General features: G+C 45.2%; 52 protein-coding genes, 3 tRNA genes, 2 rRNA genes and 3 pseudogenes (2 of these 60 only partly in view). 39 read left to right on the top strand and 21 right to left on the bottom strand.

Translation table 11 applies throughout. The features are described 5' to 3' along the window. The 13 genes from rpsL to IPJ70_02450 all read left to right on the top strand — a co-directional run. Window positions 1-350, top strand: the 3' portion of a protein-coding gene (gene rpsL / locus IPJ70_02510) for a 30S ribosomal protein S12 (protein ID QQR82134.1). The gene continues 67 nt to the left of window position 1, outside the view; 350 of the gene's 417 nt are visible here — the last part of the coding sequence; its start codon lies off the left edge, out of view; the stop codon is at window positions 348-350. Window positions 351-449: 99 nt separating this feature from the next. After that, window positions 450-944: a 30S ribosomal protein S7 gene (rpsG, locus tag IPJ70_02505; protein ID QQR82133.1), complete on the top strand. Its 495-nt coding sequence runs from the start codon at window positions 450-452 to the stop codon at window positions 942-944. A gap of 159 nt (window positions 945-1103) precedes the next feature. After that, window positions 1104-1619, top strand: coding sequence for a hypothetical protein (locus tag IPJ70_02500; protein ID QQR82132.1), 516 nt, complete (start codon window positions 1104-1106; stop codon window positions 1617-1619). Window positions 1620-1764: 145 nt separating this feature from the next. Next, on the top strand, window positions 1765-2565 hold the full coding sequence (locus tag IPJ70_02495) for a hypothetical protein (protein ID QQR82131.1): 801 nt from the start codon (window positions 1765-1767) through the stop codon (window positions 2563-2565). Between the two features lie 153 nt (window positions 2566-2718). Further along, window positions 2719-4863 carry an elongation factor G gene (fusA, locus tag IPJ70_02490; GenBank protein ID QQR82130.1) on the top strand — a complete coding sequence of 715 codons (2145 nt, stop codon included), beginning with the start codon at window positions 2719-2721 and terminating at the stop codon, window positions 4861-4863. 1250 nt (window positions 4864-6113) lie between these two features. Next, window positions 6114-6410 (top strand): RNA-binding protein, encoded by a 297-nt coding sequence (locus IPJ70_02485; GenBank protein ID QQR82129.1) that lies wholly within the window; start codon window positions 6114-6116, stop codon window positions 6408-6410. A 134-nt stretch (window positions 6411-6544) separates the two neighbouring features. Beyond that, entirely contained in the window at window positions 6545-6805 is a 261-nt protein-coding gene (locus IPJ70_02480; GenBank protein ID QQR82128.1) for a hypothetical protein, read from the top strand. Window positions 6806-7483: 678 nt separating this feature from the next. Further along, window positions 7484-11357 (top strand): 23S ribosomal RNA (locus tag IPJ70_02475). Window positions 11358-11705: 348 nt separating this feature from the next. After that, window positions 11706-11778 (top strand) — tRNA-Leu (locus IPJ70_02470). A 24-nt stretch (window positions 11779-11802) separates the two neighbouring features. Beyond that, a tRNA-Cys gene (locus IPJ70_02465) sits at window positions 11803-11879 on the top strand. Window positions 11880-11959: 80 nt separating this feature from the next. Next, window positions 11960-12067: ribosomal RNA gene (gene rrf / locus IPJ70_02460) — 5S ribosomal RNA — on the top strand. A gap of 124 nt (window positions 12068-12191) precedes the next feature. Beyond that, window positions 12192-12953, top strand: a complete 762-nt coding sequence (locus IPJ70_02455) for a hypothetical protein (protein QQR82127.1) — start codon at window positions 12192-12194, stop codon at window positions 12951-12953. A gap of 48 nt (window positions 12954-13001) precedes the next feature. Next, window positions 13002-14123 carry a rod shape-determining protein RodA gene (locus IPJ70_02450; GenBank protein QQR82126.1) on the top strand — a complete coding sequence of 374 codons (1122 nt, stop codon included), beginning with the start codon at window positions 13002-13004 and terminating at the stop codon, window positions 14121-14123. Window positions 14124-14627: 504 nt separating this feature from the next. On the opposite strand, the gene IPJ70_02445 is transcribed toward IPJ70_02450, so the two are convergent. From IPJ70_02445 to IPJ70_02435, 3 genes are read right to left on the bottom strand one after another with little or no spacing between them, the layout of a single operon-like run. Next, window positions 14628-15230, bottom strand: coding sequence for a type II secretion system protein (locus tag IPJ70_02445; GenBank protein ID QQR82125.1), 603 nt, complete (start codon window positions 15228-15230; stop codon window positions 14628-14630). A 27-nt stretch (window positions 15231-15257) separates the two neighbouring features. Next, window positions 15258-15512: a hypothetical protein gene (locus tag IPJ70_02440; protein QQR82124.1), complete on the bottom strand. Its 255-nt coding sequence runs from the start codon at window positions 15510-15512 to the stop codon at window positions 15258-15260. A gap of 48 nt (window positions 15513-15560) precedes the next feature. After that, on the bottom strand, window positions 15561-16700 hold the full coding sequence (locus IPJ70_02435; protein QQR82123.1) for a glycosyltransferase: 1140 nt from the start codon (window positions 16698-16700) through the stop codon (window positions 15561-15563). A 133-nt stretch (window positions 16701-16833) separates the two neighbouring features. Between IPJ70_02435 and IPJ70_02430 the strand changes: the two genes are divergently transcribed. From IPJ70_02430 to rplK, 9 genes are all read left to right on the top strand, one after another. Next, the gene (locus tag IPJ70_02430; protein ID QQR82122.1) at window positions 16834-18192 is read left to right on the top strand and encodes a sugar transferase; all 1359 of its coding nucleotides are present in this window, start codon (window positions 16834-16836) and stop codon (window positions 18190-18192) included. A gap of 664 nt (window positions 18193-18856) precedes the next feature. After that, complete coding sequence (locus IPJ70_02425) at window positions 18857-19627, top strand: hypothetical protein (protein QQR82121.1); 771 nt, start codon at window positions 18857-18859, stop codon at window positions 19625-19627. A gap of 204 nt (window positions 19628-19831) precedes the next feature. After that, a complete protein-coding gene (locus IPJ70_02420; GenBank protein QQR82120.1) occupies window positions 19832-20518 on the top strand; it encodes a hypothetical protein in 687 nt (228 codons plus the stop codon). A 76-nt stretch (window positions 20519-20594) separates the two neighbouring features. Then, window positions 20595-21425 carry a bifunctional 5,10-methylenetetrahydrofolate dehydrogenase/5,10-methenyltetrahydrofolate cyclohydrolase gene (locus IPJ70_02415; GenBank protein QQR82119.1) on the top strand — a complete coding sequence of 277 codons (831 nt, stop codon included), beginning with the start codon at window positions 20595-20597 and terminating at the stop codon, window positions 21423-21425. A gap of 538 nt (window positions 21426-21963) precedes the next feature. Further along, the gene (gene secD, locus IPJ70_02410) at window positions 21964-23283 is read left to right on the top strand and encodes a protein translocase subunit SecD (GenBank protein QQR82118.1); all 1320 of its coding nucleotides are present in this window, start codon (window positions 21964-21966) and stop codon (window positions 23281-23283) included. Window positions 23284-23307: 24 nt separating this feature from the next. Next, the gene (gene secF, locus IPJ70_02405; GenBank protein ID QQR82117.1) at window positions 23308-24219 is read left to right on the top strand and encodes a protein translocase subunit SecF; all 912 of its coding nucleotides are present in this window, start codon (window positions 23308-23310) and stop codon (window positions 24217-24219) included. 840 nt (window positions 24220-25059) lie between these two features. Then, window positions 25060-25242 (top strand): preprotein translocase subunit SecE, encoded by a 183-nt coding sequence (secE, locus tag IPJ70_02400; protein QQR82116.1) that lies wholly within the window; start codon window positions 25060-25062, stop codon window positions 25240-25242. Window positions 25243-25287: 45 nt separating this feature from the next. Continuing rightward, window positions 25288-25845: a transcription termination/antitermination factor NusG gene (gene nusG, locus IPJ70_02395; protein ID QQR82115.1), complete on the top strand. Its 558-nt coding sequence runs from the start codon at window positions 25288-25290 to the stop codon at window positions 25843-25845. 107 nt (window positions 25846-25952) lie between these two features. After that, window positions 25953-26372 carry a 50S ribosomal protein L11 gene (rplK, locus tag IPJ70_02390; protein QQR82114.1) on the top strand — a complete coding sequence of 140 codons (420 nt, stop codon included), beginning with the start codon at window positions 25953-25955 and terminating at the stop codon, window positions 26370-26372. Window positions 26373-26437: 65 nt separating this feature from the next. Here the strand turns inward: rplK and IPJ70_02385 are convergent, their stop codons facing one another. From IPJ70_02385 to IPJ70_02375, 3 genes are read right to left on the bottom strand one after another with little or no spacing between them, the layout of a single operon-like run. After that, entirely contained in the window at window positions 26438-26923 is a 486-nt protein-coding gene (locus tag IPJ70_02385) for a dihydrofolate reductase (GenBank protein QQR82113.1), read from the bottom strand. Next, window positions 26907-27593: a dCTP deaminase gene (gene dcd / locus IPJ70_02380; protein QQR82919.1), complete on the bottom strand. Its 687-nt coding sequence runs from the start codon at window positions 27591-27593 to the stop codon at window positions 26907-26909. Before dcd ends, IPJ70_02385 begins: the two co-directional genes overlap by 17 nt. After that, window positions 27575-28411 (bottom strand): thymidylate synthase, encoded by an 837-nt coding sequence (locus IPJ70_02375; GenBank protein ID QQR82112.1) that lies wholly within the window; start codon window positions 28409-28411, stop codon window positions 27575-27577. The genes dcd and IPJ70_02375 overlap by 19 nt, the downstream gene beginning before the upstream one ends. Window positions 28412-28456: 45 nt before the next feature. Here IPJ70_02375 and IPJ70_02370 point away from each other — a divergent pair, with 45 nt between their 5' ends. From IPJ70_02370 to IPJ70_02330, 9 genes and pseudogenes are all read left to right on the top strand, one after another. Further along, window positions 28457-28963, top strand: coding sequence for a hypothetical protein (locus IPJ70_02370; GenBank protein ID QQR82111.1), 507 nt, complete (start codon window positions 28457-28459; stop codon window positions 28961-28963). 8 nt (window positions 28964-28971) lie between these two features. After that, a complete protein-coding gene (locus IPJ70_02365) occupies window positions 28972-29556 on the top strand; it encodes a hypothetical protein (protein ID QQR82110.1) in 585 nt (194 codons plus the stop codon). Window positions 29557-29561: 5 nt separating this feature from the next. Then, window positions 29562-30821, top strand: coding sequence for a serine hydroxymethyltransferase (locus tag IPJ70_02360; GenBank protein ID QQR82109.1), 1260 nt, complete (start codon window positions 29562-29564; stop codon window positions 30819-30821). 361 nt (window positions 30822-31182) lie between these two features. Then, entirely contained in the window at window positions 31183-32862 is a 1680-nt protein-coding gene (gene argS / locus IPJ70_02355) for an arginine--tRNA ligase (protein ID QQR82108.1), read from the top strand. Between the two features lie 57 nt (window positions 32863-32919). Then, a complete protein-coding gene (locus IPJ70_02350; protein ID QQR82107.1) occupies window positions 32920-34272 on the top strand; it encodes a class I tRNA ligase family protein in 1353 nt (450 codons plus the stop codon). Next, a pseudogene (locus IPJ70_02345) lies at window positions 34212-34388 on the top strand (class I tRNA ligase family protein). The gene IPJ70_02350 and the pseudogene IPJ70_02345 overlap by 61 nt, the downstream one beginning before the upstream one ends. A 54-nt stretch (window positions 34389-34442) precedes the next feature. Next, a complete protein-coding gene (locus IPJ70_02340; GenBank protein QQR82106.1) occupies window positions 34443-36389 on the top strand; it encodes a class I tRNA ligase family protein in 1947 nt (648 codons plus the stop codon). Window positions 36390-36517: 128 nt separating this feature from the next. Continuing rightward, window positions 36518-36919, top strand: a complete 402-nt coding sequence (locus IPJ70_02335; protein QQR82105.1) for a recombination protein O N-terminal domain-containing protein — start codon at window positions 36518-36520, stop codon at window positions 36917-36919. Between the two features lie 320 nt (window positions 36920-37239). Further along, the gene (locus tag IPJ70_02330) at window positions 37240-38085 is read left to right on the top strand and encodes a hypothetical protein (protein QQR82104.1); all 846 of its coding nucleotides are present in this window, start codon (window positions 37240-37242) and stop codon (window positions 38083-38085) included. Window positions 38086-38129: 44 nt separating this feature from the next. Here IPJ70_02330 and IPJ70_02325 read toward each other — a convergent pair whose 3' ends face one another. Continuing rightward, window positions 38130-38831, bottom strand: a complete 702-nt coding sequence (locus tag IPJ70_02325) for an A/G-specific adenine glycosylase (GenBank protein QQR82103.1) — start codon at window positions 38829-38831, stop codon at window positions 38130-38132. A gap of 207 nt (window positions 38832-39038) precedes the next feature. Between IPJ70_02325 and IPJ70_02320 the strand changes: the two genes are divergently transcribed. Continuing rightward, window positions 39039-39128, top strand: a tRNA-Ser gene (locus IPJ70_02320). A gap of 542 nt (window positions 39129-39670) precedes the next feature. Here the strand turns inward: IPJ70_02320 and IPJ70_02315 are convergent. From IPJ70_02315 to IPJ70_02305, 3 genes and pseudogenes are all read right to left on the bottom strand, one after another. Further along, window positions 39671-39994, bottom strand: a pseudogene (locus tag IPJ70_02315) (zinc ribbon domain-containing protein). Between the two features lie 207 nt (window positions 39995-40201). Beyond that, window positions 40202-40657, bottom strand: a pseudogene (locus IPJ70_02310) (recombinase family protein). A 96-nt stretch (window positions 40658-40753) separates the two neighbouring features. Continuing rightward, entirely contained in the window at window positions 40754-41470 is a 717-nt protein-coding gene (locus tag IPJ70_02305; GenBank protein QQR82102.1) for a helix-turn-helix domain-containing protein, read from the bottom strand. A 156-nt stretch (window positions 41471-41626) separates the two neighbouring features. Here IPJ70_02305 and IPJ70_02300 point away from each other — a divergent pair, with 156 nt between their 5' ends. The 4 genes from IPJ70_02300 to IPJ70_02285 all read left to right on the top strand — a co-directional run bounded on the left by IPJ70_02300 (window position 41627) and on the right by IPJ70_02285 (window position 43383). After that, complete coding sequence (locus IPJ70_02300; protein QQR82101.1) at window positions 41627-41833, top strand: helix-turn-helix transcriptional regulator; 207 nt, start codon at window positions 41627-41629, stop codon at window positions 41831-41833. Between the two features lie 53 nt (window positions 41834-41886). Next, complete coding sequence (locus IPJ70_02295; GenBank protein QQR82100.1) at window positions 41887-42165, top strand: hypothetical protein; 279 nt, start codon at window positions 41887-41889, stop codon at window positions 42163-42165. 204 nt (window positions 42166-42369) lie between these two features. Then, complete coding sequence (locus tag IPJ70_02290) at window positions 42370-42912, top strand: helix-turn-helix domain-containing protein (GenBank protein QQR82099.1); 543 nt, start codon at window positions 42370-42372, stop codon at window positions 42910-42912. A 204-nt stretch (window positions 42913-43116) separates the two neighbouring features. Then, entirely contained in the window at window positions 43117-43383 is a 267-nt protein-coding gene (locus IPJ70_02285) for a hypothetical protein (GenBank protein ID QQR82098.1), read from the top strand. A 138-nt stretch (window positions 43384-43521) separates the two neighbouring features. Here IPJ70_02285 and IPJ70_02280 read toward each other — a convergent pair whose 3' ends face one another. From IPJ70_02280 to IPJ70_02230, 11 genes are all read right to left on the bottom strand, one after another. After that, the gene (locus IPJ70_02280; protein ID QQR82097.1) at window positions 43522-44532 is read right to left on the bottom strand and encodes a thermonuclease family protein; all 1011 of its coding nucleotides are present in this window, start codon (window positions 44530-44532) and stop codon (window positions 43522-43524) included. Window positions 44533-44541: 9 nt separating this feature from the next. Next, the gene (locus IPJ70_02275) at window positions 44542-45222 is read right to left on the bottom strand and encodes a S49 family peptidase (GenBank protein QQR82096.1); all 681 of its coding nucleotides are present in this window, start codon (window positions 45220-45222) and stop codon (window positions 44542-44544) included. Window positions 45223-45417: 195 nt separating this feature from the next. Then, entirely contained in the window at window positions 45418-45570 is a 153-nt protein-coding gene (locus IPJ70_02270; protein QQR82095.1) for a hypothetical protein, read from the bottom strand. A 13-nt stretch (window positions 45571-45583) separates the two neighbouring features. Further along, on the bottom strand, window positions 45584-46342 hold the full coding sequence (locus tag IPJ70_02265) for a PD-(D/E)XK nuclease family protein (GenBank protein ID QQR82094.1): 759 nt from the start codon (window positions 46340-46342) through the stop codon (window positions 45584-45586). 9 nt (window positions 46343-46351) lie between these two features. Then, window positions 46352-49003 carry an AAA family ATPase gene (locus IPJ70_02260; GenBank protein ID QQR82093.1) on the bottom strand — a complete coding sequence of 884 codons (2652 nt, stop codon included), beginning with the start codon at window positions 49001-49003 and terminating at the stop codon, window positions 46352-46354. 4 nt (window positions 49004-49007) lie between these two features. Continuing rightward, a complete protein-coding gene (locus IPJ70_02255) occupies window positions 49008-50021 on the bottom strand; it encodes a hypothetical protein (GenBank protein QQR82092.1) in 1014 nt (337 codons plus the stop codon). A 4-nt stretch (window positions 50022-50025) separates the two neighbouring features. Continuing rightward, on the bottom strand, window positions 50026-51108 hold the full coding sequence (locus IPJ70_02250) for a hypothetical protein (GenBank protein QQR82091.1): 1083 nt from the start codon (window positions 51106-51108) through the stop codon (window positions 50026-50028). Between the two features lie 4 nt (window positions 51109-51112). Then, on the bottom strand, window positions 51113-52741 hold the full coding sequence (locus IPJ70_02245) for a hypothetical protein (GenBank protein ID QQR82090.1): 1629 nt from the start codon (window positions 52739-52741) through the stop codon (window positions 51113-51115). Between the two features lies 1 nt (window position 52742). Further along, on the bottom strand, window positions 52743-53765 hold the full coding sequence (locus IPJ70_02240; GenBank protein ID QQR82907.1) for a site-specific DNA-methyltransferase: 1023 nt from the start codon (window positions 53763-53765) through the stop codon (window positions 52743-52745). A gap of 7 nt (window positions 53766-53772) precedes the next feature. Next, window positions 53773-54276, bottom strand: a complete 504-nt coding sequence (locus IPJ70_02235) for a hypothetical protein (GenBank protein ID QQR82906.1) — start codon at window positions 54274-54276, stop codon at window positions 53773-53775. A 20-nt stretch (window positions 54277-54296) separates the two neighbouring features. Next, window positions 54297-55373 (bottom strand): Fic family protein, encoded by a 1077-nt coding sequence (locus tag IPJ70_02230; protein ID QQR82905.1) that lies wholly within the window; start codon window positions 55371-55373, stop codon window positions 54297-54299. A gap of 136 nt (window positions 55374-55509) precedes the next feature. On the opposite strand from IPJ70_02230, the gene IPJ70_02225 reads away from it, so the two are divergent. The 3 genes from IPJ70_02225 to IPJ70_02215 all read left to right on the top strand — a co-directional run. Beyond that, a complete protein-coding gene (locus tag IPJ70_02225) occupies window positions 55510-55977 on the top strand; it encodes a hypothetical protein (GenBank protein ID QQR82904.1) in 468 nt (155 codons plus the stop codon). 318 nt (window positions 55978-56295) lie between these two features. Then, window positions 56296-57315 (top strand): DNA adenine methylase, encoded by a 1020-nt coding sequence (locus IPJ70_02220; protein QQR82903.1) that lies wholly within the window; start codon window positions 56296-56298, stop codon window positions 57313-57315. Continuing rightward, window positions 57312-57671: the 5' end (the start) of a ParB/RepB/Spo0J family partition protein gene (locus IPJ70_02215; GenBank protein ID QQR82902.1), read on the top strand. 435 nt of this gene lie beyond the right edge of the window; 360 of the gene's 795 nt are visible here — the first part of the coding sequence; the start codon lies at window positions 57312-57314; the stop codon falls past the right edge of the window. Before IPJ70_02220 ends, IPJ70_02215 begins: the two co-directional genes overlap by 4 nt.

The raw sequence follows: 57671 nt of genomic DNA, 5'->3' as shown, positions 1-57671 counted from the left end.
CCCTTGGTCGTGGTTTTAACACACTCGAAAACCGACCTTCACGATACCCATCTCCATTTAAGCGTGGTGTGTGTACGCAGGTGAAGACAACAACTCCAAAGAAGCCAAACTCAGCTATCCGAAAAATTGCTCGTGTACGATTGACGAACGGTCAAGAAGTTACGGCGTACATTCCAGGAATGGGACACAAGTTGCAGGAACACTCAGTGGTACTTTTGCGCGGCGGTCGTGTAAAAGACATTGGAGTTCGTTACACAATCGTTCGTGGAACATTTGATGCTGAAGGAGTAGACAAACGAAGAAAGGGACGAAGTCATTACGGGGCGAAGCGTCCAAAGGCAGCGAAGTAAGCACAAAATCTAAAGCACAAAGCTCAAAGAACTTTAAATTATAAACATCAAACATTTTTTAGATTTTAAATTTTGAACTTTGAATTTTAACTCATCATTATGCGTCGTAAACTTAAAGAACGAGAAAAACACCCAATGCTTCCAGACCGAGTCTACCACTCAGTTACGGTAAGTAAGCTTATTGCGCATGTGATTAAGCACGGTAAAAAGAGCGTTGCACAAAAATTGGTGTACGATGCCCTCGATATTTTAAAGACAAAGAACAACGTCGAAGATCCTGCTGCATTTTTGGAACAGACCATTCAGAGTGTTGCACCAACAATGGAAGTTCGCTCACGACGTGTGGGAGGTGCCAACTATCAGGTGCCACATCCAGTTCGTCCAGAACGACAGCTCGCACTCGCACTCCGATGGCTCCTTGAAGGTGCTCGCGCAAAGAAGGGTGCAGATTTTGCAACACGACTCGCAGGAGAATTGCTTGCCGCAAGTAAAGGAGAGGGAGGTGCTATGGCAAAGCGTGACAACGTGCACAAGATGGCGGAGGCCAACAAAGCATTTGCTCACTTCGCACTTGCGAGACCAAAGAAGAAATAAGTGGAATTTTAATTAAGCCGTCAAAAACAAGCAAAAGACACGTCCCAAGGCGTGTTTTTTCCTTGGGTACGTTGACTGATTGTTTTCAAAAGAGTAGTGTGCATTAAGAAAAAATCGTTCACCCAACCCAACACAAACAACTCACAGGGGGAAACACACATGAATGTGCGCGGTTCACTGCTTGTTCTCATGACCGTTGTTGGCCAGTACTCCGATTGCGGGGAGGTCACACAATACGCTTCGGTTACCGCAATTGTTCAGGAGGTGCGGGTGCTTGCCGAAGAAAAAGTAACACCATCTGGCGCCGGTGGTGATGCGATTGGTGGTGCCATCATTGGTTCGTTTGTTGGCATGCCGACACTTGGGGCAATTGCAGGCGCAGCAGGTGCAGATGGAACGTCGGTCGTTGTTATGAAGATTACTGGATGCAAGCTTATCGTACGTCCGGAAAAAGGGAAGATTCAATTCAGTAGACCTTTGATGCTGTCGGGAAGCCCTCTGGAGTTTACGGCCATCAGAAACTCATTGCCTATGAACGAGGGAGCGGTTGATGTGTGTGCGCTTACCCGTGCGGGTGATCGTGTGACCGTGGACATCTTTCAGAGCAGGGAGGGAAATGGGGGCGAAATCAACGAATTTCGTTGGAAGGGTGTCATTGGTGGGTACGTTCCGTAAGGAATAGGTTCTTTTAGTTCTGGCCGTGCGGGCGTACCCGCACGGCCTTTCTGTTTTCTTGACTTCCGTTTACTTTTGCGGAGAATTGGCAACGGATCATCTGTTGCCCTAATTGAGCGGGCGACCAACGAGAAAGGAGTGATCCATGCCGAGACAGTTAGCGGTAATCACGTCGTGGGGGCAGTTTCAGGAGCGGTGGAAGAACACTGCTTCGGAAGCCGAGGCAATCGGGCTGCTGTACGCTCTTCGTAAGGTGCTCCCGGGGAGCATGAGGACGCCAGATGAGGTTCGCCTGTTCTGTGAGCAAGTGACATTTCTTCTAGATGTTCCTCATGAGGAAGGTGAAGGCGACGTTGCGGACAATGCGATGCAGGTTTTCGCGACGGAGCGCTTTCTGGGAGACGTATCCGTGGCTGTCCACGTGTCGCCAGAGGATGCGTTCTCCACCTACTACAAGGTGCTCGCATTCCTTTCCACTGGTGCTGGGTGTCTGAAGCGTCCGCCCTATCCGGAGCGGATTCAGCGTTCTTTGTCCAGACTCTGGCATATCTGGAGGGAAGTGGCTTCCCAGATCTCATTGCCTGTCCGCGAGGGCATGGCGGAGAAGATGTGGCCGAAGTCGTATGTGGATCCGCTTCCGCTCCTGTTTGCAATGTCGGTGTGGGGAGCGGCGGATCTCATCATGGCTCCCTTGCTTCCGGGTGTACGCAAGGACACGCTTTCTCGGAAGCGGGAGGCACAACTTCTTCTCCCCGCCATGGAGGACATTCTTGATACGCTCTTCGGGAACACGAAGGAGCGTGTTCTCCTGGCGTCTCTCAGTGAGGCGAAGAAGGGGAACCGGACGCCACGAGATCTTTCAGACGAGGATAAGCGAGCTCTCTGCAAGAGAATCGCCGGTCGGGCGCTTCTGCGCTGCCGACAGGCAGCGCAGATGAACGAGTGACGTTCTTTTTTCGGTCGCGCAGATACCTCTGCGCGACCTTTTTGTGTGTGTTGTTAAAGCACACTTTTATGCTATAGTGGTTTTGCCCGTGGGGGCGTTTTTATATCGTTTTTTATCCTTATTTCCAGTATCTAATATCAAGTATCTAATTATATGGAACGAGACTATCCACTAGAGAAAGTACGCAACTTCGGTATCGTGGCACACATTGACGCGGGAAAGACAACTGTTTCCGAACGCGTGCTTTTTTATACAGGAGTGTCTCACAAAATTGGTGAAGTGCACGAAGGAGACACCGTCATGGACTGGATGGAGCAGGAACGTGAGCGTGGTATTACGATTACTGCTGCTGCAACGACGTGTTTTTGGACACCTTCATACGACGCAAAAAATACAGAACTCAAACACCGATTCAATCTCATTGATACCCCAGGACACATCGACTTTACAATTGAAGTGAAACGATCACTCCGTGTGCTCGACGGTGCTGTTGTGGTATTCGATGGTGTGTCAGGAGTTGAACCACAATCAGAAACAAACTGGCGCTACGCAGAAGAAGGAAAAGTGCCTCGTATGTGTTTCATCAACAAACTCGATCGTACTGGTGCATCATTTGAGCGTTCATACGCATCTATCCTCGATCGACTCACACCGAACGCAGTTCGCATGCAAATTCCAATTGGTGAAGAAGACAAACATGAAGGTGTTGTTGATTTGCTCACCATGCGTGCATTTTACTTTGAAGGAGACAAGGGTAGTGTCATTCGACAAGACGATGTTCCTGAGCATTTGAAAGCAGAAGCTGAAAAGCACCGCCACACACTTATTGAAAAAATTGTTGAGCAAGACGAAGCGGCAATGAATATGTACTTGGAAGGGAAGGAGCCGTCATACGCGGAGCTTAAAGCAATTTTGCGCAAGGCGGTTATCGCAAACCTTATTATTCCTGTGTTCACAGGTTCTGCGCTCAAGAACAAAGGTGTGCAACTCGTGCTCGATGCAGTTATTGATTACCTTCCATCACCACTTGATATTCCTCCAGCAAAGGGAATTGACCCAAATACCAACGAAGAAATTATTCGTCACGCATCCGATGAGGAACCATTTGCAGCGCTCGCATTCAAAGTGCAGGCGGATCCATTTATTGGTCAGCTTACATTCTTCCGTGTGTACTCAGGTTCTCTTGAAGCCGGCTCGTATGTGTACAATGCAACAAAGGAAACGAAAGAGCGTGTGGGACGTATTGTGCGTTTGCACGCCAACGATCGAGAAGAAGTAAAGAAGGTGTTTGCGGGAGAAATTGCAGCAGCGGTAGGTCTCAAGGATACAAAAACATCTGACACACTGTGTGATGAGGCACACCCAATTATTCTTGAACGAATTAAAATTCCTGAACCAGTTATTTCTCTTCGTATTGAACCAAAGACAAAGGCAGACCAAGAAAAACTTGGTATGGCACTCAAGCGACTTTCAGACGAAGACCCAACATTCCGCGTGACGTCAGATCCTGAAACACTCGAAACCATTATCGCCGGCATGGGTGAATTGCACCTTGAAGTGCTCGTTGAACGTATGCGTCGTGAATTTTCAGTTGATGCAAACGTTGGTAAGCCACAAGTGGCATACCGCGAAACAATTCTCGGTGAAGCAGATGTTGAAAACAAGTACATCAAACAAACTGGTGGTAAGGGACAGTATGGTCACGTGAAGATCAAGGTGAAGCAGATGGATACATCTATCAAAGATGAAGATTTGCCAAAGAACACAAAGAGAGACGAAGGACTCGAATTTATCAACAGTATCAAGGGAGGTGTTATTCCACAAGAATTTATTCCTGCTGTGCAGAAAGGACTTCGTGAAGCGATGGATCGTGGTATTCTCGCGGGGTACCGCATGGTGAATGTGTCTGTTGAACTCTACGATGGTTCGTACCACGACGTGGACTCATCTGAAATTGCGTTCAAGATTGCAGCGTCACAAGCATTGCAAGAGGCAACACGAAAAGCTCGCCCAGTGCTCCTTGAGCCGATTATGAAAATTGAAGTGGTTATTCCTGAACAGTTCATGGGTGACATCACCGGAAATCTTTCATCAAAGCGCGGACAAATTGAAGGAATGGAAGACCGCGGTCAACTCAAGGTGGTGCGTGCATTTGTGCCACTTTCAGAAATGTTTGGATACACCACACAGCTCCGTTCGATGACAGAAGGACGAGGAAACTCAACGATGGAATTTGATCACTACGAAGTGGTTCCAGAGAACGTTGCAAAAACAATCATTGAACAGCGAAGTAAATAGATTGCCTAGAGTTTAAAAAGAAAACCGCTTAGTGACGGTTTTCTTTTTATTATTGACACAAAAGATTGTTTTGGTGGTATCGAATGTAGGTGTACATGCCCCCAGTTTTCTAATGTGTCTCTTGACCTTTCGTAATCGTGCGAAGGTCAACTCAGCGGACAAGGGGTCCGCCAAGGAGAGAGATGAGGAACAAGAAACTCTTGGCTCGTTCCACACACACGCCACCGCACTTCACGGCGGACGAGACGCACTACCAAGGGCGGTTCCACGGAGTGGAACCGCCCTTTCCTTGCCAGAGAGTGTTACAAGGGTTGTTGGTGAAATAGTATTGTATCTCTACTTGGTGCATTTGACTTTTTTCATCCATCATTATAGTAGTGTTAGTTGGTCTTTCTAATACCCATAACACACTTCTCTTCGTGGACCAGCGTTGGTCCACGATGTGTATACAACGACACAGAAAGGAGGTCGGGAAAACGTGAGGAAGCTGGCTCTGATCGTGATGCTTTGCTGCGTCGCCTTCGCCGGTGCCGCGCGTGCGGATCCGGCGACTCAGGTGAAGGACGTCACCAGCGTGTTCATCGGTGACAGGGCGGTCTCGACGCTCGGTCCGAGCGTCGAGAAACATTTGACCAACGTCAACCTCCGTTGGGCTATCGATACCGGCAGTTGAAGTGGGGAGTGTCTGTTGTAGGTACGCAATGGGCACTCCCAAACAGGTGAGTACCAAAAAAAAGAGGTACGTTATGTTTCAAGGCCCCGAATCCGTTCTGGATTCGGGGCTTTCCTCATGCTTGACTAGCATAATATATTTTTGTATTGTCCCCTTTAGGACTTGTTCTCGAACATCATAAAATCCTTTCAAAGGAGGTGATCCTATCGAGTAGTATACACCATACACGGAGGTGACGGCGTTGGTGGGTGTTGCTTCAGCAACACCCACCAATGTATTCTCTTTTTTTAAAAAAGGAGTCCATCGATGAAAGAATACCTGCAAGAGTTTGGTGTGCTTCTCAAGCTCTTCGCGCTCGTGACATTGTTTTTCGTGTACGCAATCGTTGTCGGAACGCCCGCGCGTATTCGACACTCGCGTATGTAAAACTGCCCGCACTCTGGGCAGTTTTTCGTTTGTACAACGATGCACATTTTTTCATTTTATTTTCTTTTCATCTATATTCTGATACACTGGACGCGTAGTTTATTAAGTCCTATACCTTTTGGTGTAGGAAGTTAGCAAAGAAAAAGTATATATGGAAGGAGCAAAATTGTACGTTGGCAACTTGAGTTACGATACAAGTGATCAAGCACTTGGTCAGTACTTTGGACAAGCCGGCACGGTTGTTTCGGTAACTATTATTAAGGACAAGATGACTGGCCGTTCAAAGGGCTTTGGATTCGTCGAAATGAGTAATGCCGACGAGGCTCAAAAAGCGATTGAAATGTTCCACGAAAAAGAATACGAAGGACGTCCTCTCACGGTGAACATTGCACGTCCTATGACGGAGCGAGCACCACGAAAATTCAACAACAACGACCGAAGCTGGTAATAACCACTTCGAACAAAAAGAAAACAGACCTCAAAAGGGCCTGTTTTCTTTTTGTTGGCTTATATATCTACAAAGAATAGTATTTTTGCAGAACACGTTTTTTACACAGTACCTATCCGAATGAGGAGAAAGACATGCTCAAGGACCTGGTTGGGAAGGACTTGTCGGGATGGCATATCGTCCCAATGATGGAGATTTACAGTGTCGATGAAGACGGCCGCAAGACAGCTCTCGTGCTCATTCTCTTCAACGACAAGGGGGACATTGGCTTTCTCGTCGGTGAGAATCAGCAGGAGCCGGTAAAGCTCTTCAAGGATGAAGAAGAGGCTGCTCGTCTGAGACAGGTGGCAATCGCCAAACTGTCTCCGGCGGAGCGCAAGCTACTCAAACTGTAGGTGGGTGCAAGAGCCCGTGGAAAAGAGTCTAAAAGCTTTGTCCGTCGGGCTCTTTTCCATTATTTTTTTGTATCCAAACCTTAGGGGTGAAGCCTTCTTTTTTGGAAAACTCTCGGAGAGCTGAGCTCGAGAGGGAGCGCGTTTTCAGCAGAAAACGATGCGTGTTTCCAAGAAAGTGAGGCGAATGAAATCTTACCCACAGGTTCTCCCCAGGGACTTTTCAGGACTTTTATAGACGGTCTTAAAAACCTTTATTCTGTAAGGGTTTTTTGTCTCATTTTTTGATTGCACTAAAGAGGCATTTTTGGGACCTAAATCCTTGACACGGTGCTCTGCATGGCTATAATAGGCAACACCTAGTATGAATACACCAGCTAACTGCATATCGACGCGGAGCATCTAAATGCGCACAATCGGTGTGCCTCAGAAATCTCCGCTTGAAAAAGCGGTTTTTTTGTTCTCATACAAGGTAGATGAACTTTGACAACTGCATAGGTAGTATCCCGACTATAAAAAGTCGGGGCAAAAAGAATCAAAAATTCTTGTCTTTTGAGTAAGACAAGAGCAGGTAGTTTCATTGGTTAATCTAGCTCCAATGAAACAATCAAGTAGAAATATGAAAGTAGCATGCAACCACTTTGTAGGCGGTTGTATGCGAGACGGTTTTTAGATTTCCTAACGGGAGATTTAAAGGGCGTATGGTGGATGCCTTGGTTCAATGTGGCGATGAAGGACGTGGTGTAACTGCGATAAGCTTCGGGGAGGTGTTAAGCAACCTTTGATCCGGAGATTTCCGAATGGGGAAACCCTATCGAGTAACCCTCGATAATCTCATAGCAATATGAGGAGCATACCTGGGGAAGTGAAACATCTCAGTACCCAGTGGAAAAGAAAACAATTGTCATTCCCTTAGTAGCGGCGAGCGAAACGGGAGAAGCCCAAACCGTGCGCATCACATTGGATGTGATGGGTAAGCACAAAGCTTAAAGTACAAAGCTCAAAAAAGTTTTTAAGAATTAAAATCTTAGAATTTTTTTGGATTTTGAACTTTGGATTTTGGATTTACGCATCGCGTACAGCGTGATGCGTGCGGGGTTGTAGGGCGGTAACGCCTGTCTTCGGATAAGGAGAAAGTTACAAAATGTGTTCTTAGCAGAATGCGCTGGAAAGCGCGACCCTAGAGGGTAATAGTCCTGTATGCGAAAAGAACACATCTTTCTAGTTACCGTTCCTGAGTACCTCAGGACACGAATAGCCTGAGGGAATCCGCCGGAACTAACCGGCAAGGCTACATACACATTGAGACCGATAGTGAACTAGTACCGCGAGGGAAAGGTGAAAAGAACCCCGGAGAGGGGAGTGAAATAGATCTGAAACCATATGCCTACAAGGAGTCAGCGCGGTCGCAAGACCGTCATGGCGTGCCTATTGAAGAATGAGCCAACGAGTTTATGCACACGGCGTAAGATAAGTCCTTTGTCGGATGAATCTGTAGGGAAACCGAGTGTGAATAGCGCGAACATAGTAGAAGTTAGAAGTCAGGCGAAAAGGTACTTCGGTATCTTCGAGTCTGGCCTCCAACTTCTACTTTTAGTCGTCTGCATAAGACCCGAAGCTAGGTGAGCTACCCATGAGCAGGGTGAACTCTGTCGAAAGATGGAGGGAGGCCCGAACCGGTTGATGGTGCAAAATCTTCGGATGACTTGTGGGTTGGAGTGAAAAGCTTATCGAACCTAGTAATAGCTGGTTCTCTCCGAAACAGCTTTTGGGCTGGCGTCTAACGTACCTCTTGGGGGTAGAGCACTGGATGGTCTGGATAGGGAGAAATCTCGCTGGACCAATCAAACTCCGAATACCAAGAGTAAAGTGTTAGGCAGTTAGACCGTGGGGGCTAAGCTCCACTGGTCAAAAGGGAAACAGCCCTTGATCTCAAGTTAAGGTCCCAAAATCAATGCTAAGTGCACAGTCGAGGAGGTGAAGTTTCTTAAACACTGAGGAAGTTGGCTTAGAAGCAGCCATCTTTTAAAGAAAGCGTAACAGCTCACTCATTTAGAGACTTCGCGCCACAGACAATCGGGGCTAAGCATTGTACCGAAACTGAGGATTGTATGTGCATTCGTGCATGTGCAGTGGTAGGAGAGCATTTGGATCTGCGATGAAGCCGAAGGCGTGAGCCACGGTGGAGCGTTCCGAAGAGCGAATGTTGGTACAAGTAACCGCAATGCGGGTGAAATACCCGCACGCCGAAAGAACAAGGTTTCCTTCGCGATGGTAATCAGCGAAGGGTTAGTCGGGCCTAAGTGGATGGAGAAATCCGAACATGATGGACACATGGTTAATATTCCATGACCTGGGTGTATTTCGATGGAGAGACGGAGTGCTGTATATATCGCACATTATTGGATTTGTGTCGGGGACACGAGGGCGCTTGTTAGGTAAATCCGGCAGGCACTATCCCGAGTGTTTTCGAGAACTCAACTTTCGGGTTGGGGAATGGTATAGAGCGCGCTTCCAAGAAAATCTTCTAAGAATAAATACACACAGACCGTACCGCAAACCGACTCCGGTGTTCAGCTCGAGTAGAGTAAGGCGAACGAGTGAGAGGTCCTCAAGGAACTCGGCAAAAAAGCGACCGTAAGTTAGCAATAAGGTCTGCCCACGTAGCAGTACGTGGGCCGCAGCGAAAGTCTCCCTGGCGACTGTTTATCAAAAACACAGCTCCCTGCGAACTCGCAAGAGGATGTATAGGGGGTGACACCTGACCAATGCCAGAAGGTCAAGTACGGGGGGTGTGTGCCGCAAGGTATATGCTGAACTGTATAAGCCCTGGTGAATGTCGGCCGTAACTATAACGGTCCTAAGGTAGCGCAATTCCTTGTCAGGTAAGTTCTGACGCGCACGAATGGTGTAACGACTGGGGAACTGTCTCGAGGACTCGCTCGGTGAAAATACAATGGGGGTGAAGATGCCCTCTACCTGCAGCTAGACGAAAAGACCCCAGAAGCTTTACTACAGCTTGATATTGGGCGTACGAGTTAAATGCGTAGCATAGGTGGGAGAGGTTGAAGGCAGGGTTTTGGCTCTGCTGGACTCGAAATATGAAATACCACTCTTTTGAATTGTACGTTCTAACCCTGACGGCAAAAACGGTAGGGAACAGTATCTGGCAGGTAGTTTGTTTGGGGCGAATCCCTCCTAAAAAGTAACGGAGGGGTCTATAAAGGTCCTCTAGGCGCGAATGGAAACCGTGCCGATAGTGTAATGGCAAAAGAGGGCTTAACTGCAAGACGGACATGTCGAGCAGGTACGAAAGTAGAGCATAGTGATCCGACCTTTCGCTTTAGATGCGGGGGGAGCTCAACGGATAAAAGCTACTCTGGGGATAACAGGCTGGTACCACCCGAGCGTCCATAGCGACGGTGGTGTTCGGCACCTCGATGTCGGCTCACCTTATCCCGGGGCTGGAGAAGGTCCCAAGGGTATGGCTGTTCGCCATTTAAAAAGGTACGCGAGCTGGGTTCAGACCGTTCTGGAACTGAAATCAAAAGCTCAAAGCACAAAGCTCAAAAAAGTTTTTTAAGATTTAAACCTTAGAATTTTTTTGGATTTTGAACTTTGGATTTTGTGATTGGTTTCAAAACAGTCTGAATCCCTTCGAAGTAATGTTGTCTAATAAAACTTCCGATTTTAAAATGAAATCGGTTGCCCAAAAAATCTTTTCGTCTTTTAAGATGAAAACTAAAAGGAACCAATCATATCACGGCGGTCATACATAGTAATGTGTATGAAGTAAGTTGACTTATATCGGGAAAACCCTTTATGGGTAATTCCGAGGGAATGATTGTGAGTTCTATTGAGGACATTTCTGTCCAGAAAGGAGGTTCTTTCATGCCGGGATTTCTTCCTGCGTGCAGTCGTCGAGACTTCTTCGTTCACCCTACCAAGGAAGAAATGAGGAACGTCGATCGCGACATCAAGATCGCGCTCAGCGTCTTGGTCTTTTTCGCCAGCTACATGCTGACGAGCTGGATCATCTGACTCGATCAGAAAGTTCCGGGCTGACCCTGCGTCGGCCCCTCAATAGAATTCACAATTACCCGTAGAGACTACATGTCAACATGCCTTCTGCGATGCAGAAGAAAATCCAAAGCACAAAGCACAAAATCCAAAATTTTGAGCTTTGAAATTTGAACTTTGGGTTTACTCGCAAAGCGAGGTATAAGGTATAGTCCAATGCAACGAGCAATCGTTGGAAACATGCGTGAGACAGGTTGGTCTCCTATCTGCTGCAGGCGCTGATTTTTGAGAAGATTCGTTCCTAGTACGAGAGGACCGGAATGAACTGACCTCTGGTGTGGCAGCTGTACCGCCAGGTGCACCGCTGCGTAGCTATGTCGGGAATGGATAACCTCTGAAAGCATCTAAGAGGGAAGCCAACTTCAAGATTAGAAATCATTAAGACCCGTGAGAGATGATCACGTTGATAGGCATTAGGTGGACGCACAGTAATGTGTGGAGCCGAGATGTACTAATTCGTCGACATCTCCTGTTAGGTAATCTGAAAATCGATTCATAGCGCGCTGATTTCTTTTTGCTCCGATGTATACGTCGGGGAATACTACACAAACATTGAAGAGTGGAAATATTTTGGACCTGTAGCTCAAAATGGGTTGTCCTATAACCCACGGATGGGGAAATCAACACAGCCGTTGGTTTCAGGGGTTCAAATCCCTAACGGATGAGCCTTGTCAGAGCGCTTGTTAAACCAAGAGGTTGGGGGTTAGAATCCCTCCAGGTCCACCACTTCGTGTTCTTTAACGGCCTGACGAGATATGATGTGGGAGATCCACATCATAATCTCTTCTCAGAGAAATCTGAGACAGGTCGACCAATCTTCGATTGGGGAGGTAGCTCAACGGTAGAGCATCGAGCTCAAAACTCGAGTGTTGTGGGTTCGAACCCCACCCTCCCAATCACCCTTTTTTAAATAAAAATGGGTTCCTATAGCTCAAATAGGTAGAGCACCACCTTGCATAGGTGGAGGTTGCAGGTTCAAGTCCTGCTAGGAACTCCAATTTTTCAAAAAAGGGCCACTCTTCAGTGTTTGTGTATACTTATGCAGTTGTCAGAGTTCATTCTGATTGAAAATTTTGTTCTGGTGGCTTAACGATGGGGATACACCCGATCTCATTCCGAACTCGGAAGTTAAGCTCATTAGTGCCGATGGTAGTCCGTAAGGGCAAGAGTAGGTAGCCGCCAGAACAAAGCATTCAATCAAAAACATCGCTCACAAGGCGGTGTTTTTGTTTCTGAAAAAGGTTTTTTCTGATATTCTGTATATGTTCTTACGCTGTCTTTCATATTCTATATTCTAAATATTATCCACATGTCCTGGGCTTCAAAAAAACAAGCGAAATATTTATTTGGAACAATACTTTTTTTGGTACTTCTCATTGGTATTCCGACTTTTTTTATTATGTACAAACCAGCTCGTTGCGATGATGGTATCCAAAATGGAAATGAAAATGGAGTTGATTGTGGTGGTTCATGTACACGTGTGTGCAGTTTTCAAGCGGGAAAACCAATTCCGTATTGGCAGCAAGAATTTCAAGTTGCACCGGGAACGTACACGGCTGTTGCACTTGTTGAAAATCCAAATGATGCACTAGAAGCTGTTGCTGTGCCGTATGTGTTTCGTCTTCGTGATAATCGCAACGTACTCGTGAATGAGCGAAAGGGGACTGCGTATTTACCACCACACACCATTGTTCCTATTTTTGAAACAGGTATACAAACACAAGAACGTATTCCGACAATCACTGATTTTGAGTTTCTCACAAGTCCTGATTGGGTGCACTCATCATTTATTCGTCCAGATGTTGAGGTGATTGATAGACAAATGAGTAATGAAGACACGGCACCTCGACTGGTTGCTCATATTCGAAACAAAACATTGGATACTTTTTTGAAACTTCCCGTGGTTGCAATTGTGTACGACGACAAAGATAACGCAATGCATGCATCACGAACGGTAATTGAAAAACTTTCAGGTACATCGGATGCAGAAATTGTCTTTACGTGGCCACAGCCATTTCCGAGTGCGGTCGCGCGCATTGATGTGATCCCTCTTTTTTCGTCGAAGTACTAGTTAGCGTGGTATGTATTGTTGTGTTGAAACAAGTGGCGATTAGAAAGTATGTCTTTTACCGCATTACGTCAAATTGATTGGGTATTACTTTCTGCAACACTTGTGTTGTGTGCATTTGGGTTGGTAACCATGAATTCATTCATTGAACCCAATACGTTTTTTGAGCAACAGCTTGTGTGGCTCTGTGTATCTCTTGCTGTTTTTTTTGCGGCAGGACTTGTTGATTGGAGATTCTTACGTAACACGTCGGTGGTGGTGACGTTACTCCTGGTGTCTGTTGCGTCGCTGGCACTTTTGTTTTTTCTTGGAACGGTAACTATGGGCGCAGTTTCTCGTTTTAACTTCGGAGCTTTTTTTCTACAACCATCTGATCCGGCAAAACTCATACTGGTGATTGTATTGGCAAAATATTTTTCCCGTCGACACGTTGAGATTGCACACATACGACACATTCTTGTCTCGGGATTCTACGCACTCATTTTTTTCTTACTACTCTTTATTCAACCAGACTTCGGAGGTGCAATTGTTGCTTTCTTTTTGTGGTTTGGCATGGTGCTTGTGTCTGGTATTTCAAAAAAACATTTGGCCCTTGTATTTATGATAGGCGCACTTGCGTTTGGGGGATTGTGGAGTTTTGTATTTCAGGGCTATCAAAAAGCGCGTATTCTCACATTTCTTAATCCGCTCACTGATATCCAAGGTGCTGGGTATAACGCCTATCAGTCAACGATTACCGTTGGGTCGGGAGAATTCTTAGGAAAAGGTGTTGGGTTTGGAACTCAATCGCGTCTTCAGTTTTTACCTGAGTACGAAACAGACTTTATTTTTGGCGCCTTTGCAGAAGAGTGGGGATTTGTTGGCGTGATACTTTTGCTTCTTTGTTTTGGTATTGTGGTGTGGAGAATTATTCGAGAAGGATTTTTGGGTGCAACAAATTTTGAAACATTGTTTGCTGTCGGCGTGGCACTTACGTTTGTTGCGCCCGCAATTATTCATATTGGTATGAATGTGGGGTTACTCCCTGTGACGGGAACAGTGCTCCCGTTTGTGTCGTATGGTGGAAGTCACCTCGTCATAGAATTTTTATCTCTTGGAATTCTTTCTGGTATGCGCTGCTATCGTCGTGCTGCTCATCGAGATGTGTTTGGTGATGAAATAGTGATGCAGTAAGACGCGGATGTGGGCGGACCAGGTGTGTGGAAAAAACAGAAGCCCCGCCATCGTGTGATGGCGGGGCGAGGATCGTTTGCTATGGAAGCATGTCTCGTTGAATGCTTTCCCAGATACTGTCTTTGAGACCGCCGCTGTCTGACCTGAGCGGATTTTTCTCATGGGTTCGTATGAACTCCTCCAGCCTCCACCGTTCCTGCTCGTGTTTCTTCAGGTGTTCCTCAAACCACGAGAACCTGATGTGCTCTCCGCACACCGGACACCCTTTACAACAAGGCCCAACATGGACCTCACCTGGGGGGTTGCGATGGCAACTGCAGTAACATACTTCAGCTTTTTCAGGCATGGCGCTCTCCTTGTAGGTTCGAATCTATCGCAACAATACCTTTTTGGCGCTAGTTAGTCAACAAAACCATTCTCGTATTTAAAGTATGAAATAAATCCTTGTGTATTTACCAATCACTAACTTCCAACTTCTAACTCCCAATTTCTATTACTGTAAACCTAGCTTTCGTATTTTCCAACAACAAACTCAAATCCTGTATCTGGAGCTGTGGGGTCTCCGAAATCAAGTAGTTCGCCTCCGTCTTTTGCTGGGCAACTCCACCCAGGAGAAAGTTGGTGTCGTCCGTTGCTGGTTTCCATGTCTGCAATTCCCAACACATAAAATGATCCACGATTTTCAGGACAACCAAGTGCGCCAGCAGGAAACTTGTAATATCGCAAATTATATTGGCTGTCTGTCTCGTTTAGCGGATCGAGCACGGTTCCTTGCAAGTATTTACCGTCAACAAGTACTTGGAGAAAGTCGCCATCTTGAGGCGTGTCCCAGACACCTCCGGTACCTGATGATAATCCAGAAGTTTCTGATGTGTCCGCATCAGGGTATGATTGATGATCTGTAAAATAAAGTTCGAGTGCAGTTTGTATTTCTCGAATAGATGAAATGCGTTTTGAGTCACGGGCATTTTTTCGTGCGGTGTTTGTCGCTGCCATAACCACACTCGAAAGGAGAGCGATGATGCTTATGGAGACCAACACTTCAATAAGTGTGAATCCAGCTCGTTGCCCGCGACCTTGGTGTGTGTGGTGTGTTTGAAAATACATAATGATTGTTTTTAGTGGTGTATGAATTTAGTGTGCATTGATGGTTCGAGTAAGCGGAGGAATGTCGCGGGCCGGAGTAATGCCGGGTTCGGTTGCTGTTTTAAAAAAAATAACAAGTGCGAGTGTCATACACACACCGCCGAGAGTAAAAAGTGTGAGACGTGCACCGGCTTCAGATTTTACAAGACCACTTTGTATGAGAAGAGATACAAGAGGACTTTGGTGGTTCTGGAGAACAACCGAAGTCATTGGTCCTTCATCAAAAATAACGTCAGTACTCATGACTCTATACTAGACATTTTGCAGACGTTTGTCGATAGGGAACACTATCTATTTGTAGAGACGTTCTGTTTCTTCAAGCATTCGTTTCTTTGTGTAGAGCTCGGTGATAGTTTTTTTGAGTGCGGTACCAAAAGCTACTCTCAGGTCTCCGTTTTTCGATAGATTTTCAAAGGCTTTTTTCATCTCATCGCAGTTTTCAGGTGATACGAGAATTCCACTTTTTTCATGCGTGATTATTTCTGGAATACCTCCAACGTTGCTCGCGATACACGACATTCCAATATTTCCGGCTTCAAGAAGTACGTAGGGCACACCTTCTTTGAGGGAAGGGAGGAAAAAAATATCAAATGCGTTGTAGTATGTTGCGCCATGTTCTACAAAACCGAGTAGTGCTATTTGGTTCTCGGCAGTATTTGTAGTGATGTATGTAGACAGAGTGTTGCGCGATTCTCCATCACCCATGAGTACGTAGAAAATTTTCTGTGATGCAGATTGGTTGTATGACAGAACGGCATTAATGGCTCGAATGTGATTTTTGTTTGCCGTTAGTTCCGCATTGGTGAGCATCCAAATATCGTGCTCATGCTCATTGATTGTGTGTTGATCAAATAGTTTTTCTCGTGCAAGAGGGCGAGTGAGCGTCTCGTATGGTTCGATACCGTTTGGTATGTAATGAATCTTGTGTGCACATAAGGGCATTCGCTGTGCTGTGCAGGTATCATTTTTAGAAATACAAATTGTAACGTGTGAAAAAACAACGGTAAGCCATGAAAAGAATGCAATGAGTGATTTTTGGAATATGTTTCGTGGTTCCCAAAATGGCCACCCATGTGCGGTAAAAATAATTTTTGGAACATGAGCACAGCGGGCCGCAAGTGCCCCAAGCCCGCCGGCTTTTGAAGAATTAAGATGCACAATATCTGGTTGCCATGTTTTGTACAGTTTTTGTAATTCAAAAAAAGAGGAAAACTCTTTTGTAAAACTAATATCGCGCTGAAAACTTTTTATTTCAAAAACAGTAATATTTTTTTGGTGGAGTGTATCTATTAGCAAACCAGTTCCTCCGCATGCAACAGCGATCTCATACTCTTGTGAGGGGAGAGACGTGGTCAGATCATACACATACCGCTGTGCGCCACCCCAGTTGGACTTGGTTATGACAAAGAGTATTTTTTTGCGCGTGTTCATGACATCACTATACCTGAGCTGTTACTGCGATAGCAATGACAAAAAACATAAAGAAACAAGAGTAAGCGCAGGGTGTAGCCCCTTTGGAGCACTCTTCACAAGTGGCCTTCTCTGATGTACTGTGTGTGTACTCATGCCCGTAGGGAAAATAGTCAATCGCTCAGAAGCGCTCATTCTTTTTCTTGGGGACGTTCTCGTTCTCTATTTTTCCTTGTGGGTGACGCTTTTTTTAAGACGTTTTGAAATTCCTGATATGGGTGCCCTCGTGTCCCACTTCCAGCCATTTACCATACTTTTTGTGTTGTGGCTTCTGGTATTTTTTATTGCAGGTCTCTATGACAAGCACACGACGTTTCTTAAAAAACGTATTCCATCAATTATTTTGAATGCGCAGGTGGTGAATAGTATCCTCGGTATTTTCTTCTTCTACTTCATTCCGTATTTTGGTATTACTCCAAAAACAACGCTCTTCATTTTTCTTGTGGTCTCGTTTGTGTGTGTGGTCATTTGGAGGCGCAATAGCGTGTTGTTTTTTGAATCGCCTGAACGACAAGCGGCAATCCTTATCGGTAGTGGTAATGAGATGGATGAGCTTAAACGTGAAGTAAATAGCAATCCTCGCTACGGAATCTTTTTTGCATCATCAATTGATTTGTCGAATGTTTCTGATCTGGACTTTCAAAAAGAAATCATTGAACGAATGTATTCGGAGAATATCACTACTATTGTTGTTGATACCAAACACGAAAATGTCGTACAGGTTCTTCCTAAGTTGTATAACCTCATGTTTTCGGGCGTGCGTTTTGTTGACATGCACAAAGTGTACGAAGATATTTTTGATCGCGTTCCGCTTTCATTGGTGCAGTACAGTTGGTTTTTGGAAAATATTTCTGCGACACGAAAATTTACCTATGAATTTTTAAAGCGAGGCATGGATATACTCATTGCTCTTCCGCTTCTCGTTGTGTCGCTCATACTTTTTCCATTTGTGTATTTTGCTATTCGTTTTGAAGACGGCGGTTCGATGTTTATTTCGCAAGATCGTGTGGGAAAAAATAATCATACCATTCGTATTTTTAAAGTACGCACCATGACAGGAAGTGATTCAGGGAATGCGGTGCTTGCAAGTAAGTATGTGGTAACAAAAACAGGAAAAATACTTCGCACACTTCGCATCGATGAGTTACCTCAATTGTGGAATGTGTTGCGTGGGGATATTTCTCTTATTGGTCCGCGTCCAGAATTTCCTGCGATGGTAAAGCTTTATGAACAAGAAGTACCATTCTATAATGTGCGCCATCTTATCAAGCCAGGGCTCTCAGGGTGGGCACAGATCTACCACGAGAACCATCCACATCATGGAACAGACGTGGGGGAGACGCGGGTGAAGTTGTCCTACGATTTGTATTACATCAAAAACAGAAACATTACACTGGACCTCAAAATTGCACTCAAGACGGTGAAGACGATTTTGTCACGGGCGGGAATTTAATGAAGCTTTTTAGCTTCATTAGCTAGTTAGCTAGTATGTAAACGCCGGTATGTGGGAAATAAAAAGGTAAAAACATAAAATGGCCTAACAGGGCTGTTTTTTGGTATGGTTCTCTACATAATCATAAAATACTTGACAAATAATTTGAGGTGTGTATAATACTCTTCAGAAAATGAGTGCCAGCTCCATTCGGGGGTATGGCGCAATGTCAACAAAAAACAGAAAGGAAGGCTATGAAGAAGCCTTAAGCGCCAGAGTGGGGGGCGCTATGACACAAATTCACACTCCCGCTATGAGAGCGGTAAACTAACTCCGCCTAGTTCATGCGTTAATGGGCTCGGGGTATTCCGCGTTTTGGTGTAAGACAATTGATGTGTGTTGAGCACACATCTCCCTTACTGCCGCGGGTTCTGGCCTCGTTAGGAGCCTGGGGGTGAGATCGTTTGCGATAATCCCCCACCGAAACTCTGATTTGAGCGGTCAACAGTGACGACTGTTGATAGACTACAAACGAATGAGGGGCATCTTCGTCCTCATGTCGCGCGCTCGAACTAAGGGGCAACTCCAAAGAACTGGGCCCCGCCCGTCTTGCAAGACGTGGCGGGGTTTTCTTATATTCACACAACATTGACAATCCCCACTTTTACGCGTACTACTGGTGCGTGTGTTCTTTCTAAACCAATCAATTGGCCGTGGTTTTGAGGGCTTAAATACGAGCTTTCACAACCGCGGTCAATGGAGATTCGCGGCCCTTGTGCCCACTGATACTGGGCAAGGAGAAAATATGGGCGCCAATACCGTCCAAATTCTGGCTGAGAGGTTGTGGAAGCTTTGGGTTTTCGGAATCTGGCCGCTTGTCTTGGATGGGAAGCGGTCGGTTCAAGACCTTCTGGACTTTTTTCAGATGGTGAAGTCCAGGCCGGCGGACTTTGATCTTCACATCGGGGTTCTTCGCGGCACGCACGAGATCAATCCTCTGGAGCACACCATCGATTTCTCGGTTCCCTGTATGCTTCCGTCTGACGACCTCGGACTCGAGCGGATGAGCCCGCCGAAGTCGGGCGTTGTCAAACTCAAGCGTCAGGGCGACATGTTGTATCTTGATGGTAAGCCGCTTAGCCTTCTTACCATCGATGCCGACGGGGGTCACCACCGAAAGGTGGTTGATGAGTCGGGTGGTAATGTCGGTGCCAAGGTGCTTGACTACTTGATCAAGCGTTCCGAGCTCTGGCCGGAGTCGTGGAAGAAGGATACCAATGGAAATGCAATCCGGGTGTTCTTCCTCGGTGATACCTTCCACCGTTCGCATATTGCCAACTTTCTGTATGTTCGCTACGGATATTGGCACCAAGAAGCGAATCTTGTTTGCTCGATGGGGCAATGGATCAACCCTAGCTGGGACAGCTCCGTTGCCGCTGATTTTCGCGCTGTCTGATGTCTCGCTTTGCCCCCATGCTCACTGCACGGGGGTTTCATTTTTATAAAAATCTCACCAACATTGACAACCCCCACTTTTACGCGTACTACTGGTGCGTGTGTTCTTTCTAAACCAATCAATTGGCCGTGGTTTTGAGGGCTTAAATACGAGCTTTCACAACCGCGGTCAATGGAGACCTGCGGGCATGAAAGGAGAGTCGTCATGACTCACGTCGCAGACGACACGGCATTGGGCAAGTTTGCCCGACAGCAACACGACTGGTTCCGACGGGTCAGGGAGGGGTCTCTCGATCCTGTTGTTGTCGGTCGGATCGTGCAGGGTTACGTCGACGGCAAGCTGCAGAATGTCGAGTGCGTGCTCGACGGCACGCATCGCATCGTCGAGATTGAGAAGCCGGCCGTTCCGCCGCTCTTCCGCTACCTCGACACGGTGAAGATCGCCGCCATCCCGAGCTTCGACGTCTCCGCTCACTTCAAGGTGGGCAAGACGGACGGCGTGAAGGTGGGGTACATCGACGGCTTCTTCACGAGCTGCTTCGGCGGTCTCGTCGAGGAGGCGCAGCCTCCGCTCGCGCTCCGGCGCAACGAGCTCACCCGCACCGCCTACTGCGCGGACATCAACACCGCGCTCGGCGAAGGTGTCGAGGAGGCCACGTGCGGCCAGATCTGGGCGCTGATGAAGCGTCAGGGTCAGGGTCGGCGTGGCAAGCTCCACGTCGACGGCAGGGCGAACCTGTTCCGGGTTCGGGACGCCAAGGGCGTCTTGCGGCTCGTGAACGTCCTCTGGCACGCCGGCAGCGGCGGCTGGGTCGTCGGCGCCGGCAAGGTCGACCACGGCCTCGCTTGGGACGCCGGGCGTCTCGTGTTCTCTCACACTCGCGCTGCCTGATGTCTAGCTTTGCCCCCCCGTGCTCACTGCACGGGGGTTTCATTTTTATATGTGTGATGAATGGTAGAATATGCATATGCTCATTGATGGACGCGCTATTGCGCGTGAGATAACCGAATCGCTTGCACACAAGGTCTCAACGCTTGTTGAGAGGCCGCTTTTGAGCGTGTTTGTGCTCTCGTCTGATGCCGCAACGCAACAGTTCATCAAGATCAAAAAACGAACCGGTGAATCGGTTGGTGTTGATGTGCGGGTGCTCGAGCTTCCTGAATCAACGACAACCGATGCGTTGGTTGCACACGTGCGCGAGGCTGTTGCTGTGAGCAACGGCATCATCGTACAGTTGCCCTTGCCGGCGCACATTGATTTCAAAAAGATACAAGACACGATTCCGGCGTCGCACGATGTCGATGGACTTGGCGCGGAGGCACGAACCCGTTTTGAAAACGGCGATATGTCACTCCTTCCACCTGTGGTTGGCGCGTGCAAAGAAATCTTGGAGCATGCAGGAGTTGACGTTGCGGAGAAAAACGCGGTTGTTGTTGGACGCGGGTTGCTTGTGGGTGGTCCCATGGCAACATGGCTGTCTCATTGGGGTGCGCGTGTCGCCGTGGTCGAACGCGGTGACACGCTCGAAGCGTACACACACAACGCAGATATCCTTGTTTTGGGTGCCGGCGCGCCACACGTGCTCAAGCCCAACATGATTAAAGATGGCGTGGTTATTCTCGACGCGGGCACGAGCGAGGCGGGGGGCAAGGTGGTGGGGGATGCAGATCCAGAATGTGCACAAAAAGCTTCAGTGATGACCCCTGTTCCAGGAGGAGTTGGCCCAATTGCTATTGCAATGCTTTTTCATAATTTATTGCTATGTGTTAAGTATCAGTCACCAGAGATATCGGAATGAGGTATTGTGTTTTTATAATATATTCACAGAATCTGGTTAAAACCTTAGGACAACGAAAGGAGGCAAAATGAGTCTAGGCGACACGAAGCTGGCGGCTTGGGTGATCAGGTTGCCGTTGGAGGTTGACGCGGAGGATCGTGAGACAATCCTCCGTGTGGCGGTGGACGTTGTTTGACGAGGGAAACCACAGAAGACCTCGCTCACACCCCCCGCTTTCTTCGACAGGGGTGAATGAACTCTCTGGGATGGTGAGGGAGCTCATTCAGAAAATTTGAGTGGCAGGAGAAGGTTTCCTCATGTGCCATTGGCTCATTCGACCCGGTGGTGAGTAGATCTCTTCGCTGTGTAGTTGGGGTGTTCGCGCGATGCGCGAACGCCCTTTTGTTTTGGGTGTTTTTGTGATATACCAATGTGTCTGGGTACCCTGTATGAGATGACCGTGAATGGTTATTTTTAGGGTTATGTCGAGACAGGGGTAACAAACTATTTATTAAATACTACAAGCAAACATGCCTCGCATCTTTGCTCTCTCAATAGAATGAAAACACGAATTATTGCAGTCCTTATTTTACTCGCAGGCGTTGGTTTGGGATTTTTTGTATACTCCACACAAGCTCCTGGTTCTAAGTATGCATTTAAGGCAGGTCTTGATCTCGCCGGAGGAACACTTCTCACATACAGTGCCGACGTCTCTGGTGTACCAAGTGCCGATGTTGGAAATGCGATGAATTCCCTGCGTGATGTGATTGAGCGCCGCGTGAATGTTTTCGGTGTTTCAGAGCCAGTAGTACAAGTTGAAGAAGCGCGTATCGCAACAGGAAAAGAACAGCGTCTTATTGTGGAGCTTCCAGGTGTGACTGATATTGACGCCGCAATTAAGCAGCTCGGAAAGACACCAATGCTTGAGTTTCGTCTCGCAAAAGAATTTCAAGGGCAAGTTGGTACAACGAGCGCAACAACAACTATGACCGGCTATGTTGCAACGGGCCTCACGGGACGTTTTCTTAAAAATGCTCAGTTGCAATTTAATCAAAGTCGTCAAACTATTGTGCAAGAGCCAATTGTTGCACTTACGTTTAACGACGAGGGAACAAAACTTTTCGCCGACATTACCTCAAAGCACCTTGGTGAACGTCTCGCCATTTTCCTTGATGGAGAAATGAAAGGAGATCCAACAATTCAAGCAACAATTACTGATGGAAAGGCAATTATTACCGGTCTTTCTGCTGATGAGGCAAAAGAAATGGCACGTAATCTTAATTTCGGTGCTCTCCCTGTTCCCATTACGCTTGTTGGTGCCGATTCTGTTGGTGCGTCTCTTGGAAAAGAGCTTATGAGTGCGGGCGTGCAAGCTGGTCTCTGGGGTTTTCTTATCGTCGCACTTTTTATGATTTTCTGGTACCGCCTTCCAGGTCTTGTTGCGGTTGTTGCACTTGCATTGTACACGCTCATCATGCTCGCGCTCTTCAAGCTTGTTCCAGTGACACTCACCGCTGCTGGTATCGCAGGTTTCATTCTCACTATTGGTATTGCTGTTGATGCAAACGTGCTTATTTTTGAACGTATGAAAGAGGAGCTTCGAAGTGGAAAAAATATTCACGACGCAATTGCTGAAGGATTCTCACGCGCATGGCTTTCTATTCGTGACGGAAACATGACAACCGTTATCAGTGCAATTATTTTGTTTTACACAACAACAAGTTTGATTAAGGGATTCGCCCTTACACTTCTTCTTGGAGTTATTGTAAGTATGTTCACGGCGATTAGTATTACGCGAACACTACTTCTTGCCCTTGCTCCAAAGGAGGTAACACGAACGACAAAATTCTTGTTTGGAAGTGGGGTAACTAACGCATAATCATTACTACTTACTACGTACGCTATGTTTATTCTCAAATATAAAAATTTCTTCTTCGCTCTCTCGGGTCTTCTCGTGCTTGCATCGCTCGTCGCAATTGGCATGTGGGGACTCAATCCGAGCGTTGATTTTACTGGTGGTTCTATTGTTTCTGTACGATTTGCAGATGCACGCCCAACAGGACCTGAATTAACCACCACGCTCGAAAAGGCAGGATTTGCAGGCGCTGTTGTTCGTGATTCCGCAGAAGGAGGTGTGCTTATTCGTACAAAAACACTTTCAGAAGGCGATAGAACAACACTACTCACAGCACTTTCAGGAGAGGGACGCTACAAACCAGAAATTGAACGATTGAGTTCTGTTGGTCCGACTGTTGGGCAAGAGCTTCGTCGAAAAACGTGGATCGCAATCGCGCTCGTGATGCTCATGATTATTTTATATGTTGCTTTCACGTTCCGAAAAGTATCTGAACCAATTTCATCTTGGGTTTATGGATTAATCGCTATTTTGGCACTCCTACACGACATTACCATTCCAACAGGTGTGTTTGCACTCTTGGGAAAAACGGCAGGGCTTGAAGCGGATACATTGTTTATTGTAGCGCTGTTGACTATCCTCGGTCTCTCCGTGAATGATACGATTGTGGTGTTTGATCGTATTCGAGAACACCTACGACGCAACAAGGAACATCACACAAAGGAAGGATTTACTGAAACGGTAGGGAAGAGTTTGGAAGAAACATATGTACGTTCATTGAACACGTCACTCACGGTTATTCTTGTGTTGCTCGTACTCTTTTTCCTTGGAGGATCGGTCATTCATAGTTTTGTGCTCACACTTCTCATTGGTATGGTTGTGGGAACGTACTCATCAATTTTCATTGCGTCTCCGCTTCTTGTGGTGATTGCCAATCGAAAGTTGCAAAACTTGAAATAATAATTTTTCAGCACTCAAAGTTTGAATATTTGGTGAATCGAGATCCTTATAGATTCATAACTTGTCATCTCCCTGAAAAAAGAGTAGTATCTTTTCGGGTATTGTTGTTAACATGTGGTTCTCGATATGGCCACAGAATGAGGAGGTCTAGAGTGGAAGGAGTTGCGCAGGAGTACCGACATCCTTCGAATCCCCACGCAACGGTGTTTGGAATCCGCCTTACGGCGGGGGATGTCCTCGAGGAAGGGGACGTCTACGACGGGACAGGAGGCTCCGAGGATGGGACGTGGCAACTTTGTCACTGTCCCGGATTGGTCATTCGACCGCTCGCGTTAGCCATCTGGATTCGTCCGGTGATGCGCCCTAACTTCGGTTAGGGTGCTTTTTTATATCTTGACGCGACGTATCTTCGGGGGTAGGTTGTGTGTAGATAGCTCGTGTGTTAGACGAAGCACTATGTACCTTGGATGAATCGGAGGAATCATGGCGAAGAGGAAGAAAAAGAAGCAACAAGTCGTGAATCAGCTGCTCATTGGCAGCGAGACCGCATCGTCTTGGCCGGTGGTCAAGAGGCGAAAGCTTCCTTGCGCGTTTCCATTGCGGGGACGGACTCCACTTCCTCCAAGATCCGTGGGTTTCTCTTAGGCGTTTTTCTTGTCGCCCCGACTTCGATCGGGGCGCTTTTCTATACCAGTTGACTATCTCTAGTTGGAGGTGTACTATACTAATCACAAAGGCCCCGCGAGGGGTTTTTAATTACCAGAAACACGAAACATGTAGCACGTATTGTGTAGCAAAAAGTATTGTTACATGTTGTGCGTTACATGTCACATCACACCTATGTCACGTTTCATTCAATATCTTAAAGACACCCAAACAGAACTCAAACATGTGAGTTGGCCAACACGCGCACAAGCAATTGCGTTTACAATTGTCGTTGTGGCGATTTCTGTCTTCACTGCAGCGTACCTCGGTGCATTTGATGCACTCTTTACATTCTTGGTCCAGAAGTTTCTTATCTAATTAGGGATTGAAGGGAAACACATTGCCAACTTTTCACATAACACTATGAATCAACAAAAAGTTCAAAAGCAACACGACCAAGGACGTAACTGGTATGCCATTCACACGTACGCTGGATACGAGGATGCCGTGGTGCGCAACCTCAAACAGCGAGTGGAATCTCTTGGTATGGAGGATAAAATTTTTAACGTGCTTGTTCCTACTGAGAAAAAAATAAAAGTAAAACGTGGCAAGCGTGTTGAAGAAGAAGAGAAGGTGTACCCAGGATACATTCTTGTGGATATGATTGTGACAGATGATTCATGGTACGTGGTTCGTAACACACCTCGCGTGACTGGTTTCGTTGGTTCGGGTGTGCAACCGGTTCCACTCAAACAAGATGAAATTGATGAGCTCTTTGGTCGCATGAAGGCAGATATGCCAATGCACCTTATTGATTTTGAACAGGATGATCGACTCATTATTGTTGATGGTCCATTTAAAGATTTTGAAGGACGTGTGTCTGAAGTTGATCGTCAGCGTGGAAAGGTAAAAATCCTTGTGTCCATGTTTGGACGCGAAACGCCGGTTGAATTGGACTTCTTACAGGTCAAAAAAATATAATGAGGGAGGGCTTGAAAAAGCCCAAAAATACTGTAGTATTCTCTCGTTACGCTTTCGGTTTTATCTCTAGATTCATAGCTTCCCGAGTCTGGAAATCACATAATTATATGGCCAAAAAAATACTTAAAACACTTAAATTACAGATTGCCGGAGGTGCGGCAACACCTGCGCCACCACTTGGACCTGCACTTGGTCAAGCTGGAGTGAACATCGGTGACTTTGTTACTAAGTTCAACGCAGCGACACAGGCAATGCGAGGTGAGACGGTATCAGTTGTGCTTACGGTTTTTGAAGACAGAAGTTATGACTTCGTTCTCAAGAGTCCACCCGCTTCAAGTTTGCTTATTAAGGCAGCGGGAGTAGAGAAGGGTTCAGGAAACCCTCTCAAACCAGTTGGTTCAGTAACGAAAGCACAGGTCCGCGAAATTGCAGAACGCAAAATGGCAGACCTCAACGCACACGACATCGACGCAGCAATGAAAATCATCGAAGGAAGTGCCCGAAGTATGGGAATTACCGTAAAATAATTTTTCAAACCCCATTCTTTTAATAAAACACCCTCCAACATGGATGGTGTTTTATTTTTCCAATATTACAAATGAATACGGCGGGGTATTTTCAAGATGTCTTTCCTCAAAGATTTTTTTGTGAACGTAGAATAATCTGGAAAAAATACATCACCTTGTGTATCAGAATCAACAAGTGTCAGGTACAGCCGAGAACTTTTAGACAACGCCTCTTCATATACACGTGCTCCACCGATAATAAATATTTCCGTCCTTTCGTTTTTTTGTGCGACATCGAGCGCTTCATTGAACGTATGTACAACGAGTGCACCGGAAGCACTGTAGGCAGTGTTTTTTGTGATAACGATATTGGTACGCTCTGGAAGCGGTCTGAACTTTTCTGGTATAGATTCCCACGTCTTTCGGCCCATGATGACAGTGTGGCCAATGGTGAGTGTCTTAAAACGTCTCATGTCTTCTGGAATACGCCACAAAAGTGCACCGTCTTTGCCAAGTGCATGGGTTGTTTTTCCTATGGCTGCAATGATGCTTATCTTACTCTGATTCATCATGGGCATAACCCTTTATAACAGGGAACGTTTCTTTAAGTTTTTTAATCTCACCCGTTTTAATAAGATCAACTTCTTGCATTTCTTCAGACGCGGTACCTTCAATAATGTCACGTTGATGGTATCGGCTTTTACGCGGGGTAACTCTTTCAGTGAGTGATTCAAATACAACCTGACAAAAACGCTCTCCTGGATACAGGCGAATTACTTGCGAGCGGGTATTGTTTCGTACTGGAATAGTAAGTTGTCCTTCGTATCCCGCATCGATGATGCCCGTCAAATCAACCGACATACCTTTTCTATTTGTTGAAGAGCGTGGATAAAGAACGGCCATTAAATCATCAGGAACTTTAATACTTTCGAAACTCGATACTAACACATGTTCTTGAGGAAGTAGTTCAAAGTACTGGCCCTTTTCAAGTTCGATGACATCAAAGTATCGCGCGTCGTATTTTTCCGCCAAGGGATCAATGAGTAGTGCCTCGCGTCCTTTTGGTGTCATACGTGAGGATTTTGGTACAAGAAACGTAAAACCGAGTCGTAGATCAACCGAATGCGCTTGTAACTGGAAAGTATCTAGGTGTGGACTAAAAACAATCTCACCTTTTTTTATTTTCTCAATAATTTCTTTTGGATAAGTACTGACATAGATGGTTATAATACTATATGTAATCCAGTAATGGGAGGTTGTGGTGTGTACTGTTCGGAGAACATGTTGGCGATTTCCTCTACAAGTGTTACATCTTTTTTTTCGGCTCGTTCAAATGTTTTTTGAGGAAGAGTACATGAGATCTGTTTATGATTTGTTGGTCGCTTAAGCATCTCGTACGCACCGTCATAGTGAGTATCATATACGTGTGCGTTAGAGATGCTGTGTGAGTACACACCGACACGCACATTGAGTCGTTGCGCAAGAATGCATTGAAGTAGTGCAAACCCTGCCACGTCATGGGGAAAGCCAAGCAACATATCATTTGAACGAACCATATTATGTAGGTTTAACCTACCGCCGATGATATTTACCGTGAACGTATACGGGCAGGGCAGATTTGCTTTTTGCGTTCCGCCGAGACCATCTTGTGCAGGATCCCACGTAACAATAACTCCATGACGAGAACTGGGGTCTTTTTCTAAGAGTTCAACAAGAAGACTAAGCTGATCTCTGCCAAAGTGTTTTCTCCAACGATATCCATAGGCAACAGTAACAACATTTCCTGGGTTCGTAAAATCATCCCAAATATGCGTAAATGTTCCAAGAAAATCTTCAGGTTTTCTGCTACCTGATATAAACCAAACTTGTTCAGCAATAAAAAGTTTTATAGGTATCTTTCTGAGCGTAAGGAGTGGAAATCCATCTTTTTCTACATCTAACACAAAGCTAACCCCTGGTAATGCTCGTGTTTCGTGTCCAGTTCTAGCATTTAATTCGGGAACCCCCCTTGTCATAATCTGGGAGAGTGTGTCTTTATAGATTTCATCAAAACGAGACATGCAGACATACTATCTCGAAATCACTTCTTTTGCTACGATGACAGTATGGAAAAAATAGCGTACCCATATATGCCAAAAAACAGGGAATTCGAATACGTTTCTTTGTCAAATTCATATATGCAGATTGCCAAACTTTTTGCTTTTTCGCAGTCACTTGACGCGGTTATGCCGAATGCGAGTATTCTTGTGAAAAATAATACGATTATAGGTTTTGGAGCAAATGGAAGCGAGTATCATAAAAGTCACGAATGTGAGCGAGTAAAACAAAACATTCCAACAGGACAAGGGTATGAACTCTGTGAAGGGTGTCACCCAAAAAATCACAGTGAACAACGCGCTCTTGCAGATGCTCGGGCAAAAGGTAATGATATCGCAGGAGCAACTCTGTATTTGTGGGGGCATTGGTGGTGTTGTGAGCCATGTTGGAATGTAATGATTGATGGGGGTATTGAGAAAGTCTGCATTTTAGAAAGGAGTGAGAAGTTTTTTAATAAAAATAACCCAGAGAATAGTGTTGGACATCAGTTTGACGATTTTTTCTCGAAAAAATAAAAACATTTATGCGTGGAAAACTCATCGCCTTATACGGCATCAACAATCTTGGAAAAACAACACAGGCGCGTGTGCTCGTTGAGCATTTAACGCGCGAAGGGAAGCAGGCACACTATCTTAAATACCCATTGTATGAACTTCCACCGTCAGGTCCAATGATTAACGCGTATCTTCGAAATGGAAATCCACACAACTTATCTGCACGTGAGTTTCAAATTTTGCAAATTCTTAATAGAACACAATACGACAGCGTATTACGTGACCGTATTGAAAGTGGCGAATGGATTGTAGTTGAAGATTATATTGGAACGGGAATAGCTTGGGGGGTTGGAGCAGGTGTTGATGAAGCATTTCTTCAGGAACTCAACAGCCACTTGCTCTCGGAAGATCTCTGTGTGTTCATGGATGGTGAACGATTCCTTGATGGAAAGGAAGAAGGACACAAACACGAAAGCGATGATGTATTGATGCAGAAAGTTCGTTCGGTGCATCATGCTCTGGCTGAGAAACGTGGCTGGTTTATGGTGGACGCAAATGACTCGCGAGAAAAAGTGGAAGAAGCAATTTGGAAACATGTTAAACGTTTACTCTAAATCCTATGTCATATATTAAAAAACAAGACGAAGAAATATATCAAATTCTTCAAGGAGAAGAACAACGGCAAGTGGAAGGGCTTGAGCTTATTCCGTCTGAAAATTATGTCTCTCGCGCGGTTCGTGAGGCACTCTCATCAGTAATGACAAATAAGTATTCGGAAGGATATCCGGGTAAGCGGTACTACGGTGGTCAAGAATTTACTGATCAGATAGAAGTGTTGGCGATTGAGCGTGCAAAAAAATTATTTGGTGCAGGTTTTGTAAATGTACAACCACTTTCTGGCGCCCCAGCAAACATTGCAACGTACTTTGCGCTTCTTGAACCAGGTGACACTGTTCTCGGAATGGATTTGTCGCACGGAGGTCATTTAACACATGGACATCCTGTGACAGCAATCACAAAAATTTTTAAATTTGTACGATACGGAATGAAGAATGTTGAAACGGGTGAAATTGATTACGATGCACTGCGTGAAACTGCACTCAAAGAAAAACCAAAAATGTTGCTCGCTGGATACTCGGCATATTCGCGTGAGTTGGATTATGAAAAATTTGTTTCGATTGCTCGAGAAGTTGGTGCGCTTGCTGTGATGGATGTTGCACACATTGCGGGGCTCATTGCGGGGAAGGCGGTGAAGAATCCATTTGATTTTGGTTTTGATGTGATGACGACAACAACACATAAAACATTACGTGGTCCGCGTGGTGGGATGATTTTGATACGAGATAATGAAGAGATTGCAAAAAAGATAGATAAAATGGTCTTTCCTGGGTTACAGGGTGGCCCACATATGAACGTGATCGCAGCAAAGGCGGTTGCATTTGGCGAAGCACTGTCGCCAAAGTTTTCTATCTATGCACAACAGGTTGTGCAAAATGCGCAGGCAATGGCAGATGTGTTTTTGAAAGAAAATATTCGGTTGATAGGTGGGGGGACATCCAATCATCTTATTCTTGCGGATGTGTTTGGTTCGCTTGGTGTAACAGGTGACGAAGCGCAGCGCGCACTCGATGAAGTGGGTATTACTGTAAATAAAAATGTCATTGCTGATGACACGCGCAAACCTCTTGATCCGTCAGGGATTCGATTCGGCACGCCCGCAATCACAACGCGCACGTTTTCAGAAGAAGAGTGTCGATTTGTTGCAGAGCGTATGATTACTGTTTTGAAACATCACACAGATACAAACGTAAAAGAAAAAGTACACAAGGAAATACAAGATCTTGCAGAACGCTTTCCCGTACCTGAGTCGTTTGTATAATCAAAAAGTTTGTTAGAAGACAAAACCGCCCAGAGCATATTCTGCTCGGGCGGTGTACGGATTACTCGTTCATAGGCGCTTTTTTTGAGGGTGTTGTTGGTGTGCCGGTAATATCAGATACCCAACGACGTTGAGATCTGTGTGTGCGTGGGCACATTTTGTGCACTCATATGACCATTTTGCTCTGGACGGTGCGTAGCACTTGATTTGTGCACCGCATTTACGACACACTCTTCCGGGAACGATAATCCCAGGAGTTAGCATTGCGTTTCCTCCATTTGTTTTTGAGAACATGGTCTAACCGAGAGCATACGCCAGAATGTATTTCTGTCAATTGCGGGCGAGATGATACAATACACATGTGCTTGAAAAAGCGTTGATACAAAAAATTACAGATGCATGTGAAGCGCTCGGATATCCTCCAGCCGTGGTTGTTTTAGAACGTCCAGCTGAAATGGCGCATGGTGATTTTGCGTGTACTGTGGCACTTGCACTTGCGAAACAGGTTGGTGAAAATCCTCGTGCGGTAGCAGAAAAAATTGTGCAACATCTGTTGAGCGCACAGGTAGAGGGAGTTGAAAAAATTGAAGTGGCGGGCCCGGGGTTCATTAATTTCACACTTTCACGTGATTTTTTTGTACACGAATTAGAAACTATTTTAAAACAAGGGACTGCGTACGGAACGAATGAAACATTTTCTGGAAAAACAATCATGGTTGAGTACACACAACCAAATCCATTCAAACCATTTCATATTGGACACTTGATGAGTAACACCATTGGTGAAACGCTTACGCGTATTTTTGAAAATGCGGGAGCGCGCGTTATTCGCGCAAATTACCAAGGTGATGTTGGGTTACATGTTGCAAAAGCGTTGTGGGGCATGATGAAACGAAATGTTGATCCGACAGATATTCCTGAAATTGGAAAAGCATACGCGTATGGACATGAGATGTATGAGACAGATGAGACTGCACAAAAAGAAATTGTGGAAATAAATAAAAAAGTGTACACACACGACACGAGTGTTGAGGATATGTACCAGAAAGGGCGAGAAGCATCGCTCAAGGCGTTTGAGGAAATATACGCACTGTTGGGGACACGCTTCGATGAATACTTTTTTGAGAGTCAAACACTTGAAGCGGGAAGAGCATTAGTCGAAGAAGGTTTAGAAAAAGGAATTTTTCAAAAAAGTGAAGGTGCAATTGTGTTTCCGGGAGAGGTGCACGGACTCCATACTCGTGTCTTTATTACAAAAGAAGGAGTGCTTACGTATGAAGGGAAGGAGCTCGGGCTTGCGGTGCTTAAAATGGACCGATGTACATTTGATGAAAGTATTACTATTACCGCTGTCGAGCAAGAACAATACTTTAACGTCGTATTCAAAGCTCTTGAACTGCTTCGTCCAGAATTTACAGGACGATTCAAACACATACATCACGGCATGATGGTGTTGACGACAGGAAAGATGTCATCACGAAAAGGAAATGTAATTACTGGTGAGTCGCTCTTGCAAGATATGATACATCGCGCGCAGGAAAAGGTGAGTGAGCGAGGAGTTGGTACGACAGACGCAATCGCGAATGCGGTTGCGGTCGGTGCTATTAAGTACATGGTACTGAAACAGGGAACAGAAAAAAATAGCACGTTTGATCCAGAGCGATCATTGTCGTTTGAAGGTGATTCAGGTCCGTATATTCAGTACACGCTTGTGCGTGCAAAATCTATTTTACAGAAGGCGGCTGAGGCGCACATTGTCGGATCGTGTGATGGAGAGCGCCCGGAACTTTCTGATTTCGAACGCATGGTGTCTCGATTCCCTGAAAAAACACTCCTCGCGCTCCGTGGGTATGCTCCGCAGTATATTTCGCAATATGTAACTGAACTTTCGGGTGCATTTAACGCATGGTACGCGCAAGAGAAAATTGTTGACACAAACAATCCGCATGCACCTTACAAAGTTGCTCTGACAAAGACGCTTTCCACAGTGCTTGAAAATGGCCTCCACATACTCGGCATTTCAACTCCTGAAAAGATGTAACAGGTGTCACCTGCGCGGACGTTTTAAAAGGTCGTTTTTTTTGCTAGTATGGGTAGTATGGAACAGACAGAATACGAGAAAAGTGATGTAGCAAAAGGCGAAGAGGCAATCTTACGAGAGTGGAAAGAGAAAGATATTTTTCAAAAAACACTCGCAAAGGATTCTCCTGAAGGTGAATTTGTATTTTACGAAGGTCCGCCAACAGCAAACGGTCGTCCAGGAATTCACCACCTTATCTCGCGTGCCTTTAAAGATGTTATTCCTCGTTACAAGACGATGTGTGGTTTTCATGTGCGCCGAAAAGCGGGCTGGGATACACACGGGCTTCCTGTTGAGATTGAAGTTGAAAAACAGCTTGGTCTGACCTCAAAAAAACAAATTGAAGAATATGGTATTGATCGATTCAATCAAAAGTGTAAAGAGAGCGTGTGGAAGTACATTGATGAGTGGCAAGAATTTACACAGCGCATTGGGTACTGGGTTGATTTGAATGATGCCTACATTCCATACACCTCAAGTTACATGGAGTCGTTGTGGAATATTGTTGCGCATGTGCACAAGCGAGAACTTCTCTATAAGGATTACAAAGTGCTCCCGTGGTGTCCGCGTTGTGGGACAGCACTTTCAAGCCATGAGCTCGCGCAGGGATATGAAGATGTAAAAGATATTTCGGTGTATGTGAAGTTTGCACTTGTAGGAGAAGAAAATACATACTTACTTGCATGGACGACAACGCCGTGGACACTTCTTGGAAACGTTGGTCTTGCTATTGGAGAAAAAATTTCGTATGTAAAAGTTTCTCATGGTGGTGAATTTTTGTGGCTTGGAAGGGATCGACTTTCTGTGTTGGGTGAAGGGTATGAAGTTGTTGAAGAATGTTTAGGTGAAGCACTTATTGGTCTTACGTACGAACCACTTTTTCCATTTTTGAACACGCTTATTTCTGGCCCTGAAAAAGAAAAAATGCAGAATGCGTACAAGGTGTACTCTGCGGATTTTGTGACGACAACAGACGGTACAGGTATTGTGCACACTGCGGTGATGTACGGACAGGAAGATTTTGAATTGGGAAACAAGGTTGGATTGCCGAAGTGGCATCTTGTAGATGAGACGGGGCATTTTGTACAAGGCACAGGGCTCTATGAAGGACTCTTTGTGCGTGATGAATCAACTGCCGTTGAAGTTATTAAAGATTTGGCAGGACGAAATCTTTTATTTAAGAAAGAAAAATTTGAACACACATACCCACACTGTTGGCGCTGTCATACGGCACTTATCTACTATGCGCGGGATTCGTGGTACATTCGCATGTCGGAGTTGCGTGATGAATTAGTTAAGGAAAATAAAAAATTCATTGGGTACCAGAACATATTAAAGAAGGACGTTTTGGTGAATGGCTTCGTGAGGTAAAAGATTGGGCGTTTTCTCGTGATAGGTACTGGGGAACTCCATTACCTGTCTGGAATTGTGAGCACTGTCATCACACGGAAGTCGTATCATCTATTGAACATCTCAAAAAGATTACAAAGTCCCGTGGAAATACATTTACGTTTGTTCGGCACGGAGAAGCGCAGAATAATGTGTTAGACACTGCGAGTGCAGATCCAAATGGACCAGATCACATAACGGAGAAAGGAAAAGAGCAGGTTGTGCACGCAAGTAAAAAAATTCAGAAAGAAAAAGTGACGACACTATACACGTCGCCATTTGTGCGAACTCGTGAGACGGCAAATATTCTTGCACAAGAGCTCGGTATATCTCCGGATGCCATTGTTGTTGATGAGCGATTGCGAGAGCTCGGGTATGGTGATTTTAATGGCAAACAACACAAAGAAGTGTTTGCGTTTAGAAAAGCGAATGGATATAGATATACTGATGCGCTTCCTAATGGGGAAAGTTATGCAGATGCTCGACGACGTTTTGCAGAGTTTTTGTATGACATTGATAGTCGGCATGAGGATGAACACATTATTGTTGTCACTCACGGAATCGGTTTTTCTACTGTTCTAGCAATTTTGGAAGGTGCAGATGATGCGCGTGCTGAGCGTATTATGGCAACAACACCACTTGAACTTGCACACGTGCTTGAATTTGGCTTTGTACCACTTCCACACAATGACACCTTTGATATTGATTTACACAAGCCATACATCGATGAGGTAGAGGTGACGTGTCCAAAATGTACTGCACGCATGAAGCGTACTCCTGAAGTGATGGACGTATGGTTTGATTCAGGCGCTATGCCATTTGCACAAGATCACTATCCTTTTGAAAATAAAGAATGGATTGATGGGCAAGGATATCCTGCGCAGTACATTTCTGAAGCAATTGATCAGACGCGCGGGTGGTTTTACACACTGCATGCTGTGGGTGCTCTCATGGGGAAAGGGCGCGCATTTGAAAATGTTATTTGCCTTGGACACATTTTGGATGCAAAAGGTAAAAAGATGAGTAAGTCGATTGGTAACGTGGTGAATCCATGGGAGGCAATAGCAAAATACGGAGTTGATGTCATTCGTTTTTGGATGTATTCCGTGAATCAACCAGGTGATTCAAAAAACTTTGATGAAAAAACAGTTGATGAGGTATCAAAAAAAGTATTTACGATTACTCGCAATGTGGTGAAGTTCTATGAGATGTACAAGGATGAAGCTCCAGTCTCCAGTCTCCAGTCTCCAGTCTCCAAACGTGTTCTTGATGTGTGGATTTTGACGCGACTCAATGAGCTTGTTGCTGATGTAACGCAAGGTCTTGAGACGTACCATGTTTTTGAACCTACGCGTGCAATTCGAGATTTTGTTCAGGATCTTTCTACGTGGTACATTCGCCGTTCACGAGAGAGATTTAAGTCAGAAAATGTTGAGGATAGGGAACAGGCACTTGCAACGACACACCATGTACTGAAAACACTTGCTCAGATACTGGCACCATTTGCACCGTTCTTTGCTGAAGAAATATATACTTCCATTGGCGGTGAGTTAGAAAGCGTGCACTTGGAGACGTGGCCAAAAGCAGATACTGGAATATTTGGTCATGAATCAAAGAAGGAAAAAGAGATTGTAAAAAACATGCAGAAAACACGAGATGTTGCGTCGCGGGCTCTTGAGGCACGTATGACAGCAGGAGTAAAAGTGCGTCAGCCACTCGCATCGCTGACACTTCGAGGTGGAAATCTTACGCTACAAAAGTTTCCAGAACTTGTTGCGTTGATTTCCGATGAAGTAAATGTAAAAGAAGTCTTTTTCAAAGAGGACGCAGGTTGGGATGTTGAGCTTGATACCGTGGTGACGCCTGAATTGCAGAAAGAAGGAAGTGTCCGTGATTTGATGCGTGCTATTCAAGATTTTAGAAAAACAGTAGGATTGACTGCGTCAGATGCTCCGGCACTTTCTGTTGTTACAAACGAAGACGGAAAAAAACTTATTGAGGAATACAAAGAAGCACTCATGAAGACAACAAATCTTACAGATCTCTCTGTTTCCATTGGAGACACTGGGGAGGAATCCTATATTTTCAATATACACTAAGCACGAATATCGAAGCACGAAACTCGAAACAAGCAAGAATATGCGAATGTTCAAAATGTTTAAAACTTTAAGACTTAGGATTTTGAATTTGGTTCGAATTTCGATATTCGTATTTCGAATTTAGTTTTATGTATTCCAAGCATCATACAAAGGCAATTGTTCTCGGCGCGTATAACGTCGGTGAGGCGAGTCGTACCTATCGTTTGTTTACCGCCGATATGGGCGTGGTGTTTGCGCGTTGTCAGTCATCACGCGAAGGACGTTCTCGTCATCGATATGGTTTGCAATTTTCTTCTGTGTCAGATGTATCGCTTGTCCGATCTCGTGATGGGTGGCGTATCACTAACGTTACGCCTGTTTCATCAATTTTTTTTGAACATGAAGATAGACAAAAAGAATGCTTGCCATTCGGGTACTCCACCTTGTTCGTCGACTTATCGTCGATGAAGAACAAGGAAGTGTTTTGTTTGATTTGGTGTGGGATGGACTCTCTGCACTCGCTGGTCCTGAGGTCACACAAGACAATATAGCTTCATTTGAAGTTCTTCTGGTATTGCGCATTCTCCATGAACTCGGTTACGTCCAAGGTGATTCTGCATATACACAACATTTGTCCCCACCGTACCACTTCTCCTCTGAGCACATTTCTTTATTTGCTCCCACACATCGTAGGGCGCTCATTGAGATTAATCGGGCTCTTGAAGCAAGCCACTTGTAATTTGTATAAGAATTACAAGCGTATTTTGACAAACAGATCTCTAGGTGTTGACAAATACGTTATTTTTGCTATACTAATATACAGAAAACACGTTTCGACACATCGTCGAACGGGAACCTAGGAGGTGGCAAAGTGAAGAGTCTGAACACGGCCCTCGTTGCTCGAGTCAACAAGAAGACCGCACAGCCTCTACTGTGGATCGTCCTCGCGCTGTTGGTGGGCTGGCCTCTGGCCTGTGCCATCGCGGCGCATGGTCAGGAGGTCAACGGCGACCAGCTCGCCATGACCACGAACCTGGTGACCGGGGTGAACATCGCTCCAGTCACGGTGCTCGAGAAGGACGATCTGTGGACGCTGGAGACCAGTTGGTCTTCGCGATCCGCGTTCAAGTCCTTCGGCTCCGTGGCGAGCGACGATCCCATCGCGGGGTTGTCGCTCACGTACGCTGACGACAACTGGGACGTGTTCCTCTTGGGTGTCAAAGCCCTCGGGACGCACGATGCCGGCGTCATGGCCCACTTCATCGATCCCATCATTCAGAGGAAGTTTTCTCTGGGTAAGTGGTCGGGGAAGGCGGGCGTAGAGATTTTTTACGCTCCGCCGTACCGAGGCGGAAAGTCCTCGACCTTCATCGGCCCGCTGGGTTCGTTCAGTCGAACACTTCGTGGTGGATGGTCAACCGAGCTCGGGTGGCAGTATGTCGGCGTTTACCATACGGCCTACGGCGACGGCGATCGTCTGTACGCGTACGGCGAGATGTCGTACGTGTACGAGAAGGGGCCGTGGGTCCTCGGGATGTCGGGTGGCGTGATCGCTTCCGACAAGGAACGATATTCAATCTACGCCAAGCCGAGTGTTTCGTATCAGGGGCGGCTGATGAAGCTGAAGCTATCGCTCCTCCGGTCGGAGAGCGACAGCCGAAGTGGGCGATTCGCCATCCCGGCGACGCCGACCGTCTCGACAATCTGGACGTTCTGACAGCAGGCCGTGTTCGGGGTTTCGACCCCGAACACGGCCTTTTCTTATATAAGAGAAATGTTTGCCCCTTTCTTTTGTATAAATCCTTCTTTTGTAAGTGCTGTAAGAGCGCCCCGTATTTCAATTGGCTTTCTTTGTATTTCAGCGAAAAGTTTTTTTTCAGAGATACTTTTTTGAGATACTAGTTTCAGTATATTTCCGCGCAACTGTCGATTAGAACCTTTAAACATTTTTTGTTTTGTGTGGTGTGTACTGCGTCGAGCAGGGTTGGGAAGTGTTTTTTTGAGATAGGAACCATAATCCATGAGCGCCCAGTACCATTCGCGTGGATTTTGTGTATCAAGTGTTTGTTCAATCAACAGTAGTAATTCTTTGTCAGATACTTTTTTTGTAGGAGAGAAAAAATGATGGATGTACACTGCTCGAATATTTGTCTCAATACATGCAATAGGTTTGTTGTATGCAAATGCCATGATCGCACCTGCGGTGTATGGTCCAATTCCAGGAAGGGAAACTAGCTCAGTATACGATGATGGAAGTTTGCCCTTGTATTTTTGTACGACTTCTTGCGTGCAGCGCTGGAGATTGAGTGCTCGGCGATTATATCCGAGACCTTGCCATGCTTGTATAACATCCGACGTTCTTGCATTTGCGAGTGTTTTGAAATTTGGGAATTGTTTCGTAAACGCTGTGTACTTTGAAACAACACGGTCTACTTGTGTTTGTTGGAGCATGATTTCCGACATAAGGATTTTGTAGGGGTCGCGTGTTTTTCTCCATGGCAATATACGGCCGTGTTGGCGGTAATAACTCCATACTGTTTTTCGAAACTTTTTTATACTCACAGCATCTCTATTCTATAGAATGAATAGGTGAATGTCTGTAGAAATAGCGTCAAAAACGTGGTACATTGTGCGAACTGGAAGGGTGGCAGAGCCTTTTCCGAGACACCTGGAGAGGTGGCAGAGCGGTCGAATGCAGCATCCTGCTAAGATGCTGACCGGGAAACTGGTCCGAGGGTTCGAATCCCTCCCTCTCCGCCAGATGTCCAAGTTAGAACCTTAGGTACGGCAAGGGTTTTTGAGGCGGTTTTAGAACCCTTGCCGCCGACTTTTGGGGGATCGAACTTGGACAATTGTAAGTCCATAAGAACATCAAAGACTGGCGTCCATATCGGCGTCAGTTTTTGATTTCTGACTGTGAACCCCTCAATGCAAAGCTTTAGTACCGTTCGCTTCTGACTAGTGCCACTCTTTTGGTACACTTCATCGGCGTGATCCGTGAAGTCGAGAAGCTCATTGAATTTCTGCACGAATTTGTCTGACTTACCCTCGAGCTCGGCCAAGCGATCTTGATACATCTCTTTCTCCTTAAGAAGCTCGTCCTGAATCTTTATAAAAACCTCTGCGTCAATGATGCGTTTTGAGCGATCCACGACAATATTACGGATCTGCTGTTGCACTCTGATCAGGTCATGCTTAATGCTTTTGCGTTCGTTTTCCTCCTGATCCATACGCTCTTTTGCGAAGTGCTGGAAGTACGCATCCAAGACCGTCTTGAACTTAGGTGGCAACTCGACTCGTGAGAGATACGCCACGACCTGCTCTTCGATAAGCTCTGATCGTGTGTACTTTCTTTCCGGACATTTGGCATCACGCCGGTGAGAGCAGTTATAGTACAGATGACCCTTTTTTACCTGACCACTCAACATAGAACCGCAGTAACCACATCGCATAAAGCCAGTAAGCGGAAAGGTGTGTTTGCGAGACCGATCGGCATAGTGATTGTGCTGGGCGATGATCTCCTGTACGTCATCAAACAGTTTCTTAGTGATGAGTGACGGGAAGTTTGCCTGATTGGTAGCTGATCGTGTTTTTATAAGACCGTAGTAGATCGAATTTTGAAGCATCCGCTCAACGCCTTTTTTTGAGACACGTTTGCCAGCCTTGCTCTTGAGACCTCGTTTTGCCAATTCGTCACCGAGTGTGTAGTAAGAAAATTTGCCTGTCGCATAAAGCTCAAACCCCAGCTTCACATATGGTGCTCGAACAGTATCCACGATCAGGGATTTGGTCTTCCGATCGTTCATATAGCCGATTGGTGCGTATCCGGGGAACCTGCCACGCTCTACGGCCTCTTTAAGACCCTTCCTGACCTCCCAGCTGATGTTCTGGGACGTCCATTGAGCGATCGATGACATGATGTTCTCGACCAGCTCTCCGGAGAAAGACTCATCAAATTGCTCGACCACCGAGATCAGTCGGACGTCGTGCTTTTTGAGCATCATCTTTATTGCGGCGTAGTCCGCAACGTTGCGACACATACGATCAAGTTTGTGCATTAAGATTGCATCGACCTTGTTATCAGTCTTTGCCCGATGAAGCATTTTCTGAAGCTGAGGACGCTCAACCGTTCGAGCTGATTCACCCTTTTCCTCGTAGATGCCATCAGGTGCAAGATTCCAACCGTGATCCATGCCGTACTTCTGACACGCTTTCACTTGAGCCGGAATACTCAATTCTCGTTCGGCCTGACGAGAGGTAGAGACACGGCCGTAAATTAAGTAGTTCATGGTTAGTTTATAAATTCTTTACTAATTTTTTATAATTTCTTTATTACCACCCTCCTAAAATAGCTTGAGGGCTCACCTTGCGGAGAGCCCTGTTCGTTAATATTTTTTGATGTGGTAAACCAATCGGCCTATCATCTTACTCTCCTTGAGATGGTAGGTTTTTTTGAAGCCTTCCTTCTCTGGCCGAAGCTCAAGGTGATCGCCCCGCTCTTGGTAATAAGTCATCACCAGACCATCCGGTGTGCTCATGATCACGATGTCGCCATTCTTTGGGGCAATGTCGGCATCGAGAATGATGAAGTCTCCAGAAAGAATGGCCGCATCGGGGAGTGTGAGATCGGATACACGGAGTCCAAACACTCGGTGACCTGAAACCACATTATCTTTTGGCAATAAAACAAAGTCGCTCGTTCGACTTAGATGACCGTCGAGATCATCAATAGGAATCGCTACAAGCACCGGCAATTTAAAATGACCATCACCGGAAAAACTCTTTTTCAATTCCTCCAATCCTTCTTCGAGTTTGTTGGCGGCTTCATGTACGCGCTTCTCGCCGACATCCTTGAGATTGAATTTGTAGTCAGTCTGCATGCTGACCTTTTGCATCTTGCCCTCTGCCCAATGCTTCTTCACTTCCTCTTCGGGAAGCTGGTAAGCCTTAGCAAAAACCGCCAACTGTTTATTAGACGGCATACGAGTCCCATTCTCCAACTGGCTCACGTAACTTGAGGAAAAGCCGAGCCGTTCTGCGATCTCTTTGATACTCCAGTTATTCGATTCTCTTTGTTGTTTTAGATATGAACCAAATGACATATTTGTTGATTTTGCTTAATCGATTAATGCCGACCTTATTGCTTACATGATAGCAAATTAGTAAAGATTAAGCAACTTTGCTTATCCACACCCCAATATATTGACCTCGTAAGCAAAATTGCTTAATATGACTATAGAGGTCTAAAAGTTAAACCTATGAACAAATCACCAGTGAATATAAAACTCCGTGACCTTCGAATCAAGAAAGGGCTAACGCAATATCAACTAGCCCGAATTCTTGGTTTTAAGCACAACACTGCGATCAGCAGGTACGAGACCGGCCGGAAGCGGCCGAATCTCGAAACAGCCCAGCGGATCGCTTTGGCTCTCGGGGTCAGAGTAGAGGAAGTTTTCTTGCCTTAGGCAAGGTGGGGTCAGTAAAAGTGTGAGGTCACTTCTATGAACCAAACCACCGCATGTCCAAACCAGATAAAGATGAGGAAGCTCTTGTTGAGCTCACTCGCAACGCACTCGCCGATGTACTCGGCCGAGAGCCGTCCCGACAAGAAGTTTGGAAAGTCCACGCTGGCTTTAAGCGTATGGCGTTCATGCTTTTGGATCACATGGATCACATCAAAAAACATGACAACGAAAATCCTGATCAAGAGACTTATCCGGAGGATATGGACACGGATGACTCGGAAGCCGCCAACGAGGAAGGAACTTCTTTGGCGACGGGAGAGCCTCTTGAGTAACTTCACCATCCGGGAACTTGAAAATCCAATTATACGAAGAGATTTCTGCCGAGCGATGGATAACATCGATCGGGCTCTACCCAAATCTAGAGAATGGTAGACCGCCTCTTACTCTCCCCTCAATGGTCTGCCACCTCATTGAGAGGATCGATAAGGTGCGGTCTGGGTTTTGGTCGACCCTCGCCACGCCTTTATTTCTCGTGTATGCCGGATGAAAAAATAACAATCAGGGATCTTCGCAAAGGTGACTGGTATTGGATCAGCAAGGTGCTTCTCGATGAATACGGAAGCACAATAGGTCCAATCGGCATCGCTATTTATAACTGCCTGGCAGAGCACGCTAACCAGGAGGGTTTTTGTTTTCCGTCCCACCAGACCATTGCCGACAAGATCGGTGCAAGCATTTCGAGCGTGCAAAGAGGTATCCGGCAACTCATCAAGCTTGAGATCATCCGAAAGAGCCGGCGACGCTACCACAATGTGTACTACCTGTTGAAACTAGACCGGTCATACAGACCGAACTCAAACAAGATCGGTCAGTCAGACTTGCACATCGGTCATACAGACCGGTCAGATCAGTCAGCAGGAACTACTAACAAGAATAAAGAAAAAGAATTTATTAAAAAGAATTACGCACGTGATCAAAAAACTGGGGATAACTTAGCGGAGATGAGAGACGTGCTAGTCGCCAAGATGTCGATGAATGGCGACAAGAGGCGTGCAAGAACGGCAACGGAGGAACCTTGAAATTAGATTGATCGTTCGGATGTAGTCGAACCCGGACGATTGATCATTTACTAACCAAAATAATCATGATCGAGGATTTCTGCGGCCGAACCCGATAAGGAAACCGTGAATGTAAATTCACTCTTTCTAAGCCGAGGTTCTCTCCGTTGCCTGTAAAGAACCAATAGCTTATCGGGATAGCATCAGAACCTCCGGAACAAAACTATGGCCGCAGAGGAACCAACCAATCTAGGAAACTGTCCTCACTGCACCAACATCATCTTCAAAGATGCCGTTTTCAACTCCGAGGGTCGATTCTCCATGCGGTGTCCACATTGCAGTAAGACACTGAAAGTGATCATCAAAAGAAAAATTGAGATCATAATACTCCCTGCAACCCAAGAGATAAAGAAAAAAGGTCCCGGTGTTGTCGCAGTGATCCTGTTACTAAACCTGCCAATACTTCAAGGGTTTATCGATATTTTTGGCTGACCAATCCAATAAGTACCTTGAAAAGCAAAAAGGAGCCGTTTGTAGCCCCTTTTTTGCCATTTGTTTGCCCCTGTGGCGAGCTTTTATTCGATATTCACAGATTGGCTCATTTGACCATAAATTCACGTTTCAAAATGCTTATTCACATTGAGGACTCATTGTCCGTGACGGATATGCTTCAAGTAGAGCCTCCAATGAATCAAAAGATTTAAGGTAAGTTTTGCTCAAACTTTTCCATCCATCACATGGCTCTGGATAGTAATATTTTGATGAGTAATAAGATGATGTATAAAATTTTCCTCCAGAGGATGTTGTAGCTGGATCAGTCTGGGTTTCCGATGATCCAGAAACAGACGCGGTGTCACCATTACAAGTTTCAGGTGACCATAGACCTCTCTGATTTTCTCGTGCTGACTTCTCAGCCGCCTTAAATTCCGATTGATATTTATAGGGGATGTTATAGGTATACTCGTGTGCAAAACCTTGCTCGATCATGTACTTGTTATAAAAGAGTCCATCATCTCGAAATATATATCCAAGTGTGCGGCCATACTTATCGAGGGTACCCTGCGAAGCATCTACCTCTAACCTGACACTCTTACCAGTGAGAAGTTCTTTGGCCTTATTTGATGCTTCCTTACCAAAACATTGCACTGGTTTTCTTGGATCGACGGTCTCCGGTGTATCCAATCCGATAAGTCTAATGGTTTGTGTCGTGCCGTCTATGCTCAATTTAACAGTATCTCCATCAACAACAGAAACTACAGAATACAATGGACTCTGATCGCTCTTCTGTTGCGTAGGGACAGGCACCTCACTTGCTTTGGCGGTGCCTGTGTCGACACTAACGACTTCTTTTTTATTATCGACAGCATCAGACGTTTCCGATGCATCTTGCACTTCCTGTGTATCATTTTGAGAAACTGTTACAGGAATATTTTGTGTAGCGACTGAATCTTGCAGTGCAGGACTAGGTGCAAAAGACCCAATTCCTATAAAAGAAACAATTGCCAAACTTCCAAAAATACCAGCGATTTGTTTTCTGCTCAGCTCTTTTTTTATGAACCTAAGAAATACTGACGGCTTCGCAAGACCGACAGCGAGAGAAACAAGTGATATTAAAAGTAGAATAAAAAATAGTGTTGCCATAAATATTTGTTAGTACCAACAGACCTCTGGCTTCTCTCCGATCTGCTGTTCTATGTATTTTTCTGCTTCAAACCATCCACCAATCTGGTCTACTAATTTTAGAGATTTTGCTTGCTCTCCAAGAACAGAGGAACCATCAGCAATAGCCCTAACCTGATCGACCGGAATGTTTCGGTTAGTCGCAACGGCTTCTATAAAATTCTGATGAGTAATTTTAATATCTCTTAGAAATAACTGCTTTTCTTCTTCTGTAAGTGGCCTGTCTGGATCTCCTGCGTCTTTATATTTTCCTGAGCTCAACTGCACATAAGCGTTTCCGTCTTTCTGATTCTTTCCAACGTTGTCGAGATAGGATGAAGTGACACCGATACTTCCAACATCAGAATTCCTTGAAGCAAAGATTTGCGTAGCTCCTGTTGATGCCCAGTAGGCGGCCGATAGACCACTTTGCCTGATCACGACTACAGTAGGTTTCGTGCTTTCTTTTAGCGCATTTGCCACTTCCTCGCCGGCTACCGGATACCCACCACTCGAATCAACTTCCATCATAATGGCCTTGATCGTATCGTCCTGATCGGCACCTCGAATCGTGGAAACAATATCTTCGCTTCCTACAGCATCGCCATACTGTGCCTGATATTCTTCCGGATCATCTGCACTGCCTTGTGCTGGTACGTAGGTCGCTAACATACCGTGCAAATTTATACCAACAACATTGCAATATGAATCACCAGAATCCGAAAAGGTTTCCGTCTCGCCCTTGAGTCCATCATATATTGCTTGGCTCGCAATACTGAGTACAAAGAAAAGAACTAAAATGCCGATAGCATAAAAAGCACGTTGGTGATTTCTATAAAAATTAAGTATTTTTGTTTTCATGGTGTTTTATAACTCTTCAGCAATTTCTGCCGCCTCATCTTCGTCTAAACCCTCCTCGTCCATAACCTCTTTAATTTTTTCAGCACTGTCCATGTCGACTCCTTGATTTTGAGCAATCTCTGCAATCTCTATTATTTCCTCTGGGTCTTTATCATCCATATAATTTTATATTTTATCTTTTATCTTTTAATTTCCTCGTCTCGTAGTAAGAACAGTAATCGCACTCCGGCTTGCTTGCCGGTGGCGAGTCATTATTCAAGTATTTATGAGCATCCAGAAGTGCCTGTTCTACCCATGAATCATCTCCGGTGTAAGGAATCAATGTGATATCGAAGTCGAGCTTTGCATCGAATGCCTCACGATCAGACTTGCCGTTGCAGTAGACGAAATATCCAGTACTAGAAACTTTCAAACCATTCTTGCGAAGCAACCACTGGTACACCTCCATCTGGCGTTTATATCCATTCTGCCATTCTTTATTAAGCTCGGTGATGTCTTCAGCTTTAGATGTTGCTTTGTAGTCAACGACAATATAATCACCATCCGGACTCTGCCAGAGATCATCGATTGCACCAAATACTAAAAAGTTTGTCTCCGGATGTAGATACTGAATGCCGGTGAAATTATGTCGCCACTTTTCCAATTGCTCATGAGGAATCGGGCGTGCATCGATTCCGTACTTTTCTATAAGAGGGTGCTTCGAACCGTTTACACGATGGATATCAAATTCTGCTTTTAGTAGGTGGTCGACGGCAGAGTTAAGTGCAAATGGAAAGCCGGGTGGTCGGCCAACACCGAGTCTGCGATCGTAGTAGAAACACCGAGGGCACTCCAAAGAGAGATCAATTTTTGATCGTGACAGTTTGAACGGGTCCGGCGATGCCGGATCGTATAAACCTTTTACTCGTTGTGCTGTGTAGTATTCAGACATATATTTTTATTACCATCCTGCTCTCGCTGTTACTTTTGCCTCTTTGCGAGCACTTCTCGCTTCTTTGGCCGCTTTGCGTGATTCTCGGAGTTCTTTCTCGAGGTCGTCGAATTCTTTTCGCATTGCAGTGAGATCAGTGAGTGACGGCTGGTTCTCCCTCTGTAGATCACTCCTGTTGTGAGCCAATAAGACCTCAGAGAGTCGACCGTGTAGCTCGACGATCTTGAGAGCAGGAGCTTGGTCAAAAATAACCTCTTCCAGATTCTGAACCCTGATCTGGTCGTCATAGCGTTGGATCGTACCGGCAAAGAGAACTTCCTCAATCAATGCCTCACAAGCACTTCGCAAGTAGTCGAACCCTGCACCCAAAGCTTGCTCCTGTTCTTTTGCACCGAGTGATGCAAAATCCTTTACAGCATTCTGGGAGTCAGTCTTCAGACTTGCTAACGATGAGAGCTTCGGGCTGGTGTTGTCTTCAACGCACCCCGGTATGCCATTAACCTGCTTCATCCAGTGTGCAACTACTGGGATCTGATTTCTTTCTGCATGCTTGGCAAGCTGGCTCATGAAAACAATGTCATGCGTAAGAACTACTACCTGACGCTCTCCGGCAACAACTGCCAATCGTTGAGCGATCTTGTCCTTACGCTCATGATCCAATGAAGTCACCGGGTCGTCGAACACGATACCGCAATTGTTTTTATCGAGCTGTACTTCGGTTAAGAAGTCTGCGATCGAGCATGCGTTCTGCTCTCCCTCGCTGAGTATCTGGCTGGGGTTGTAGTCTTCAGCAAAATCGAGCCGGTACTCCTTTACCGTTGTACCTTGCTCACCGCTGGTATTCATAATCAAATTAAAATCGCACCCAAGCTTCGCAAGCTCCTGATTGAAAACCCCTTTATAATCTTGTGCTACTCCAACAAGGAAAGACTCAGTTCGTTTCTTTGTGGTCGCCATTTTCATGCCAGAGAAACTGACTCCATTTGCTTGTGATGACCATGCGAGAAATGCGATGTATTCCAGTCCTGCATCCTTAACGGCCGTGACATCTTTTTTATGCTTAAGCGCATTCCATTGAGCAGTAAGCGTGGCAATGTCGCCGGTTGGATCAACGAGCTTGGACTCCTCAGTCGTTTTAGCGGTGACGAGAGTATCAATCTTGACGAGGTCAACGGCCGGAACGTCGTCTCGATTAACTTCCTTTAGCTTTCCGATTTTCGAAGTCCAATCATCCAACACACCTTCCAACGTCGTAAATTGAACCTTTAGCTTTGCCAAATAAGTCGGGTCGTCCTCACTAAGAACTTTTACACCGGCATCGGTAGCAAGAAACTTCGGGTACATCGTTTTTGCAGATCGGAAATCCTGCAGTAGAGCAGACTGCTTACGGGTCAATTCGGAAAGCTCGCTCTCGGCTTTGCTCTCAAGAAATTTCCAATACTTCTGGAAGAGCGTCTCGGCATCTTTTGTAAGCTTTTGGTGGCACAACATACAGTGTGCTGGCTCTTTATCGTCGCTGGCCGCTTTTTCGGCTTCATACAGAGTTCGTGCCGCACCGATCAACTCTCTCCATTCAGAACTGCCGACGGTGTTCAGAATACCGTCATTAAAACTCTCGACGCTGAGACCCTCGATGATCTTCTTTTTTGCAAGGATATCTTTGACGAGCTGGTTCGCTTCGTTCATTTTCGTCTCAGTAAACCGGTCCGTCACTCTTTGCAGTGGGGCTTTGAATGCTCCGAGATTTTGGCGATCGGTGGCAAGCTGGGATTTCTTTTTAGTGATATCGAGCTTCTTCTTTTCATCGATCTGTTTTTGGATCGCATCCATCTTTGATCCGTCGACTTGATCATCGAAATTGGCATGCTTAAGAAAATCGGCTTCTTTGGTTGCACCAGTGATGCCTTTGCAGAAGGTGGCCGTCGACGTTGTTGCGTCGTCGAGGAACATCACCTGAAAAGGATTGTCTTTTTTCCTTGCGTTTCTCTCGTTGGTGAGTTTTTCTTCAAGCTTTGAAATAGTGACAGCGACCTTATCGAAAATCTTGATTTGAGCAGGTGTAAAATTAACGTGGTTGGACTGGTCAAGGTGTATCAAAACACTTTCCGAATCAAAGACAGAAAAGCACTTGAGATCATCGTTGTTGTCGCCGAGAGTATATCCAATCTCGCTCTGGTTACCAGCCCCGTCATCCATCACGAATGTTGCTTTTGCTTCCGGGCCCGGTATGGAGGCAGTACGCACGTTCGGCAATATCTCTCGCTCTCCGCGAGAAAAACAAGCATTGCACAAAAGTCGTCCGACGCCGCTCTTACCACTGCCGTTGCTACCATAGACCAAAGTTAAATTAGGTCCGAACTTTACCGAGCAGGCTGGAGATAAAGCATTCACATCCTCAAAATCTTTGACCTCCAATATTTTCTTTTTTACAGTACCTACTTCTTCCGGTACGACAACAATCTCATTCTTAAACGAGAGATCGGGTTTTTTTGACAATGGATCGATCAAGCCTAGATACTCGGAAAGATATTCGTAGCACTGATCAATATCCTCATCGGTCAATGAGTCTTTTTCAAGATTGGTCTTCCAGACATACTGCTCCCAGTAGGGCTTGCCGGATATCCATGTCTCTAAGCTTTCAACGGGTGTGCCTTTATCCATAAAATTACGTGAGCTTATACTTACCTGACTTGAATCCCTCGACTATGGTCTTCATGCACTTATTGAAAGTACGCATGGCGTCACCTTTCAGTGGGGTATCTTGAATGCTCAAAAGTGCTTCTCGGCATTCCTTATCGAGTCCGGCAATATCGTCCATTGTCTTGATTTCAACATTGGGCTCATTTCGCAAAAGAAACCACTCTTTGTCTGTGGTCTTGCTGTGATCAAGGACTTCCAAGTCCTTATGCGTCATTTTCGGGAACAAATAATAAAACTTTTTATCGTAAAAATAATATTTTGTTAGAAACATCTCGCCAACGGCAATATGTCCTGCACGTTGCGATCCATCGGTGAAATTTCTACGCATGCGGCCTGCATACTTAATAACATATCCGTTTTGTATAATCGTCGATCGTTGCTCGGCAAACTTCTCCCAATCTCCACCGTAAGCGGCGTTGAATTTAGTTATAAAAAGCTCGTGCATCTTTTCCAGATACGCATCGATGTAAGCAGAAAATGCGACCGGATCGTGGTAACACTCCAGCAAGTCTTTGACGACAGTGAGATCGTCCGTAATTAAATATTTTCCTTTCTCTATCTTAGAGGCAAAGTAAGCCATGCCGTAGAGATCGGGCTGTATTTTCTGTGTGCCTTTTTTCAAATAATAAACCCCGACGATGCCGTTTTTTACGCCACCCAATGCGTGATGAAATCGCTGGTAGAGAGCATTGCCGGCGGAGTTTCTACTTAGAGCGTCAGTGCCTTCCAGTGCGATTACCGGTTTTTTATTTATTTCCTTGCCATTGAGTCCATCAACCCATTGCTCATCTACATACCAAGCGGCATCACATGAGCCGTAAGAGACACCCTCAAATCCAAAAGTAAGACCACCCTCTGAAAAGGGCTTCTGATCTTCGTTACTACTTTGTGGAAAGATGCGAAGTTTAATCCCTTTGGTTTCGTGACCAAGGGTGTCTAGAATCTCTCTTTTTATGATTTCGTCGCTGGAGTATGCCATAAAGTTATAGGGATTTAATCTTCTCTAGAATCGTTTCCGTCTCCAATGCCAAGACGAAACTAACCAAGTCGGATTCTTTATTTATCTCTTCACCTTTCGACTCAAGGTAAAACTGCTTCAGCTCGTCGTTCGTAAGATTTGAAATGAGATAAAACTTAATGTAATTCCCAAGCCAAACTGTGTACTCTTCTCGTGACAGTGGATTTTCCGCTGTGTACTTAGTCTCAGGGAGAGTGATTTTTATTTTGAAATCGGCATCCAAACTGATCAGTCCGAAATAATCCTTTGATGGTTTTGCCTTTGCAGGATGGATCTCGAACCCCTGATCAAACAATCCGGTATTGAGATATTTTTCCAGCTGTTTGGTCATGACGAGGTTGCCGGTCTTTGCTTCTCCAACAATAAAGTCGTGCGTGACGTGATCACTCTCGTCCTTTACGCCTTGCTTGAAGTTTCTGATAAGTGCCAATTCGATCATGTGGAAACCGGTGCTTGGGAGATATCCGTAGTTGCTTATTTTGGTGATAAGTTCACTCAAACCATATCCGGCAAAATCCGGAGAGCCTATCGCATGTGCAAGAGGTATCTGATTCTCTACGATGAAGCCGAGATGACGGAAATATTCACCAGCAAGGTACTCCATAAAGGGTTCCATCCCATTGCCTTGCTTGCTGGTCTCGATACGCTGGATAATGTAGTTTTCTCGTTCTTTTATGTGATCGAATTTTTCTTTGAGCACGTCGAGTAATTTCTCTTCCGATTCAAACTCAATAGGAACGATGTATTTATCGCCCTCGAATAGATACTTCTTTGCCTGCGACAAGATGTACGGTGTGTTTTTTAGAACGCCATTGTCAAAAATACCCGATACGAACTTGTAGTTAAATGCATTATAGAAAAGCTTCATCAATCCCTTTGGAGTGAAAGGATAGATCGGATTTTCAAAGTACCCTGCACCGGTAATACTGCTATAAATAAAAGCTTCCTTTGCAGGCATTTTGACAGCCGGTCCCATTTCGGTCTCAACGATCTCGAAATCGAAGTTGGCTTTGAATATATTGAAAAAATCTTTAGTGTAAATTTCCATAAAATTATACGTGTTGTAATTTAAGTAAACTTTGCTGAACCTCTTTTTTTTTCGACTCACGCTTCTCCTCTCGGGGAACACCCTGAAAGAGATTCGTAATGTTCTCAATGCTCAGTCGCTCATGCTCGGTGACCTGAGACCCATCAAAAATCTTGCTTATAACGACCCCCACAAAAAGATCATACGCTTTATTCAAATTAAAGAGTTTGCCATTGTTCTTGCCTAGGCATTTGACGATCTCGTCCGCAATTTCGTCTGGGTAAATTGCTTTTTTATTCGTCGCCGGTGCTTTCTTTTGAGAATTTACAAAGGTCACATAGAAGTCGGACTTGGGCGAGAATTTAGCCCAGTTTTTGTTGTACGGACTCCCGAATGTGTCGTAAGAGGAAATGTCCACCAATTCCATGCCGTGATCTCTTATGAGCTCGGCAAGACTGATCCAGATTTTCAAATCTTTATTGTGGAACGCAAGAGTAAAGTAAGCATCTTTTTTGAGAACCCTTTTAGCTTCGCCAATAAAGGCGGTGAGCTGATCGTAATATTCGTTTACTCCTTTTTTTTGAACAGGATTTATAATGACCTCGTTCTCAATCTCAAACGCTTTCTCAAGCCAGCAATTCCAGATATACGAAAGTTCTGAATACTGGATAGTGTCACCGTAGGGAGGATCAGTAATCAAATAATCCACGCTGGACGGTTTTATCTCCGTCATCTTCAGTGATGACTTATTGTAAATTTTGGATGAGGGTTTCGAGACTTTGTTTCGGGAAGCCTTCTCTGAGATCACCACCTTTGCCATTTTTACGTTATCGACTCTATCAACAAATCTCCACCACACATTCTCTTCAATAAAGTCATCGGGAATCCAAAAGTTATTTACCCCAAGAGGGCGAACATTCTCCGCTTTCAATTTGCTCACGTGCAATAAAGTGTTGGTAAAAGCGAGCATGAATAAGTCTCTATTTTTAAGAGGTAATTCTTTGATGGCGGTATGAAGTGTTGCCAAAGCAAAGAGGTTTCGCTTTGTGAACATATCTGACACTTTCTTCACTCCCTTGTACGAAAATCGATCCTTATAGAATTTCTCTGGAAAGTCCATGTCTGGATACTTCAAGCTTTTAGGAAACTTTACAGCTGGCTCTAGCTCTTTTTGAGAGAGACTAACTTTTTGTTTGTTGCGGAAACTACCGTCGGCAATGACAGCGTTGTAGTCCTTACTGTTTTTCTTTCCAAGAATGGTGTACAGAATATATTTATCTTTCGTAGTGTAGAGAGGCATTATTCTCTCTCTCACAGCTTTCTCGATGACTGAGAACTCGTCCTCGAAAGAAGCTGGGTCATAGCTCACATCCATAGAGTTTTTTGCCAAGAAAACAGCAAAAGGATTCAGATCGTAACCGATAAAGTTTCTATCGGCCAAGACTGACTGCAGTCCTATAATTCCACTACCACAAAACGGGTCCAAAACGACATGATTCTTTTTGGAGTATTTCTCGATGTATTGATCAACAACAAACCAAGGTTTTCTCGACCAATACTTGTGAAGCTTTGCGACGCGCGAATACTGACGATCATGCTTGATATCGTTTACGTCGACAAGGTTCTTTACGATTTGTGAAATGGTTAATGACATATTATTTCTTTTGGAATACTAAACAGTAATGATGCAAGATATTGCTTGCCCACGCCGAGGGGTATCCGTAAGGTGCAAGGCCGACCTTATCCTGTATCCAAAGCTTCTCGTCTTTAAGCACATACTTCTTCGAAAGAAGCCGTGCCAAGTCCCATGCCAATGGATACATTTTACCTTCTTTCTTTATATTCTTCACAATCACCACGAGATAGCCTCCGTCTTTAAGTAGATCGAAAATATCGAAGTATATATCCGCCAATTTCTCTAAAAAGAGATCGTAGTCGGCAATGTTACCCAAGTCATCTTTTGCTTCAGAATAATTAACATCGAGGCCATCTTTAGTCCTGTCTTTTTTGAAATCTTTTGTACTTCTGTTCAACACATCCCAATACGGTGGTGAGGATATTGAAAAAGCAATTTTAGGTAGATTTAATTTCTTAATGTTTGCCGCATTTTCGTTAAAAATAGTCTTCTTGAATTCCGGAGTCCGCTTGAGAGATAGATCGTAATATTTTTTGTTGAGCTCGATACCATATCCGACTCGTCCGGTTCTCTTGCAAGCAACCATCGTGCTTCCAATTCCACAAAACGGGTCCAAAACAGCTTCTCCTTTTTTAGTAAAGAAATTGATAAACCCCTCGATCATCGTCGGCGAGAATGTCGCAGGATGATCTTCGGTGTCTGGAGAAATTTCTCGCTCTTCTTTCAAATCTTTTTGCAAAGCATTGAAAATAAACCAGCTACAACTAAACTTTACCCACTCTTTTCCTGTCATTTCATTGAGTGGGTTGGATAGATCGTAAGCACCATCTTCCGGATTAATTAAAATAGCATTGGCTTTTTCAACATCGCCACCTGGGTTATACAAAGCAACCTCAGACCATCTCTCGATAAAATGGTCAGGTATTAACTCCTTCTTATTCTTAAGGAGATCAGCAAGTTTCTTTTTTGCCAGCTTGTTTTTTTCCTCGTCCAGGACGGGCACAACTTGTTTTTTATCTTTGTAGTAAAAGTGGGATTTCATAATTGATTTATTCTGCTGGGATATATTCCTGATGACCGCATCGACATGCCGTACCGTCATTTGTTGCCATACTGAAGTACGACTTCTTCGCAACGATAATAAAGTCTTCAAAGAAAGGCTTGAACGACAAAACCTGTGAGTCTGCCTGCAGTGCTCGCATAAGTTTCTTGTCGTCCTCATCCGGAGTCGGATCAGTAGAGCCGGGATGATTAATTAAAATCATGAACTTCTTTGCAAGGAATAGAGAGAAGTAATGCCATAGCATTTGTGTGTCGAGATTCTTGGGGGAGGAACCAAGAAAGACCTGATGCCCAAGGAACAGGTTTCTGTCATCAAGATAGATTCCAATTACTTTGGAAACGCTCTCGTCCTCCAAGTCTTTGAGAAATTTATACAGGTCTTCAGGATCTCTCACTTGCCCCTGAATCGGAAGCTCGACATCAGTCTCGACAATCTCATATTTCTTGAGATATCGTTTTCCGTCATCATTTTTGTGTTCAACGTTTTGCATAGGCGATTTCCAAGGTTAATTTATAATTTGACGTACCTCGTTCCTCGGCCACGTCCGACTCGCTTGACCAGCTTAAGCTCGATCAACCGTTCCAATGCCTGACTAACCGTAACGCCGACAACGCCGGTAGCTTTGGCAATATCACCGGGAGCGGCTTCGCCGACCGATGAGAGATATTTCCATACCTCGTATTGCTTGGGAGAAAGAGTGTCTTCGACTTTTTCATCTTGCAGATATGTGAGAGCCTTTGTTGCTTGCTCTTTTACAACTGACAAAAAGAAGTTAAGCCACGGTGCAATGGTGTCGTGATCAGTTTTGAATGTCTCCTGTGACTTACGGAGTGCCAGATAGTATTCATCCTTGCGACGCTCAACGATTTGTTCGTGAGATACGTACTGAACAAACTGATATCCGGATCGGAGTAGTAAAAGATTTGTGAGCACACGAGAAAGACGCCCATTACCATCTTCAAATGGGTGGATTTTCAAAAACTCAACAATGAAATTGGAGATGATAAGGAGGGGGTGAAAACGACTCTTCTCAAATGCATCGGAAGTCCAATCGACAAGTTCCTGCATTTCCTTTGCAGTAAGAAATGCCGGTGTGGTTTCGAACATGATCTTGGCAACCTGACCATCCGGTCCAAGTACGCCGACAGTGTTCTCTTTCTTTTTGTAACCACCACGATGTGTGTCGTCCTTGTGCGAGTATTTAAGAAGCTGATTGTGAAGCGATGTCATCACACTTTCTCGAAGTGGTAAAGTCTGGAAAGCATCGAACACATTTTGAAGCACTTCAAGATAGCCCTGCACTTCTTGCGAATCTCGATCGGCGAACTTAGAGACCGAAAGACCCTGCATGACTTTCTCGACTTCGTCATCGATGAGCTTCGCACCCTCAATACGAGTAGAAGCACCGGCAGAAGTAATAAGCACTGATTGCTTTAAGCTGGTAATCGCCTGTGGTGTCATCCGGAGACCTGACTTAAACTCACCTCGAATACCATCGATCTCCGCCAAGAGAGCGACGATATGTGGTTCAGGATTTTTGATCCTGAGATCGAACTTTTGAATAATGTCGTCCATAGATTTACTCATATATGTTATATATGTGATTATATGTGATTATATGAGTAAAGGCAAGGCGTATACCTGTGGGTAACCAAAAACCCTCTAAAACAAGGGATTTTGCCCTAAAAACTGACTTTATGGTATAATGTTCACAATAATGCTTATGCAAAAGGACTTCACATTCCAGCTTATCAAAGGGAAAATTGGCGAGATTATCTTCGACCAAATGTTCCGAGAAGCGGCCGAATTTACGGTCATACCTTTCGGCTATGAATCGACCGTTCCGGAAATTGCTCAATTTGCTCGACTCGTAGAACACAAAGAGGTGCTTGATTCCATACGGAATACACCGGACTTTGCTCTCATATCCCACAATCAAAAGCAGGTCTTTCTAGTCGAGGTTAAATTCAGAACGAGAATGAATCCGGAGGAGATACTCAAGACGGCAGAAAAGATACATGATCGATGGAAATTGGCATGGCTTTTTGTCGCTACACCGGATGGCTTTTACTTCGACAGCTGTTCAAATGTCATCGAAAAGAAAAGTATCGTACCGCTTAATACCAGCTGGATCAGTACGGAATTGCAAAGGAAGTATTTGGAGATACTGAACAAGTTCCAGACCGACTAGGACTTTATGCACAGGTGTACATGCTTGTGTTTACTTTTGTGAGAGTGCTATAATAAATTCACAATCGAATAAATTATGCCTCAAGGGGCATTCTGAAAGATATTCCGAGTTTAAGGGCTCGCGATCAATCACCAAACGGTGAACGATCGCGAGCCCTTTTTCGTTATCCGATTGTTTCCAGCTCTCTGATACTCCCCGGGTCGAGCATCCACCAACTGTGATCGACCTCACACTGCACGGTGACTCACGGGTCCCGTGTAAATAAAAAAACTTCACAGCGGATGTGGGAGTGTCGGAGAGCTGGAACAAAAAATATTTATGTTTTCCAAATTTCAATCATTACCAAGTTACTTCGGCGGCAAGCGAAAGCTTGTAAAGCACATTTTCAAACCGATCAAAAAGACCGAGGGAGTTTTTATTGATGCATTTCTTGGCGGTGGATCAGTCAGTCTCTATGCAAAAGCAAAAGGATACAAAGTTATTTCAAACGACATCGCATTCCGATCTGTGATCATTGGCCGGGCCCTGATTGCCAACAACAACGTGAAGCTTGAGACCGAGGACTTGGCGAGACTATTTCTCAAAGCAAAACACGATGGCTTTATTCGCAAGAATTACTGCCCGAAAGTATTCACGAGCAAGATCGCAGACTTCCTCGACACCGCAATCGTAAACGCTCATGCAGTCGAGAACGAAACCAAGCGACATCTCCTCCTGCACCTCCTCATAAAGTTTATTCTGTCCTGCCGACAATTTGGAAAATTCACGCACACCAGAGACACACTCGATCTCGAAGCTCGCAAATGGGAGTGGCCACTCCGGTCCAAGTCTCATGCACCGAAAAACCTCCGCATGATCCAAAACCCGATGATGACTTTGGAAAAATTAAAAGACGAAATTAATCATGGCGTATTTGATAATCATCAAGACAATGAAATTCATCAAAAAGATGTGTTCGACTTTCTCAAGAAAGTTACTGGTGATGTTGTTTATTTTGATCCTCCTTACCCTGGCTCTTCTGCCTACGAAGTTGAGTATGGGATTTTAGATAATATCCTCGCCGGCAAGAAACTCGACAACAAGCCGAGTCCTTTCTCCAACAAGGATGCTGACGAATTCCTCGAGCGGATGTTCGAGTCGGCAAAACATATCCCTCAATGGATCATCTCCCTCGGACAGAACAAGGAGGATGTGGGAGTGAAGCCGGACAAGCTTCTCGCAATGGTGCAGAAGCATCGGAAGGCCGAAGTGATCATGCTCGATCACAAATGGTCGGTGTCAAACGCCGGAGGTCGAAACCAGAGCAACAACATCGAGTACATGATCATAACCGTATGAAAAAACTAACAGAACAAATCAAGACAGTGAAAATAAAGGAATGCGTTCCGAACTGGTGGAATCCCAATGAGATGAACGCACGCCAATTCGCCTCGCTCAAGAAAGCGGTCACGAAATTCGGACAGACGAAGCCGATCCAAGTCGGAATCTGGCCGAACATGAAAGTCAAAGGTGGCTATGTGATTGTCGGTGGTTACCACACATGGAAAGTGCTGGGTGAACTCGGCAATGCGGAGATCGAAGCGAACGTCCACGAATTCAAAAACGAGGACGAAGCGAAACTCTACGGATTGACCGACAACATCCACGGGTCCAACCAGCAGATCAAACTCGGCAAGCTTGCCTACGAGCTGACA

This window comes from Candidatus Campbellbacteria bacterium, assembly GCA_016699465.1.
Classification (GTDB): Bacteria; Patescibacteriota; Minisyncoccia; order Phycocordibacterales; family EsbW-18; genus EsbW-18.
This window is presented reverse-complemented; position numbering and strand designations above follow the sequence as displayed.

Bases quoted from the DNA above. Each gene is read 5' to 3' on its own strand.
- IPJ70_02435 (QQR82123.1), bottom strand. From the start codon at position 16,700: ATGAACACGCGCAAAAAAATACTCTTTGTCATAACCAAGTCCAACTGG.
- secD (QQR82118.1), top strand. From the start codon at position 21,964: ATGAAAACACGAATTATTGCAGTCCTTATTTTACTCGCAGGCGTTGGT.
- IPJ70_02255 (QQR82092.1), bottom strand. From the start codon at position 50,021: ATGGCATACTCCAGCGACGAAATCATAAAAAGAGAGATTCTAGACACC.
- IPJ70_02375 (QQR82112.1), bottom strand. From the start codon at position 28,411: ATGTCTCGTTTTGATGAAATCTATAAAGACACACTCTCCCAGATTATG.
- IPJ70_02335 (QQR82105.1), top strand. From the start codon at position 36,518: ATGTATTCCAAGCATCATACAAAGGCAATTGTTCTCGGCGCGTATAAC.
- secE (QQR82116.1), top strand. From the start codon at position 25,060: ATGTCACGTTTCATTCAATATCTTAAAGACACCCAAACAGAACTCAAA.
- fusA (QQR82130.1), top strand. From the start codon at position 2,719: ATGGAACGAGACTATCCACTAGAGAAAGTACGCAACTTCGGTATCGTG.
- IPJ70_02370 (QQR82111.1), top strand. From the start codon at position 28,457: ATGGAAAAAATAGCGTACCCATATATGCCAAAAAACAGGGAATTCGAA.
- secF (QQR82117.1), top strand. From the start codon at position 23,308: ATGTTTATTCTCAAATATAAAAATTTCTTCTTCGCTCTCTCGGGTCTT.
- nusG (QQR82115.1), top strand. From the start codon at position 25,288: ATGAATCAACAAAAAGTTCAAAAGCAACACGACCAAGGACGTAACTGG.
- rplK (QQR82114.1), top strand. From the start codon at position 25,953: ATGGCCAAAAAAATACTTAAAACACTTAAATTACAGATTGCCGGAGGT.
- IPJ70_02495 (QQR82131.1), top strand. From the start codon at position 1,765: ATGCCGAGACAGTTAGCGGTAATCACGTCGTGGGGGCAGTTTCAGGAG.
- IPJ70_02325 (QQR82103.1), bottom strand. From the start codon at position 38,831: ATGTCGGAAATCATGCTCCAACAAACACAAGTAGACCGTGTTGTTTCA.
- IPJ70_02350 (QQR82107.1), top strand. From the start codon at position 32,920: ATGGAACAGACAGAATACGAGAAAAGTGATGTAGCAAAAGGCGAAGAG.
- IPJ70_02220 (QQR82903.1), top strand. From the start codon at position 56,296: ATGTTTTCCAAATTTCAATCATTACCAAGTTACTTCGGCGGCAAGCGA.
- IPJ70_02415 (QQR82119.1), top strand. From the start codon at position 20,595: ATGCTCATTGATGGACGCGCTATTGCGCGTGAGATAACCGAATCGCTT.
- rpsG (QQR82133.1), top strand. From the start codon at position 450: ATGCGTCGTAAACTTAAAGAACGAGAAAAACACCCAATGCTTCCAGAC.
- IPJ70_02250 (QQR82091.1), bottom strand. From the start codon at position 51,108: ATGGAAATTTACACTAAAGATTTTTTCAATATATTCAAAGCCAACTTC.
- IPJ70_02245 (QQR82090.1), bottom strand. From the start codon at position 52,741: ATGTCATTAACCATTTCACAAATCGTAAAGAACCTTGTCGACGTAAAC.
- IPJ70_02285 (QQR82098.1), top strand. From the start codon at position 43,117: ATGGCCGCAGAGGAACCAACCAATCTAGGAAACTGTCCTCACTGCACC.
- IPJ70_02240 (QQR82907.1), bottom strand. From the start codon at position 53,765: ATGAAATCCCACTTTTACTACAAAGATAAAAAACAAGTTGTGCCCGTC.
- IPJ70_02455 (QQR82127.1), top strand. From the start codon at position 12,192: ATGTCCTGGGCTTCAAAAAAACAAGCGAAATATTTATTTGGAACAATA.
- IPJ70_02500 (QQR82132.1), top strand. From the start codon at position 1,104: ATGAATGTGCGCGGTTCACTGCTTGTTCTCATGACCGTTGTTGGCCAG.
- IPJ70_02445 (QQR82125.1), bottom strand. From the start codon at position 15,230: ATGTATTTTCAAACACACCACACACACCAAGGTCGCGGGCAACGAGCT.
- IPJ70_02450 (QQR82126.1), top strand. From the start codon at position 13,002: ATGTCTTTTACCGCATTACGTCAAATTGATTGGGTATTACTTTCTGCA.
- IPJ70_02265 (QQR82094.1), bottom strand. From the start codon at position 46,342: ATGTCTGAATACTACACAGCACAACGAGTAAAAGGTTTATACGATCCG.
- IPJ70_02230 (QQR82905.1), bottom strand. From the start codon at position 55,373: ATGAGTAAATCTATGGACGACATTATTCAAAAGTTCGATCTCAGGATC.
- IPJ70_02270 (QQR82095.1), bottom strand. From the start codon at position 45,570: ATGGATGATAAAGACCCAGAGGAAATAATAGAGATTGCAGAGATTGCT.
- IPJ70_02365 (QQR82110.1), top strand. From the start codon at position 28,972: ATGCGTGGAAAACTCATCGCCTTATACGGCATCAACAATCTTGGAAAA.
- IPJ70_02275 (QQR82096.1), bottom strand. From the start codon at position 45,222: ATGTTAGCGACCTACGTACCAGCACAAGGCAGTGCAGATGATCCGGAA.
- IPJ70_02385 (QQR82113.1), bottom strand. From the start codon at position 26,923: ATGATGAATCAGAGTAAGATAAGCATCATTGCAGCCATAGGAAAAACA.
- IPJ70_02420 (QQR82120.1), top strand. From the start codon at position 19,832: ATGACTCACGTCGCAGACGACACGGCATTGGGCAAGTTTGCCCGACAG.
- IPJ70_02300 (QQR82101.1), top strand. From the start codon at position 41,627: ATGAACAAATCACCAGTGAATATAAAACTCCGTGACCTTCGAATCAAG.
- IPJ70_02225 (QQR82904.1), top strand. From the start codon at position 55,510: ATGCAAAAGGACTTCACATTCCAGCTTATCAAAGGGAAAATTGGCGAG.
- IPJ70_02430 (QQR82122.1), top strand. From the start codon at position 16,834: ATGCCCGTAGGGAAAATAGTCAATCGCTCAGAAGCGCTCATTCTTTTT.
- IPJ70_02280 (QQR82097.1), bottom strand. From the start codon at position 44,532: ATGGCAACACTATTTTTTATTCTACTTTTAATATCACTTGTTTCTCTC.
- IPJ70_02290 (QQR82099.1), top strand. From the start codon at position 42,370: ATGCCGGATGAAAAAATAACAATCAGGGATCTTCGCAAAGGTGACTGG.
- IPJ70_02360 (QQR82109.1), top strand. From the start codon at position 29,562: ATGTCATATATTAAAAAACAAGACGAAGAAATATATCAAATTCTTCAA.
- IPJ70_02480 (QQR82128.1), top strand. From the start codon at position 6,545: ATGCTCAAGGACCTGGTTGGGAAGGACTTGTCGGGATGGCATATCGTC.
- IPJ70_02235 (QQR82906.1), bottom strand. From the start codon at position 54,276: ATGCAAAACGTTGAACACAAAAATGATGACGGAAAACGATATCTCAAG.
- IPJ70_02295 (QQR82100.1), top strand. From the start codon at position 41,887: ATGTCCAAACCAGATAAAGATGAGGAAGCTCTTGTTGAGCTCACTCGC.
- IPJ70_02440 (QQR82124.1), bottom strand. From the start codon at position 15,512: ATGAGTACTGACGTTATTTTTGATGAAGGACCAATGACTTCGGTTGTT.
- IPJ70_02485 (QQR82129.1), top strand. From the start codon at position 6,114: ATGGAAGGAGCAAAATTGTACGTTGGCAACTTGAGTTACGATACAAGT.
- IPJ70_02260 (QQR82093.1), bottom strand. From the start codon at position 49,003: ATGGATAAAGGCACACCCGTTGAAAGCTTAGAGACATGGATATCCGGC.
- IPJ70_02305 (QQR82102.1), bottom strand. From the start codon at position 41,470: ATGTCATTTGGTTCATATCTAAAACAACAAAGAGAATCGAATAACTGG.